We start from the raw sequence: 53,015 nt of genomic DNA on the forward strand, positions 1-53,015 counted from the left end.
CGTGAGCGCGCGGGAGTCGAAGCCGGTGCCTTTGAGCGCGAGCTGCTCGAAGTTGAACGTGTCGGCGCGGAAGCCGATCGTCGAGCCGTTCGCCAGGTTGTTGGCGATCGCGGCCTGCGCGGACATGCGCCCGCGCAGACCCGAATATGCGGTGTAGACCAGCCTATCCATCGATCGCCTCTAGCCCTGCCTCTGGATCAGCTACGGATGTTGATGATGGTCTGGCTGAGCTGGGTCTCGGTATCGATCGCCTTCGCATTCGCCTGGAAGTTGCGCTGCGCGGCGATGAGGCCGACCAGTTCCTCGGTGATGTCGACGTTCGAACGCTCGATCGCGCCGGCCATGATGTTGCCATAGCCGCCTTCGCCGGCCTGGCCGGGAGTCGCGTCGCCGGAGAGGCCCGAGACCGACCAATAGCTGTTGCCGATCTGGCGCAAGCCTTGAGGGTTGGCGAACTGGGCGAGCACGACCTTGCCGAGCGCCTGGTTGGTGCCGTTCGAGAAGCTCGCCTTGACCAGGCCGCTGGAGTCGACGGTCACGCCCTGAAGCTGGCCGATCGGCTCGCCGTCCTGGCTCTGCGCGATGATCGAGAAGGCGGCCGGGCGCTGGGTGGTGGCGATCGAGAAATCGACCGTCATGTCCTGCGGCGCCGCGTTCGGCGGGGTGAAGGTCGCGTACTGGGTCGGGCCGGCCGGCGTTTGCAGCACGCCGTTCGAGTCGAACGTCATGTCCAGCGCCACGGGCGGCGTCGGCTGAGTGGGGTCGGCCGAGATCTGCTGGCCGCCGACGAACGAATACACTTTCCAGGTGCTGTTCGTGTTGGTGCCGCCCGGCGCCGTTTCACGGACATAATAGTTGGTCAGCGTGTTCGGATTGCCGACCGAGTCGTAGATGACGGTCGACGAGGCGTAGTTGTAGGTGTTCGGGTCGAAGCGGCTGAACGCATAGGGGCTCGCCGCCGTCCAGCGCGGGTCGGCCGACGGGATCGACGCGTTCGCAGAGAGGTTCACCGACACTTTGGCCGCAGACGTTGCTTTCGGCGTGCCGCTGGTCTGCGGCAGGCGGAGGCTGACGGTATCGTCGAGGCCGGTCGCGACAACTGTGCCGCTGCCGTCCACCGGGAAGACCTGCACGGTCGCGCCCTGCGAGTCGACGACGAAGCGGTCGGCCGAGACGGAGAAGGCGCCGTTGCGGGTGAAGGCGAGCTCGGTGGTGTTCGGGTTCGGCTTCACCACGAAAAAGCCCTCGCCGCTGATCGCGAGATCGAGCGACGATTGCGACTGCTGCAGGCCGCCCTGGGCGAACTGCTGGCGAATGCTCTTCACGTAGGAGCCGGAGCCGATCAGCTGGTTCGGGCTCTTGGTCGTCGTCGAGGCGATGACGTCGCCGAACTCGACGCGGCTGCGCTTGAAGCCATTGGTGCCGACGTTCGCCAGGTTGTGCGAGATCGTCGCCAGCTCGGTCTGCGACCCCTGAAGGCCCGAAAGAGAGGTGTAGAACGACATGAACTTACTCCTACGTAATCTGTTCAGCCGACCTGGCGGACGGCGGAGAGGGGTTTGGTGCCCAGACCAGCCAGGTTCAGGGTCGGCGCGGTGCCGTCCGAACCCAGGCTGACCGAGGTGACCGGCGCCCAGACATTGACGGGTGAAGCAACTCGCGTGCCATTTCTGAGCACGCTTGCCGCGATCTTGTACGGGCCGGCGGGCGCAGCGCCGCCGCTGTCGGTCTTGCCGTCCCAGTCGATCGCCATGTCGCCTGTGCCCTGCGATCCGTAATTGATCGTGCGCAGCAGGTTGCCGGCGCTGTCGCTGATCTGGACCTGGACGTCGTCCGCGCTCTCGGAGAGCGGCAGCACCGCATTCAGCGAGCCGTCCTGATTGGGGAAAGCGGTGTCGCCTTCGATCAGCACGGTCTTGCCGACATAGGAGATCGCCTGCGCGGCGTTCGCATTGCTGAGCTGGGCCGCGACGCTCTTCAGCGTCGTGTTCATCTCGGAGATGCCGGCGACGCTGGAGAACTGCGCCATCTGCGCGACCATGTTCTCGTTCTTCACAGGATCGAACGGATCCTGGTTCTTCAGCTGCTCGGTGAGCAGCTTCAGGAACGAGTCCTGGCCCAGCGTGTTCGCTTCCTGCTCCGTCTGCACCTTGGGGGTGCTGGCGACGCCGGTGCGCGAAATGCCGAGCTTGGCGAGCGTGTCGTCGAAACTGGTGGATACGTCCGTCATTTGCCGAGCCTCAAGGTATCGAGGATGAGGCTCTTCGCGGTCTGAAGAACCTCGACATTGTTTTTGTAGGCGCGGGCGGTCTCCAGCATGTCGACCATCTCGCGGCTCTCGTCGACCGCCGATTCGAAGACGTCGCCATTGGCGTCCGCCATCGGGTGGTTGGGATCGTAGCGCTTGGTGGGGGCGGGGCCGGCGGTGACGACCTGTTTGACGTCGACCGTGGCGAGCCCGCTCGCCTTGTCGTAGCTCGTCTGGAACACCGGCTTCATCGACCTGTAGGCGGCCGCCTCGCTGCCCGCGACGCCGCCGGCGTTCGCAAGGTTGGACGCCGTGGTGTTCATGCGCACGAGCTGCGCGGACATCGCGCGGCCGGCGACGTCGAAGATGGTCAAGGGTTGCGCCATGCTTATTCGCCTTTCAGCGCGCGCGTGAGCGTCTGGATGCGCCCGTTCAGGAAGGAGAGCGTCGACTGGTAGGCGACGGCGTTCTCGGCGAACTTGGTCTGCTCGGTGTTGAGCTCGACCGTGTTGCCGTCGAGCGAAGGCTGCAGCGGCACGCGGTATTTGGTCGCGGCTTCGATCGCCTGCGACATGCTGGCGCCCGGCTGCTCCGCCGCGCTCAGCGCCGAAGCGAAATCGATGTCCTTCGCCTTGAACCCCGGTGTGGAGGCATTGGCGATGTTGGAGGCGAGCAGGCCCAGCCGCTGCGAGCGCAGCGCCAGTGCCTTTTCGTGCACGCCAAACAGATCGTCACCCAGTGCCATGTCGGCCCCTCGCGAATGTTGCGCGGGATTATGTGCAACGGCCGTGCCAACTGGCCTCTGGGCGGCGCCACGACCCCGAACCGGCAGCGACCGGCAACATCTTGCCGCCGCACGGCAATCCGGCTTGCCGGTCCGGCTGCCAAGCCTGTCACTCGCGCGATTGGCCCGGCTCTTGCTGAACACGAGCGCGATGATCGATGCATCCGCTCTCGCTATTTTCCTCGACCCCGTCGCCCTGGCGATCGTGGGGGGCGGCACCTTGCTGGCGACCGCTGCGCGCGGCCCGCTTCAGGATACCGTGAACGCGCTTCGGGCGCTGTCCGTGCTGGTGCGCCGTCCGTTCGACTTCGGTCCGGCCCGCGCCGAGCTCGCCCATGCCGAGCGTGTGGCCAGCGCCAAGAGCTTGCTCGCGGTCGACTCGCACTTGCTGAAGGACGCCGATGTGGCCCGCGGCGTCGAGGCGGTCGCGGACGGCGCCGGGCCCGACGAGGTCGAGCAGCTGCTCAACCGGCTGCGGATCGACCGGCACGAACGGCATGTGGTCGTCCACGATTTCTGGTCGGCCGCTGCCGAAGCGGCCCCTGCGATGGGCATGGTCGGCACGCTGATCGGCCTGGTGCGGATGTTCCGGTCGATGGACGATCCGGCGACGATCGGCGCGGCGATGGCGATCGCGCTGCTTGCGACGCTATACGGCGCGCTGTTCGCCAATCTGGTGGCCGCGCCGATCGCTGCCCGGCTCGCGCGCCTCTCGCGCGCGGAAGAGAAGGAACGGCGCGCGCTGATCAAGCCGTTCCGCGCCTTTGCCGAGCGGGAGAAGCCCTTGCCGCGGAGCCGCGCCGCCTGATGCGCCTCGCTTTGCCCCGATCCGCGCGGCCGCTCTGGCTGATCACGCTCGCCGACCTGTCGCTCTTGCTGGTCGGCTTTTTCGTGTTCCTGCAAGCGACCGCGCACAAGTCGCAGCCCGAACAGGCGGCGATCCAGGCGGGCATCCGCCAGGCATTCGGAGGCGAAGCCGCGCCGCGGCTCGCCGTCGAGGCCAATGCGATCACCGGCTTTGCCGCCGGCAGCGCCGCGCTTCCCCGCGATGCTGCCGCAATCGCCGCCTGGGCGAAGGATGCGCTTTCCGACCCGCGCACCAAGCTGGTGGTCACCGGCTACGCCGACGGCTCGCCGTCCGATCGCGCCAGCGGCAGTGCGCTCGCGCTTGCCGGCCTTCGCGCCGAAGCCGTGGCGGCGACGCTCACCGGCATTGCGCCGGACCGTATCCGACTTTCCGCCGCGAGCGTGCCGGGCGCGCGCCGCGTCACCCTTACCATTTCCTACGATCCCTGACGGAGCCGAACCATGCTCTCTTTCTTCCTCATGGCCGTGGCAGCGCCGACGGACCTCACGCTCCTCGACCGCGCCGCGGAGATTTTCGCCGGCGCGCCGCGCGGCACGCCGGGCGGCCCGCTGGCGCCGATCGACCGGCGCCTGCGCCTTGCCGCGTGCGGCTCCAGCCCGGAATTCACCTGGCGCAGCGATGCGCACGACGCGATCGTCATCCGCTGCCCGGATAATAATGGCTGGCGAATCTTCGTCACCGTCGCTGCCGCACCGGCCGCGGTGCAGGCGACGGCGGTCAAGGCCGAGCCGGTCATTCGCCGTGGCGATCCCGTCACGATGGAGGCCGGCCGCGACGGTTTCGCGGTCAGCGCCGACGGCATCGCGATGAACGATGCGGCGCCCGGCGCCCGGCTTCAGATCAAGGTGGAAGGCGCGAAAGCGCCGGTCCAGGCGATCGCCGTCGAAGCCGGCAAGGCGACGCTTCCCGGCTGGTGAGCAACTTTTTCTAAAGGTTCTCCGCAACCGGCCGTTTCAGTCATTCGGAACCCTCGCTAGCCAGGAAAGGACGCGGGCATGATTGATCCGATCGGCGTAACGCCCGGCACCGTCCCCAGCGGACGCGTCGAAAGCGATGGCAAGGCCAAGGTCGTCCGCATCGATGCGGTGCGCGCAGCCGAGCCGGCGGTGGTTGCGGAAACCAGCGTGCGGGAAACCGCAAAGGCGCTTGCTTTCCGCCCGCCGGTGGATCTGGAGCGCGTCAGGCAGATCAAGCAGGCCCTTGCCGACAAGGGCTATCCGATCGTTCCGTCCACGATCGCCGACAGGATGATCGAGGCGCAGATGAGATGGGTGGACAACAAATGACGCGGACCGAAGCGCTGAAGGCGGTGATCGCCTCGCTGCAGAACGAGCTGGCGGCGTTGAAGAGCTTCGACATCGAGGCGCTGGCGGCCGCGACCGCGGAAAAGGAAGGCCGGATCGGCGTGCTTGCCGCGCGCAACGACAATCCTGTCTCGACCGAGGAACGCGCCCTTGCCGAAGAGGCGATGCGCCTGAACGAAACCGCGCGCGCCTATGTCAATCTGATGAGCGCGAACGTGAAGCAGCGCCTTGAAGCGCTGACCGGCATTCGCCCGGTCGCCTACGCGCCGACGAGGGCGGTGGCGTAATCTAGCCCCTCTCCCGCGAGCGGGAGAGGGAGGGGCCCGCCGCGAAGCGGTGGGAGGGTGAGGGGCTGTTAAGGCTCGGCGCCCATTACCCTCACCCCGCTCGCGCCCGCAGGCGCGAGTCGCCCTCTCCCGCAAGCGGGAGAGGGGCTGTTAACCAGAACTGGCACAGGTCTTGCTGATGTCGTCCCGAAAATAACCGGGACTCGTGAATGACCGTCGCGACGCTTCAATCGCTGCTTTCGACCGGAGGGGTTCAGTCCGCTATTCAGCGGGCGAGCCTGAAGACCGGCGTCGACTTTTCCTATCTGCTTGGCCAGGCGCAGGTCGAATCCAGCCTGCGCCCCGATGCCAAGGCGAGCACCAGCAGCGCCTCTGGCCTCTATCAGTTCGTCGAACAGAGCTGGCTCGGCGCGGTCAAGAAGCATGGGGCCGAGCACGGCCTCGGCTGGGCCGCGGACTCGATCAGCCAGGGCGCGAACGGCCGCTATTACGTCTCGGACACGGCGACCCGCGATTACATCCTGAAGCTGCGCAACAACGCCGACGTCTCGTCGCTGATGGCGGCCGAATATGCGTCGGACAACAAGGCCGAGCTGCAGACCGCGCTGGGCCGCGACGTCGGCGGCGTCGACCTCTATATGGCGCATTTCCTGGGCGTCGGCGGCGCGAAGAAGTTCCTGACGGCGCTGAGCAGCGATCCCGGCGCCTCTGCCGCGCAGCTCTTCCCGGCCGCGGCCGCGTCGAACCGCGGCGTGTTCTTCGGCGAGGGCGGCCGCGCCCGTTCGGTCTCCGAAATCTACGACCGCTTTGCCGCCAAGCTGCAGAAAGGCGCGGAGGTTGCCGCCGGCGGCAATGCGTTGCCGGCCATTGCCGCTCCCGGCAAGATCGACCCGCTGCAACTCGCGGTGATCGAGCAGGACGCCGACCGGCCGGAGGTCGCGACGCTCGATCAGCTTCTCGCCTCGGCCGACAAGAGCTCGCTGATGCGGCCGTCGCCGGCCAATGCGCAGCTCGCCTATATGCTGCTCGCGAGCATGGGGGCGTAACCGGTGGCATCGCTCGCTCTCACCCCCGCCGCCGCGGGCAAGGCCGGCCGCCTGGCCGCGCTTCCTGCCGGCATCCTGATCCTCGTGCTCCTGATGGTCGTGCCGATCCCGGCCGGCCTGCTCGACGTCTTCTTCGTGATGAACATCATGATGTCGATCGCCGTGCTGATGGTCGCGCTGAACGCCGAAAAGCCGCTCGACTTCTCCAGCTTCCCGACCGTTCTGCTGCTGTCGACCCTGTTCCGCCTGTCGCTGAACGTCGCCTCGACGCGCGTCGTGCTGGTGCACGGGCATGAAGGGAAAGCGGCCGCGGGCCATGTCATCGAGGCGTTCGGCGCCTTCCTGATCGGCGGCAATTATGTCGTCGGCCTGCTGGTTTTCTCAATCCTCGTCATCATCAACATGGTGGTGATCACCAAGGGCGCGGGCCGCGTGTCCGAAGTGTCGGCGCGCTTCACTCTCGACGCCTTGCCCGGCAAGCAGATGGCGATCGACGCCGATCTGAACTCCGGCCTGATCACCCCCGACGAAGCCAAGGCGCGGCGCGTCGAGACCTCGGTCGAGGCCGATTTCTACGGCTCGATGGACGGTTCGTCCAAGTTCGTGAAGGGCGACGCGGTTGCGGCGCTGCTGATCCTGGGCGTGAACGTCGTCGGCGGGCTGATCATCGGTGTTGCCAGCCACGGCCTCGGCGTGTCGGAAGCCGCCAAGACTTACGTCCTGCTCGCGGTCGGCGATGCGCTGGTCGCGCAGATTCCGGGCCTGTTGCTGTCGATCGCCGCGGCCGCCATCGTCACCCGCGTCGCTTCCAGCCATGACCTTGCCGGCCAGATCGGCTCGCAATTCGCTTCGCCCCGCACCTGGGCGCCGGTCGCCGCGATCCTCGGCATTATCGGCGTGCTGCCCGGCATGCCGCACATGATCATGCTGCCGGCGGCCGCGCTGGCGGGCTTTGGCGCGTGGAAGCTGTCGAAAGCCAAGACCGCCGCGGATGCGATCCCGGCGCCGGCAAACGACGACACGCCGGCCGATCTCAGCCGCATCGACTGGTCCGAAGTGTCGGACGCGATGCAGGTCAATCTGGAAATCGGCTACGGCCTCGTGCCGCTGGTGGACGAGCGTCAGGGCGCGCCGCTGATGGCGCGCATCACCGGCGTGCGACGGCAGCTCTCGAAAGAGCTGGGATTCGTCGTCCCGCAGGTGCGGGTGCGCGACAATATCTCGATCGCACCCTACAATTACCGCATCCTGGTCAACGGCGTCGTCGTCGGCGAGGACACGGCCTCGCCGGACGAAATGCTGGCGCTCGACACCGGCCAAGCGATCGGCCGCTTGCCCGGCAAGCAGGCCAAGGACCCGACCTTCGGGCTGGACGCGGTCTGGATTTCGCCGAACGACGCCGATGCGGCGACTGCCGCGGGCTTCATGGTCGTCGATGCCGGCACGGTCATCGCGACGCACCTCAACCACCTGCTGGGCGCACATGCCGCCGAGCTGCTCGGCCCCGACGAAGTGCAGAGCCTGCTCGACCGGCTGAAGGAATCGGCCGCGCAGCTCGTCGCTTCGCTGTCGCCGACGCCGGTGCCGCTGACGACGCTTACGCAAGTGCTGCGCTCGCTGCTCGCCGAAGGCATTCCGCTGAAGGAATTCCGCCGCATCGCCGCCGCCATCGCCGTCGCCGCGCAGCGGACGCTCGATCCGGAGGAGCTGGTCGAAGCGATCCGTCCCGATCTCGGCGCGCTGATCATCCAGCGGCTGTGCGGTCCGCGCGAGGCGCTCAAGGTGATGACCCTGGAGGGTGGGCTCGAAGCCATTCTCGGCCAGGCGGTCCGCTCCGATCCGTCGAACCGGCACATGGTCGAGCCGGAGCTTGGCCGGCGGATCATCGACGCCTTGCAGCAGGCCGCGCGGCCGCTGATCGCCGCCAACCAGCCGTTCGCCCTCGTCGTGCAGCCGGCCGTCCGGCTCGCCGTCCGCAAACTCGTCCGCGCGTCGCTTCCCGACACGCCGGTGATGAGCTTCCTCGAAGTCCCTGAAGACAAGGCCGTCGAAGTGGTCGCCGTGATCGGCGCCCCCGAGCGGCTGGCCGCGTGAGGTCAATAATGGCTACGCAACCGCTTTCCTCCCCCACCTACACGCGCACCGGAGCCAATCCGGCGGCTGCCAATGAAGCGCTGATCCGCGAGCATATGCCGCTGGTCCGCCGCATCGCCTGGCACGTGCACGGATCGGTCTCGAGTTCCGTCGAGGTCGAGGATCTGGTGCAGACCGGCCTCGTCGCCTTGGTCGAATCCGCCTCGAGCTTCGAGGATCGCGGGCAGGTCACCTTCGCCCAATATCTCTCCACCCGCATTCGCGGCGCGATGATCGACGAGCTCAGGCGCCAGGCGACGATCACGCGCGGGGCGATGCGCCGCCGCCGCGAGATTGCCGAGGCCGAGTCTGCGTTATCCGTTCAGCTTGGGCGGCCGCCGTCCGACGAGGAGCTGGCCTTCCAGCTCGGCGTGCCGACCGAACGGTTGCGGCAGGAACGGGACGCGGCCCAGCCGGTCCGGTTCGAGCCGATCGACGGCGTCTATACCGACGACAATCCCTGGTTCATGAGCGAGGACCCGAACCCGTTCGAGCTGCTGGAAAGCGAGGATCTGCGCCAGGCGCTGATCGCCGCGATCGGCAAGCTTTCCGAGCGCGAGGCGCAAGTGATCCAGCTCTATTATGTCGAGGAACTCAACCTCGAGGAAATCGGGCTGGTGCTGGGCGTCGGCGCGGCGCGCGTCTGCCAGATCAAGAAAAGCGCGCACGACCGGCTGAAAAAAGCGCTCGAAGCGCGGATCGGCTGAGCGTCAGACCACCTCGACCGAGACTCGCTGCTCGTTCATCGTGACCGGCCCGAAGCTGGTGAGGAAGGCGACATCCGCGGCATCCCGTCCGACGCCGATCTTCGCCATCTGCCCTTCCTGCGCCATGCCGGTGGCGTCGACGAGATGCCATTCGCCGCCCAGAAACACTTCGGCGACGGCGTGGAAATCCGGCGGCTCGACCTTCGGCGCATAGACCGAGGCGAAGCGCGCCGGCACCCCGCCCGCCCGGGCGAGGGTGATCAGCAGGTGCGTGAAGTCGCGGCAGACGCCCTGCCGTTCGACGAACGTGTCGGTCGCGGTCGTGCTCGAGCGACTTGCGCCCGGTGTGTACAGGATGTTTTCGCCGATCCAGTCGCGCACCGCGGCCACGCGCGCGCCGCCGCGCACCGTGCCGAACGTGCGGTTGACAAAGGGCTGGAAACGGTCGGACGGGCAATAGCGGGACGGCAGCAGATACTGGACAGTCTCGCCAGGCAGCAGGTGCGGCGGCACTTCAGGCAGGGTGGAGATATCGGCCAGGATGCGATTGATCGCGACCGTCGCGCTATAGTCCACCGTCAGCCCGCGCTCCGCCTGGACCCAGATGCGATCCCCGATCCCGTCCTGCGCGGCAACGCGCGCGATATGGGTGCATTCCGAGAGCCGCGTGGACGCATCGGCGACGGATTGCTCAGGGATAGCGGCGGCTTCGATCTGAAGCAGGATGTCCGTGGGGGCATCGAACGCATAGTCGAGCCGCGCTTCGACCCGCAGCTTCATTGCGCCTTGTCGTGCAGGAAGGCGCGGATTGCTTTGTTCACTTCGTCCGGCGCTTCCCAGGTGACGAAGTGCCCCGCGTCGACTTCATCGACGGTGAGGTCGTCGACATAGGCGGAGAGGCCGTCGAGCTGCACCGGCAGCAGCGCCGTGTCGCGCATGCCCCAGATCACCAGCACCGGCATCTTGAGGGTGGGGAAAGGGGCATCCAGAAACGCCGGCCGCTCGATCTGCTCGTCGGTTGCCGGCACGATGACGGCCGAGGCACGGTACCAGTTCAGCATCGCCGTGAACGCACCCGGCGTGCGCCACTGGTCGAGATAGGTCTCCTTCTCTTCCTCGCTCAGCAGCTTGCCGTCGGCGTGGCGCATGAAGCTGATCTCGAAGAATTTCTCCAGGCCCATCGCGCCGAGCTTGGTCTCGAACAGCGGATCGCGGAAGGTGCGGATATATTGCGAGGCCTCGCGCTGGCCGCGGTCCTCGATCAGAGTGCGCTGGAAAACGAACGGATGCGGCGCGTTGGCGATGATGAGGCGCTCGATCCGGTCGGGATGCTTCAGCGCCGCCATCCAGGCGATCGCGCCGCCCCAATCGTGGCCGACCAGGGTGAACCGTTTCAGCTCCAGCGCATCGGCAAGCGCGATCAGGTCGGCGACCGGCTTGTCGGGCGCATAATCCTCGACGTTGGGCGGCTTCGACGACCCGGCATAGCCGCGCTGATCAGGCGCCACGACGAAATATTCGTCGGACAGGTCGGCGAGCTGGTGCCGCCATGTGCGGTGCGATTCGGGAAAGCCGTGCAGGAAGATCAGCGCTTCGCCGTCGCGCGGGCCGCCGAACGTTACGTCAAGCTCGACGCCGGTGGGCAGATGAAAGCGTTGCTGCTGCAGGGTCATTCATGTTCTCCTTGCCCGCCCGGAATGTCCCTAGCCTTTCGGCCCCGGCAAGGTCGAGACCTTACCAGGTGAGCGGCGCCACGCGCCGGATCATCACGCTCCAGAAGAACACGCCGGACAGGCTGACGGCTGCCGCGACCGCGAAAGCCGCACTGAAACCGCCGGTCCGGTCGACCAGCCAGCCGGTGAAGGCAGGCGCGACGATGCCTGCGAAATTGCCGATGCAATTCTGGAAGCCGATCCATTTGCCTGCGGCGCAGGGTCCGGCCAGCGTCTGCCCCGTCGCATAGATATTGCTGCCGGTCATGCCCGAGAACACGCCGCTCACCAGCAAGGCTGCAATCGCGACCGGCGCGGTCCCGACCGCGGCGGCGACCATGCACACGCTCGTCAGCGCGCATCCGCCCGCCATCATGGTCTTGCGCGCGCGGTTCGGGGTCGCGCCGGCTGCGATCCAGCGATCGGGCAGCCATCCGAACAGGATCGCGCTGCCGCCCTGCACGACGTAGATGATGCCGCCGAGCGTCGCCATCTGGACGAGCGTGAAGCCGTGCGCCTTGACGAGATACAGCGGCAGCCAGGCGAGCATGAAGTAGAAGCTGTAAGTGACCGCAAAATGCCCCAGCGCCGCGCCCCAGGCCTCTCGTCGCCTCATGATCGAGAGCAGCGGCGGACAGCGGTTCGTCGAGGCGTGAGGCGCGACGCCGTTACGCGGCAGCCTCAGCCACGGTATCAGCCAGAGCAGCGACAGCAGGCCGAAGCCGATAAAGCTGGTTCGCCAGCCATAGGCTGCCATGACCATGCCGCCGACGTAAATGCCGAAGGCCGGTCCGATCGACAGCCCGAGCGCCGTCGCGGCGTTGGCCTGACCGTAGCGCTCCGCCGGCACATGGTCCGCGAACAGCTTGGAGCTGCAGGGGAAGGCGACGCTCTCGCCGAGCCCGAGCAGCAGCCGCAGCAGGAGCAACGAGACGAAACCGCCGGCGAAGCCGGTCAGGATCGTCGCCACGGCCCACAGAGCGAGCCCGGCGGCCAGCACCAGATGGGCGCTGAAGCGCTGAGAGAGATGCCCAGCCAGCAATTGCGCGGGCGTGTAGGTCCAGAAGAAAGCGGAGACGAGCAGGCCGAAGGCGGTGTTGCTCAGCCCCATCTCCGCTTTGACCAGCGGGCCTGCGGTCGCGAGATTGCCGCGATCGACATAGTTGATGAAGATCATCAGCCCCGCCAGCCCGACCATCCAGGTCACGGGCGACGGCGCACGTGCGGCGATCGCTGACGTTGCCATTGGCTCCCCCTCCAGGGCGGACCGTGACACGATTTGCGGCGCGCTCCAAACGCCGCGGCAAGCCGTTGGAATCAGGGATAGCTGACGGTGAGCGGCACCTCGGGAAGCGGGATGAACTCGTCCGAATCGCCCGGAACGAGCGGGAAGCGGCCTTCCTTCCAGTCGTGTTTCGCCTGGTTGATCCGGTCGCGGCTCGACGAGACGAAGTTCCACCAGACGTGGCGCGGCGTCGCAAAGGCTTCGCCGCCGAGCAGCATCGCGCGTGCGCCGGTGTCGGAATGCAAGCGCATCGGCACGCCCGGTTTCAGGATGTAGAGCGTATAGAGATCGAGCGGCGCGCCATCGAGACTGGCCGCGCCTTCCGCCACCACGATTGCCCGCTCGTCCGCGCCGGCGTCGATCGGCACCGACGCGCCGGGCGCGAGACGGATATCGGCATAGATGGTCTCGGCATAGCAAGTCGTCGGCGCGGTCCGGCCCCAGAGGGAGCCCATGATCACGCAGGCATTGACGCCGTCGCCCTCGATCTTCGGCAGATCCTCGGCGGCGACCTGCTCGAACGCCGGGTCGATGTCCTCGCGCCCGTCCGGCAGGGCGAGCCAGGTCTGCATGCCGGACATGATCGCGCCGCCCTGCCGTTCGGAGGCTGGCGAGCGCTCCGAGTGGACTATGCCGCGGCCGGCCGTCATCAGATTGACCGCGCCGGGCTCGATCGTCGCGAAAGTGCCCAGCGAATCGCGATGGTCGATTGCGCCGCCGAACAGATAGGTTACGGTGGCGAGATTGATGTGCGGGTGCGGGCGCACGTCCATGCCGTCGCCGGGCGCGAGCTGCGCGGGGCCGAATTGGTCGACGAAGATGAAGGGCCCGACCATCGTCCGCGGCTTCGATGGCAGGGTCCGCCGCACCTTGAAGCCACCGAGATCGTGCGTGGTGGGGGTGATGGTGAGGGTGAACAGATCGGACATAGTTTCTCCCCTCCCGCTTGCGGGAGGGGCCGGGGGTGGGCCTGACACGCGCTGCGGGCATTCAACCTTGCCCACCCCTAACCCCTCCCGCAAGCGGGAGGGGAACTATTCTCCCGGCGCTTTGGTCACCATTGCGAGCGCGTGCACCCGGTCGCGCAGCAGGTCGGCGAGCGCGGCGTTGACCATGCGCTGGCGGGCGACGCGGCTTTGCCCCGCGAAGGCCGCGCTCACCACCGTTACCGTGAAGTGGCTTTCGCCGCGTGGATCGTGCCCGGCATGGCCGCGGTGTTTCGCGCTGTCGTCGATCACGTCGAGCCGCTCGGGAGCAAGCGCTTCCGTCAGCCGTTTTTCGATTTCGGCCGCAACCGGCCCCTTAACCGTCTCCGTCATCGGCCCCATATAGCCGGTTTTGCCCGGATCAGAATGCGCCCGCCCAAGGATCGTCCCAATGCCCGTTTCCACGGCCGTGTCGAAGGCGCGGCCGACCGCTGCGCATGGCCGGGCTGTGCCGAGGCCGGCGAGTTCCGCGCGCCGCCTTCCGGGGATAGCCGCGCGCCCGACGCGCCGCCAGAATGGCGCTGGTTCTGCCTGGATCACGTTCGCGAGTTCAACTCCGGCTACAACTTTTTCTCCGGCATGAGCACCGAGGAGATCGAGGCGGCGCAGCGCCCCTATGCCGGCTGGGAGCGGGAGACGCGGGCCTTCGCCCATACCGGCGCCGACCGCCCGCCGCGCTGGGACGATTTCTCCGATCCGCTCGATGCGATCAGCGCCCGCTTCCGCCAGGCGGCGCCGAAGCCGCGCGACGACGGCAAGCCGCTATCGGGAGAGAATCGACGCGATCTCGATACGCTGGGGCTGGAGGCCAATGCCGACCGTCATGGCCTGCGCAAACGCTATACCGAGCTCGTCCGGCGCTATCACCCGGACCATAATGGCGGCGACCGCAGTCACGAGGCGCGGCTGCAAAAGGTGATCGACGCGTATCAGCGGCTGAGGAAAGCGCCGGCTTTCGCCTAGATATCGACGACGGCCGTGAACCCGCCGAAGATCATGCGCTTGCCGTCGAAAGGGACCGGCACTTGCTCGGAGCGCGGGTCTTTGGGGAGCTCTTTGAAGGCGGCGTCGCGCGTTTCCTTGTCGGGCCATTCGATCCAGGCAAAGACCACGATCTCCCCTTCGCCGAGCGCGACCGAGCGGCGGAAATCGGTGACCTTTCCATCCGGCACATCGTCTTCCCAACATTCGACGACCCGCAGGGCACCGTATTCGCGAAATATGGCGTCGACATGCCTGGCATGTTTGAGAAACTTTTCGCGGTTTTCGCGGGCGACCGGGATCACGAAGCCGTCGACATAGGTCATCTCACGCTTCCTGCCTGAAATCGGCGAGCTGGGCGGCGAGCGCGCGCTGGAAAGCCGGCCGGGCCTCGCCGCGCTTCACATAGGCGGCGAGCGTGGAGTGAGGTGCGAGCGCCGGCGTGCCGGTGAAGATGCGCAGCACCGCGACCATCATCAGGTCGCCGACGCTGAATTCGCCTTCCAGCCAGTCGCGGTCGCCGAGCCAGGTGGCGAGTTGGTTGAGGCGTTTGGTCGCCTGCTCGAACACCTGCGGCCGCCGCTCTTTCGTCCAGGCCTCGTCCTTGTGGAAGAAGTCGATCTCGGCGAGCTGCTGGGTGATCGGCTCGATGCTGTTGAGCGCTGCGACCACCCATGTCCTGGCCTTGGCGCGCCCGGCAGGGTCCGCGGGCAGCAGGCCCGGCCAGCGTTCGGCGATGTGGATGACGATCGCGCCCGATTCGAAGATGCGGACCTGATCGTCGCGATAGGCCGGCACCTGCCCGAACGGCTGCTCCTGCAGATAATCGGCGGGGCGCTCGGCCATGACGTCAAGCAGGCGCACCGAATAGGGCTGGCCCACTTCCTCCAGCGCCCAGCGGACGCGCAGGTCGCGGACATGGCCGCGCGCGAAATCCGGCACCCATCGATAGGCGCTGACCGTAATATCCGCCGCCACAAAGCCTCTCCTGATCTAATAGTTCACCTTGGGAAAGAAGGTCTCGCCCCGGCCTTCCGGCGTCATGTCGAGCAGCGCCCAGAGCGGGTCGATCGCATCGAGCGCGCGGTGGTTTTGCCCCGGATCGTCGGGCGCGAAGACCAGTTCGCTGCCCCAGATGTGCCGGATCGTGCCGTCCCCCTCCTTGCGGAAGACGTTGAGCATCGGCTCGTCCCAATTCTCGTCGGGCTTGTAGCCGCGCTGCTCGCGCATCGCGGGGGTCAGCGCGGCGGTGTTGCCGTAATAATGCGAAGGGTAGGCATTGCCGGCGGTGGAGAGCATCGAAAGATGGTTCCAGCCACGGCCATGCGCCCAGCCGGCAAGCCGCGCGATCGGCGAGCGTGCGACGACATGCAGGGCCGCGCGCTGCGTCACATGGCGGGCCGCGCCGTCCAGGCTGTCGAGCAGATGCGTGCAGCCGGGGCAGGGGCTGTCGCGCTCCGGCCCGAACATGTAGCTGTAGAGCAGCAGCGTCGAATGTTCGCCGAATAGCTCCGAGAGCCTGACGGGCTCGGGCCGGAAATGGGCGCCGATCCGCTCGAACACATAATCCTCGGGCACTTCGCCGCCGGGCGGAAGCGCGCGGCGCATCGCGGCGACTGTTTCGGTCTGGCGACGCAGCGCGATCTCGGCGTCGAGCAGCGCGTTGCGTGCTTCGCGATACGCCGCGCTTTCGTTCGGGAACGCCATGCGCGCGAAATCGCCCATGACTCAGGCCTCCGCCCTTGCCCGCTCTGCCAGCTCGGCGAGCTGCTCGGCGACCTTGCCCCATCCATCGGCGAAGCCCATTGCCTGATGCTGCTGCTTGGCGACCTCGGTCCAGTGGCGCGCGCGGCCGGTGTAACGGGTCTTGTCGCCTTCCGCTTCGAACTCGAAGAAGCCGATTATGAACGGTCCTTGCGGCGTCCAGTCGCCCTTGAACGCGTCGGTGAAGACGACGCGCTTGCCGGGGATCGCCTCGAGGATGATCCCTTCCATGCGGTTCTCCTCGCCGTTGGGGCCGTACATCACGGTGTTGGAGCGGCCGCCGGCGCGCAGATCCCAATCGACCTCCGCGCGCCAAGGCTTGGGACAGAACCATTCGTTGGTCTGCTCGGTGAACACCCGCCAGACGACGTCGATCGGCGCGTCGATCAGCCGCGTCACCGACAGTTCGAGATTGTCGCTCATTCCTTCCCCCTCATTTCTTGATCGGGCAGCCGATCGACCAGAGATGGCCGAACGGGTCGCGGACCTGGCCGTAGCGGTCGCCCCAGAATTGGTCGCCGATCGGCAGCACGACTTCGGCACCCGCGGCAGTCGCGGCGTTGAACCACTTGTCGGCATCGTCGACCTGCAGATGGAGCAGCACGCCAGCCGGGGCGGGGGCTTCGCCGCCGCCGCGATGCTCGGGGAAATCGTCGTGCAGCATCAGCGACGTGTCGTTCACCGTCAGATGCGCATGCATCAGCCGCTTCTTGTCGTCGGCGGGCACGCGGATATGCTCGGTCGCGCCGAAGGCTTTGGCGTAGAACTCGATCGCCTCGGCGGCGCGACCGTCGCGGATCGTGAGGTGCGGCGTCAGCCCCGTTCTGGGTTCCTGATCGGCCTGGTTGTCCATGTCTCTCTCCTCTCAGTCTCTGTCCGGCGCGCCCAGCGGGAAGAAGGCGCGATAGGGCCGCGCTTCGTCGACGCAGCGGACGATGGAGCGGCGGGCGAGCAGCCGCGCGCGATAGGCTTTGACGTTGGCGAGCTCGTCCGGGATCCGGTGCACCCAATCGGCATAGAACAGTGCCGGGCCGAAGGCGCAGTCGGCCAGGCTGAACGCGCCGGCAGCCGCCCATTCGCGCCCCGCCATCCAGCCGTCGAGCCAGCGATAGGCGGTCTCCAGCTTCGTCTTTACCTGCTCGACTTCGATCGGATCGCGCCGTTCGGGCGGGCGCAGCGCGTCGCCGACGACGCACTGCATGTTGAACATGATGTAGTTGTCGGAAATGCGATCGAGCATCCGGACCTCCAGCGCCGCCTTCGGATCGTCCGGGATCAGCCGGACCGGGCCCGGATGATAGAGCTGCAGATGCTCGATGATCGTGCTCGCTTCCATCACCGGCTGGCCATCGTCGACGAGCAGCGGGAATTTGCCGATCGGCCAGAGACGCCCGAAGGCCGCGCCGTTCTCCGGCTCGTCCGGGCCCAGCGCGCGAAACGTGAAGGGCAGGTCGTTCTCGTAGAACGCGATCAGCGCCTTCCAGGTGTAGGATGAGAAGGGATGGCCGTAGAGCTCCATCACCATGTGCCCTCCGCCATGCGCCGTTGCCGTTCCGTCTCGCGCGTGCTGGCGACAGGCGGCGGCTGATGCGGCGCTTCGGCCGGAATCGGCCCGGCGGGCTCGTAGGTCGCGACCACAGTGCCCGCGGAGGAGACCATGTGATCGACCATCCTGAGCGCGCCAGGCGGCGTGCCCTCGCCGAACAGCCTTTTGCCTTTGCCCAGCGTCAGCGGGTAGGTCATCAGCACCAGCCGATCGAGCAGCCCCGCCGCCAGCAAGCCGGGATAGATTGTGCTCGATCCCCAGATCCTGAGCTCGGGCCCGTCGCCCGCCTTCAGCGCCGCGACATCGTCGATGCTTTTAAGACGATGGCTGTTCTCCCATTGGAGCGGCTGGTCGCCATGCGTCAGCACATATTTCGCGGCGCGCGTGAAGGCCTCGCCGATCCCGGTCATCTCGCCTTCGACATAGGGCCAATAGGCGGCAAAGATGTCGTAGGTGCGCCGGCCGAGCAGCAGGTCGTATTCGCCGCCGAGCAACGGGCCGAGCGTCTCGTCGGCTTCAGGATCAGGGAATTTGAACTGCCAGCCGCCCTGGTCGAAGCCGCCGGTCGGGTCCTCGCTCTCGCCGCCCGGCGCTTGCATGACGCCATCCAGCGACTGGAAGACCGCGCCGACGATCCTACGCATCGGCGGTTTCGCCCGCCAGCGCGCGCTCGATCGTCGCGATGTCGATCTTGCGCATCGTCATCATCGCTTCCATCGCACGCTTGGCCGCCGCCTTGTCGGGATTGGTCGTCGCGGCGAGCAGCATCCGCGGCGTGATCTGCCATGAAAAGCCCCAGCGGTCCTTGCACCAGCCGCACGCGCTTTCCGCGCCGCCGTTGTTCACGATGGCGTTCCAATAGCGGTCGGTTTCCGCCTGATCGTCGGTCAGCACCATGAAGCTGACCGCCTCGTTCGGCTTGAAGTTCGGACCGCCGTTCAGCCCGACGAAGGATTGTCCCAGCACCGTGAACTCGACGGTCAGCTCCATTCCCTGCTCGCCGCCGGGAAAGTCGGTCGCGGCGTCATGCGCCGGGCCGACATGACTGTCAGGGAAGGTGGCGGCGTAGAATTCCGCCGCCTTGCGCGCCTCGCCATGATCGAACCACAGGCAGGTCGTCAGCTTGTTCGCCATCGTCTCTCTCCTCAACCGTTATTGGCGGGCGCAACCAGCCCGAAATGCACGCCTTCCGGGTCCTGAGCGTTGATCACCCATTCCCCGCCGGGCACTTCCATCGGTCCCTGGAGAACCGTGCCGCCGCCCTTCCTGATCTGCGCGATTGCGGCCTGGATTTCGGGCACGCGGAAGTAGAAGCCCCAGCCGGAATGGCCTTGCGGCGGCGTCTTCATCACCGCGCCGACCGCCTCGCCCTTGCTGTCGCCATTGGCGATGAAGCTGTAATCGCCCATCTCGCCCATCGGCATTGCGCCGACCTTGGTGACGTTGAACGCGGCGCCATAGAAGGCGAGCGCCGCGTCGGCGTCGGGCGTCAGCAGTTCGTTCCAGCTCACATGGCCGACGCCGTGCCGGGCATAGGCCGTGCTGTTCTCGTCGCTTGCCCCGCGCATCACATAGATCGGCACGCCCTGCGGGTCGCTGACCATGGCGATGCGGCCGACGTTCGGCGCGTCGAACGCCGGCAGATGGACCTGGCCGCCGGCCTTGACCACCGCGTCGACCGTCGCGTCGACGTTATCGACGCCGAAATAGCCCATCCAGAGCGGCTTTGCGCCTTGTGAGATCATGTCCGGGGTGAGCCCCATGACGCCGCCGGCCATGCCGTCCGGCGCGACGATCATCCGATAGTCGATGCCGCCGGGCTGCGGCCCGCCGATGTCCCAGCCGACCACCGGATCGTAGAACGCCTTGGCCGCCGCCGTGTCCGCAGTCATCAGCTCGTACCAGATGAAGGAGCCGTGCGCGTTAGGCATTGGCCGGTTCCTTCGCGTTCGCCGTGTCGAGCACCGGATCGAACCCGCCCCAGAACATGCGCGGGCCGGCCATCGGCATCTCGCCCTCCGGCTTCATCCGCTCGTCCGCCATCACGGCGGCCCATCCGGCGTCGCGGGTCGCCTTGTCCCGCCATTCGATGAAGGAGAAGACGACCGTCTCGCCTTCCTCCGCTTTCACGGCGCGATAGAAGTCGGTCGCCTTGCCGTGCGGCACATCGTCGGCAATCGCCTCGACCACGCGGGTCGCGCCATGTTCGCGGAAGAGCGGCGCGGCCTTGGCGGCCATTGCGCGATAGGCCTCTTCCTTGCCGGGCAGCACCGGCACGACATAGCCGTCGTGATAGCCGCCCTGGCCGCTGCCTTCGTCGACGAGCGTGCGGAAGCCGCCGACGATCATCCGCTTTCCATCGAAGGGCATCTCGCCCATGTCCGCCATGCGCGGATCGCTCATTATCTTCGCGTTGGCGGCGTCGCGTGCTTCCCGTGACGGATATTCGAACCAGGCGAAGACGATCTTCTCGCCCGGTTCCGCATTCACCGCCTTGCGGAAATCGGTGACCTTGCCTTCGGGCACGTCGCTTTCCCAGGCCTCGACGTGGCGGGCCACGCCGAACTCGCGCGCGATCGGCGCGAAGTGCTTCGCATGGGCCACATAGGCGTCCTTGTTCGCCTCGGGGACGGACACCACGAATCCTTCGATGTAGGTCATGCTGCTTCTCCTGCGCTTGAAATCAGGCGGCCGCCGGTTCCCTGGCGTCGGCCATCCCGGCGAGTGCGGCGTCGACGTCCATCCAGAACGGTCCGAAGCCGTGGCCGTCGGGGTCCTCGAACGCGCGGCTGTACATGAAACCCTCGTCCTCGGGGCCGTGCAGCTCGCGCCCGCGGGCGGCGATCGCGGCTTCGCTGACAGCGTCGACATCCGCCCGGCTGTCGAACGACAAGGCGATCAGTGCGCCGCTCGTCGTTTTCGCGTCGATGATCTGCTTGGGCGTGAAGGTTGCGTAGAATTCATGGGTCAGCAGCATGAAACTGACCGTGTCGGACCATTTCATCGCCGCGGCCTTTTCGTTCGAAAAGCGCGCGTCCCTGGTGCAGCCGATCGCTTCGTAGAAGCGAACCGAGCGGTCCAGGTCCGTAACCGGCAAGTTCACGAATATCGATTTCGCCATCTCGTCTTCTCCCTTCGGCCGCTCGTTCGGCGACTCGACTGTTGCGTTTGATGTGCGATCGAGTTATTAAAAGCAACCAGAAAGTTAGAAAAAGTGACTCGAACTCCCAAACTGCCTCGGGAACGCTGGTATGACGATGCGTGCGGCACGGCGATGGCGCTGGAGCTGGTCGGCGAGCGCTGGTCGCTGCTGATCCTGCGCGAGCTGATGTTCGGCCCGCGCCGCTTCGGCGAGCTGAAGAGCGGGCTGCCGGGCATCAGCGCCAATGTGCTGACCCAGCGGCTGGAAGGGATGGAGACATCCGGCATCCTCATTCGACGCAAGCTCCCGCCACCGGCGTCTGTCCAGGTCTATGAGCTGACACGCCTTGGTTACGCGGCGGAGACAGTGGTCAAGGAGCTCGGGCGCTGGGCGGCGCAATCGCCGCTCCACGACCCGACGCTGCCGCTGTCCGCCGCCTCGATCATGCTCTCCTTCCGCACCATGCTCAATGCCGGGCGTGCCGAGGGGATCGACGCGCAGATCGGCTTCCGATTCGGCGACGAAGAGTTTCGGGGCCGCCTGACCAAAGACGAGATCGCGATCCATCGCGGAGAGGCGGCGGGGGCGGACCTCATCTTCACCGGCACGCCGGTCACGCTCGCTGCTGCCGTTTACGGCGGGGTGCCGTTGCAAGAGCTCGAACAGGCCGGAGCGCTGACGATCGAGGGCGACAGGGCGCTCGCGGCGCGGTTCGTCACCTTGTTTCCGCTGCCGGACAAGCTCATCTGAAGGTTGCCGCGCGCGCCGCGCGCCCGTAACGCGGACTCGTCATGACCGATATCGCCAATATTCAGCCCGACAGCCGCGACAGCACGCTCCTCGAGGCGCCCGACAAGCAGATCAGCGTGCGCGACGTGTTCGGAATCGATTCGGACATGATGTGCCCCGCTTTCAGCGAGCCCGACGAGCGCGTGCCCGATCTCGATCCGGCTTACGTGTTCGATCCGGACACGACGCTCGCGATCCTTGCCGGCTTTGCGCACAACCGCCGCGTGATGGTCCAGGGCTATCACGGCACCGGCAAGTCGACGCATATCGAGCAGGTCGCGGCGCGGCTGAACTGGCCGTGCATCCGCATCAACCTGGACGCGCATATCAGCCGCATCGACCTGGTGGGTAGGGACGCGATCGTGCTGCGCGACGGCCAGCAGGTAACGGAGTTCCGCGAAGGCCTGCTGCCCTGGGCGCTGCAGCACCCGGTCGCGCTCGTTTTCGACGAATATGACGCGGGCCGCCCGGACGTGATGTTCGTGATCCAGCGCGTGCTGGAGACCGAAGGCAAGCTGACGCTGCTCGACCAGAACCGCGTCATCCGCCCGAACCATCATTTCCGTCTGTTCGCGACCGCGAACACGGTCGGCCTCGGCGACACGACCGGCCTTTATCACGGCACCCAGCAGATCAATCAGGGTCAGATGGACCGCTGGAACATAGTGGTCACGCTCAATTACCTGCCCGCGCAGGTCGAGGCGCAGATCGTGATGGCCAAGTCGGGCGAATACGATCAGCCCGAAGGCAAGAAGGTCGTCGACAACATGGTGAAGGTGGCGGAGCTGACGCGCCAGGGTTTCATCGCCGGCGACATCTCCACCGTGATGAGCCCGCGCACCGTCATCACCTGGGCGCAGAACGCGATGATCTTCGGCGATGTCGGCTTCGCCTTCCGCCTGTCGTTCCTGAACAAGTGCGACGAAGCCGAACGCGCGCTGGTCGCGGAATATTACCAGCGCGTCTTCGGCAAGGACCTGCCCGAAAGCGTCGTCGGGAAGGTTTAGGCCGCGACCGCGCGCCGCCGCTTCCAGCGGAGCGCCGTGCCCATGCCGCCGAAGCCCAGAATCAGCAGCGTCCAGGTCTGCGCTTCGGGCACGGCGGTCACGCGGCCGATCGTGAAATCGTCCATCGCGAATCGGCCGGAGCTCTGGCGGAAGTGGACTTCGTCGATGCTCATGTCGGTGAAGAAGTTCACATAGGTATAGGCGCTCGAATAGGCGGACGGGTCGTTCTTGAAGCCCGCCTTGGCGGCGCTGTCGACCAGGCTCCAGGTGCCGAGGCTCGCGCCCTTCGAGAACAGCTCGATCGTGTTCTTGCCGTCCAGCGCTTCGGTGCGGAAGCTCAGATACTGTACGCCGCGGTCGAGCTTCACGCTCGCCTGATCGGTGGTGAAAACATAGGCCGAGCCGCCGAAGCGGTTGTTGCCGGCATCGGCGCTGGCGAGCTTGAAGCCGGTGAAGGCCGCGCCGACGTTGGAGCCGCCGAAGCTGGAGCGAAAGTCGTCGCGCGTCGCGTCCGAGAAATTCTCGACCCGGCCGCCGGCCGCGATCATCGCCTGCGTGGTGGGCGAGGTCTCGACATACACCGAGACCCAGGCCTGCGCCGGCATCGCGAGTCCTGCCGCCAGAACCGCGCCCATCACCATTTTCTTCATTGCTCTTGGCCCCCAATCGAAATCAAGCGCGGCCTTAGCGCAGCGAAGGTTGACCGATCGTTAGGCAGCGCGACATGGAGGATTCGTGGCGAACGATTCCCCTCTCGACCGCTTTCGTTCCGTCCTGACCGGGGCGTCGCGCGCGCTGGCGCACGAGCCGGAGCTGGAGCTGGCCTTCACTGCCGATGCGCCCAGCCAGTCGGGCAAGAATGTGCGCGTGCCAATGCCGGCGCGCTCGCTGCCGCCCGAGCAGGTCGCGGAAGCGCGCGGCTTTGCCGACAGCTTCTCGCTGCGCCTGCGCCACCATAATGCGGCGCTGCACGTGAAAGGCGCGCCGCACGAGGCGGTCGCGCGCGCCGTGTTCGATGCGGTCGAGACGGCCCGGGTCGAGGCGCTTGGCTCGCGCGGCATGGCGGGCGTCGCCGCCAATCTCGGCCATGCACTCGACATGCGGATGAAGTCGGACCCGATCACGCGCGCGCGTTCGGCCGACGAAGTGCCGCTCTCGACCGCGTTGCAATTGCTGGTGCGCGAACGGCTGACCGGCCAGACGGCGCCCGAAGCGGCCAAAGCGGGGCTCGACCTCGTTCGCGGCTGGATCGAGGAAAAGGGCGGCTCGGACCTCGATGCGCTCGCCCTCGCGCTCGACGACCAGTCCGCTTTCGCCCGGCTCGCCACCAAGCTGCTCGAAGATCTCGAGCTTGTCGATGCCGAAGCCGAGCCGACGGAGGATCAGGACCAGGGCGAGGATGGCGAAGGCGAGGAGCCGGAGGAAGGCGAAGAGGGCGAGGATCAGGACGAAGGCTCGTCGGGCGCCGATGGTGAAATCCAGTCCCGCGCCGAACGCTCGGAAGGCGACGACACCGACAGCGAAAGCGGCGAGGCCGAACAGGATTTCGAGGCCGAGGTCGAAAGCCAAGCCGGCGACGATGGCGACGAAGGCATGCTGCCCGTCCGCCCGAACCGGCCCTTCTCCGACTTGTCACCCCAGTTCGATTACAAGATCTGGAGCACGCGGTTCGACGAAGTGATCGAAGCGAGCGAACTGTGCGACGAGGATGAGCTCGGCCGCCTGCGTGCCTATCTCGATCCGCAGCTCGTCCATCTGCAGGGGGCGGTGACGAAGCTCGCCAACCGCCTGCAGCGCCGCCTGATGGCGCAGCAGAGCCGGAGCTGGGACTTCGATCAAGAAGAAGGTCTGCTCGACGCCGCGCGACTGGCGCGCGTGGTGGTCAATCCCACCCACTCGCTCAGCTACAAGATCGAGAAGGACACGGACTTCAAGGACACGGTGGTGACCTTGCTGCTCGACAATTCGGGCTCGATGCGCGGGCGGCCGATCTCGATCGCGGCGATCAGTGCTGATATCCTCGCTCGCACGCTAGAGCGGGTTGGCGTCAAGACCGAGATTCTGGGCTTCACCACGCGCGCCTGGAAAGGCGGCCAAGCGCGCGAGGACTGGCTGGCGCAGGGTCGGCCGCCGCATCCGGGACGCCTCAACGATCTCCGTCACATCGTCTATAAGCGCGCGGACGAGCCGTGGCGCCGCGCGCGCAAGAGCCTTGGCCTGATGATGCGCGAGGGGCTGCTCAAGGAGAATATCGACGGCGAGGCTTTGCTCTGGGCGCATAATCGGCTGATCGGCCGGCCCGAGGAGCGCAAGATCCTGATGGTCATTTCCGACGGCGCGCCGGTCGACGATTCGACGCTCTCGGTGAACAGCGGCTCCTACCTCGAAAAGCATCTGCGCCAGGTGATCGCCTGGATCGAGAATCGTTCGCCGGTGGAGCTGGCTGCGATCGGCATCGGCCATGACGTCACCCGCTATTACCAGCGCGCCGTCACGATCATGGACGCGGAACAGCTCGGCGGCACGATGGTCGAGCAATTGGCGGGACTGTTCGACGCCCCCTGAACGCCCGCTGCGCTCGCGCGTTGGACCGTGAAAGCAGCAGGAGCGCATCATGTCCGACACCGACGTCCAGCCGATGATCCACGAGGACCCGCAGCCGGGTCGCGAATCGCAGCTCGAGCCAAAACCCGACTGGACGCCGCGCTATCCGGGCTCCGGACGGCTGCAGGGCAAGGTCGCGCTGATCACCGGCGCCGATTCGGGCATCGGCCGCGCAGTCGCAGCCCTGTATGCGCGCGAGGGCGCGGACGTGGCGGTCGTCTATCTGCGCGAGCATGACGACGCGCAAAAGACCTGCGAGATTGTCGAAGGCGAAGGCCGCCGCGCGATCCGCATCGCCGGCGACGTTGGCGACAAGGATTTCTGCAAACAGGCGGTCGAGCGGACCGTCGCCGAGCTCGGCGGGCTCGACATTCTCGTCAACAATGCCGGCGAGCAGCATCCGGACAAGCAGATCGAGGACATCACGGAGGAGCAGCTCAAGCGCACCTTTCAGACCAACATCTTCGCAATGTTCTATCTGGTCCAGGCGGCGCGGAAGCATCTCTCCAAGGGCTCGGCGATCGTCAATTGCACCAGCGTGACGATGTACAAGGGCTCGTCTGAGCTGCTCGACTATTCGGCGACCAAGGGCGCGATCACCGCCTTCACCCGGTCATTGTCCGAAAATCTGATCAAGGACGGCATCCGCGTGAATGCCGTGGCGCCAGGTCCGATCTGGACGCCGCTGAACCCGATGGGCGGCGCGACGCCGGAGAAGCTCAAGGATTTCGGCAAGAACACGCCGATGGGCCGCCCCGGCCAGCCGAACGAGGTCGCGCCGGCGTTCCTGTTCTTGGCGTGCGAGGATTCTAGCTACATGTCGGGGCAAGTGCTGCACCCGAATGGGGGCGAGATCGTGAATGGGTGACCAAGCCCCTCTCCCGCTTGGGCGGGAGAGGGAGGGGCCCAAGCCGTAGGCTTGGGAGGGTGAGGGCCGTTGCTGGTCTCGGAGCCCATGACCCTCACCCCGCTCGCGCCCGCAGGCGCGAGTCGCCCTCTCCCGCTTGCGGGAGAGGGATGAGGTTCACCCCGGCAGCTTCTCGGTCAGTTCCGGCACCACCTTGAACAGGTCCCCCACCAGGCCGATGTCGGCGACCTGGAAGATCGGGGCGTCCTCGTCCTTGTTGATGGCGATGATGGTCTTGGAGTCCTTCATGCCGGCGAGGTGCTGGATCGCGCCGGAAATGCCGACCGCGATATAGACTTCGGGAGCGACGATCTTGCCGGTCTGACCGACCTGATAGTCGTTGGGGACATAACCCGCATCGACCGCGGCGCGGCTGGCGCCGACCGCCGCCTTCAGCTTGTCGGCGAGCGGCTCGATGATCGCGTGGAAGTTCTCGCCATTCTGCAGCGCTCGGCCGCCCGAGACGATCACCTTGGCGCTGGTCAGCTCGGGCCGCTCGGACTTGCTGAGCTCCGCGCCGACAAAGCTCGACAGGCCGGCATCGCCGGTGGTGCCGATCTTCTCGACCTGGGCATTGCCCCCGTCGCGCGCCGCCTTCTCGAACGCGGTGCCGCGCACCGTGATCACCTTCTTGGCGTCACTGGACTGCACGGTCGCGATCGCGTTGCCGGCATAGATCGGGCGCGTGAAAGTGTCCGCGCTCTCGACCGAGAGGATGTCGGAAATCTGCATCACGTCGAGGAGTGCGGCGACGCGCGGCGCGACGTTCTTGCCAGTGGACGTCGACGGCGCCAGGAACGCGTCGCGATCGCTCATCAGGTTGACGATCAGCGGCGCCACATTCTCGGCCAGCTCATGCTCATAGGCGGCATCTTCGGCGAGCAGCACGAGATCGACGCCCGCGACCTTCGCCGCATGGTCGGCGACCAGCTCGCAATTGTGCCCGGCGACGAGGACATGCACTTCGCCCAGCTTGGCGGCGGCGGTCACGACGGCCAGCGTCGCGTCCTTCAGCACCTTGTTGTCGTGATCGGCGAGTACCAGCGTCTTCATGCGACAACTCCCAGGCTCTTTAGCTTGGTGACCAGCTCATCCACGTCCGCGACCTTGCTGCCGGCCTGGCGCTTCGGCGGCTCGGCGACCTTCAAGGTCTTCAGGCGCGGCGCGACATCGACGCCGTAATCGGCCGGCGTCTTCTGCGCCAAAGGCTTGGACTTGGCCTTCATGATGTTGGGGAGCGACGCATAGCGCGGCTCGTTCAGGCGCAGATCGGTGGTGATGATCGCCGGCGTCTTGAGGCTCACCGTCTCCAGACCGCCATCGACTTCGCGGGTGACGGTGACGGTGTCTCCCGACACTTCGACCTTCGACGCGAACGTGCCCTGCGGCTGCTTCAGCAGTGCGGCGAGCATCTGGCCGGTCTGGTTCGAATCGTCGTCGATCGCCTGCTTGCCGAGCACGACCAGCCCGGGCTGTTCCTCTTCCGCCACCTTGGCGAGCAGCTTGGCGACGCCCAGCGGCTCGACCTCGTCGTCGGTCTGAATGAGGATCGCGCGGTCGGCGCCCATCGCCAGCGCCGTGCGCAGCGTCTCCTGCGCCTTGGCCGGCCCGATCGAAACGGCGACGATCTCGGTCGCCGCACCGTTTTCCTTCAGGCGGATCGCTTCCTCGACCGCGATCTCGTCGAACGGGTTCATCGACATCTTCACGTTCGACAAATCGACGCCGGTGCCGTCGGGCTTCACCCGCGGCTTCACATTGTAATCGATCACCCGCTTCACGGGCACGAGGATCTTCATCTCGGACCTTCCTTCGATCTCAAGCGAACTCGCGCTCGCCAGTGACTAACGTTTACGCGAACGTCAAGCCGCGACCTTGGCGACCTCCGCGACGATCTTGCAGGCGGCGTCGCCCAGATCGTTGGCCGGCACGATCGCAAGGCCAGAGTCGGCGAGGATTTTCTTGCCTTCCTCGACGTTCGTGCCTTCGAGGCGCACGACCAGCGGCACCGAAAGGTGCACTTCCTTCGCAGCGGCAATGATGCCGTCGGCGATGATGTCGCAGCGCATGATCCCGCCGAAGATGTTGACGAGGATGCCCTTCACGGCCGGGTCGCTCAGGATGATCTTGAACGCCGCCGTGACCTTCTCCTTCGAAGCGCCGCCGCCCACGTCCAGGAAATTCGCGGGGAACGCACCGTTCAGCTTGATGATGTCCATCGTAGCCATCGCAAGGCCGGCGCCGTTGACCATGCAGCCGATATTGCCGTCGAGCTTGATATAGGCGAGGTCGTATTTCGACGCCTCGACTTCCATCGCATCCTCTTCGGTCAGGTCGCGCAGCTCGGCCAAATCCTTGTGGCGGAACATCGCGTTCGAATCGAAGCCGACCTTGGCGTCCAGCACCATCAGCTTGCCGTCGTCGGTGACGGCGAGCGGGTTGATCTCGATTTGCGAGGCGTCGGTGCCCTGGAAGGCGTCGTACAGCTTCGACGCGACGTTCGCGGCCTGCTTGGCGAGATCGCCGGTCAGGCCCAGCGCCGCCGCGACCGCCCGGCCGTGGTGCGGCATGAAGCCGGTCGCCGGATCGATATCGAGCGTGTGGATCTTCTCCGGCGTGTCGTGCGCGACCGTCTCGATATCCATACCGCCTTCGGTGGACGCGACCATCGCGATCCGGCCGGTGCCGCGATCGACCAGGACGGCGAGGTAGAATTCCTTCGCGATATCAACGCCGTCGGTGACGTAGAGGCGCTGCACCTGCTTGCCGTGCTCGCCGGTCTGCACAGTCACCAAAGTGTTGCCGAGCATTTCGGCCGCCGCCGCCCTCACGTCGTCGAGCGTCTTGGCGAGGCGGACGCCGCCCTTGGCGTCGGGGCCGAGCTCCTTGAACTTGCCCTTGCCGCGGCCGCCGGCGTGGATCTGAGCCTTCACGACATAAAGCGGTCCGGGCAGCTTCTTCGCGGCATCCACCGCTTCGTCGACGCTCATCGCCGCATAGCCCGCCGGGACCGGCACGCCGAACTTCGCCAACAATTCCTTGGCCTGATATTCGTGGATGTTCATGGGGCGCTTTCTCCGTTTGGGGCAGGCCTAAAGCATGGGCGCGCCCGCTTGCCAACCCAAGGTTTGAGCGGGCTGCGGCAAGCTCTTATATGAGCGCATGCCCTGGACCGGCCCCTTACTGTTCCTCCTGACCGTCGCTGTGATGGAAGGAGTCGCCTATGCGGCGCATCGCTGGGTGATGCACGGCCCCGGCTGGGTGCTGCACAGGAGCCATCACGCGCCCCGCGCCGGCTGGTTCGAGCTGAACGACCTGTATTTCGCGATCTTCGCGGCGCCTTCGATCGTGTTGCTGCTGGGCGGCGTTCGTCTCGGCTGGGGCGATTGGGCGACCTGGGTGGGGGTGGGGATTGCCGGCTATGGCGCGATCTATGCGATCTTCCATGACGTAATCGTCCACCGGCGGGTGGCGCATCGCTACGTGCCGCGCTCCGATTACATGAAGCGAATCGTCCAGGCGCACCGGCTGCATCATGCGGTCGAGACGAAGGAGGGGACGGTCAGCTTCGGCTTCCTCGTCGCGCCGCCCCCCGAAGCGCTGAAGGCCGAGCTCGCCCGCCGCGGCCGGGCCGGCGTCAGAGCGCCTGCCGGAGCGCCCTGAACACCCAGCCGAGCTTTGCCCACCGGCTGACGACGACGCGCCGGTCGAGCGCGGCTTCGCCCTGCCGCGCCACTTCGCGGGCGATCGCGCCATAGATGCCGGCGGCGGCGAGCACCGCCCAGCGCGCGCGGAACGGCAGCCGCTGGGCGCCGATCCTGGCGCTGGCCTCATAGTCCGCGGCCATTGCGGCCAGCCTGCGAGTCAGAAGTGGGAGCGCTGCTCCGTCCGCCAGCCAATCCTCCGGCAGATAGCAGCGCCCCGCTTCCGCGTCCTCGCGCACGTCGCGGGCGATGTTCGCGAGTTGGAAGGCGAGGCCGAGATGCTCGGCCCGCTCCAGCGTGTCGGCATCGTCGGCGGGCACACCCATCACCAACGCCATCATCCGGCCGACGACGCCTGCAACATGGTGGCAGTAAAGAATCAGGTCCGCCTCGGTCCGCGGCCGCCAGCCCTCTGCGTCCAGGGCGAAGCCGGCGATATGCTCGTCGAGCAGCGCGGGGGGAATGAAGACCTCGTCGGTGAGCGTGCGCAATCCATCGAAGGCTGCCTCGCCGACCCATTCGCCGGCCAGCGCCCGATCCGTTAGCGCGCGGATCGCCGTCAGCCGCGCCTGCGGATCGGCGACCGCATTCAGCGCGCCGCCCAGCTTCTGTCCGTCGGCGAGGTCGTCGCAGGATCGGCACCAGGCATAGAGCAGCCATGCCCGTTCGCGCGTCCGTCGGTCGAACAGCCTGCTCGCCAGCCCGAAGCTTTTCGATCCGCGCGCGATCGTCTCGCCGGCGGTCGCGACTAGCGCGTCCCGTGTCGGGACCTCAGAGCTCATCCTGCGTCATGCGGAAGATGGTCTGGTGCGGCTGGTACGCCGCCATCTTCGCCAGCAGCGCGTCGAGCGCCTCGTCGACGATGATGATGCCGGTGTGCTGCGGCCGCACGAAGCCGACCTCCGCCATATGCCGGTTGAACGCGATCAGGTGATCGTAGAAGCCGAAGGCGTTGAGCAGCCCCACCGGCTTGACGTGATAGCCGAGCTGCGCCCAGCTCACCGCTTCCCACAGCTCGTCCATCGTGCCGACGCCGCCCGGCAGGGTCACGAAGCCGTCGGAGAGGTCGGTGAACAGCGCCTTGCGCTGGTGCATCGTCTGCACGGTGTGGAGCTGGGTGAGCCCGCGATGCGCGACTTCGGCATTGACCAGCGCCTCCGGAATCACGCCGATCACTTCGCCGCCGGCTTCGAGTGCGGAATCGGCGATCGCGCCCATCAGGCCGAGCTTGCCACCGCCATAGACGACGCCGATGCGGCGCTCGGCAAGGGTGCGGCCGACCTGACGGGCGAGGTCGAGGTAACGAGGATCGGCGGGGGTGGCGGAGCCACAATAGACGGCAAGGCGCTTCACTTCTCCCCTCCCGCTTGCGGGAGGGGCAGGGGGAGGGAATGTCGATAGCTGTACATGGGTCGCCACTTGCCCTCCCCTAACCCAGTGGTCCAGCCCGCACAGGTAAAACATGCCCTCAGCATGTTTTAGGATCGTCTGGGAGACGATCCGACCTGTGCTGACTGGATCACTCGCAAGCGGGAGGGGAAATTAAGCCAAGTCCGCCAGCATCAACCCCGCCGTCGCTTTTGCGCTGCCGACGACGCCGGGGATGCCGGCGCCCGGATGCGTGCCGGCGCCGACGAAATAGAGGTTCGGGATTGCGTCGTCGCGGTTGTGGGTGCGGAACCAGGCGCTCTGGGTCAGGATCGGCTCCAGACTGAAGGCGGAGCCCAGATGCGCGTTGAGGTGGTGCGCGAAATCGGGCGGGGCATAGTGGAAGCGCGTGACGATCCGCTCTTTCAGGTCCGGCACGCCGATGCGCTTCGCTACTTCGTCGAGAATACGATCGGCGAATCGCGGCCCTTCCGCGTCCCAGTCGATCGCCCCGCGCCCGAGATGCGGCACGGGGGCGAGTGCGTAAAAAGTCGAATGGCCCGCGGGCGCCATGTTCCGATCGGTTGCGCTCGGGTGGTGGAGGTAGAGCGAGAAATCCTCCGCCAGCGCGCCGCCCTTGTAGATATCATCAAGCAGCCCGCGATACCGCGGCCCGAACAGGATCATGTGGTGCGGAACGTGCGGGAACGTCCCGCGCACCCCGAAATGGACGACGAACAGCGAGGGTGAAAATCGCTTGCGCTGCAGCCGCCGGCCTTCGCGCTTTCCGCGTGACGATCCGCCGAGCAGATCGCGATAGGAATGGACGATGTCGGCGTTCGACGCGACCGCATCGGTATCTGTCTGCCAGCCGCTCGCGGTTCGGACGCCGGTCACGCGGTCGCTCGCGGTTTCGATCCTTACCACCGGATCGCCCAGCCGCAGCTCGCCGCCCAGCCGCTTGAACTGGCGCACCATGCCGGCGACGAGCCGGTTGGTCCCGCCCTTGGCGAACCAGACGCCGCCGTCCTTTTCGAGCTTGTGGATCAACGCGTAGATCGCGCTCGTCGCCATCGGATTGCCGCCGACAAGCAGCGTGTGAAAGCTCAGCGCCTCGCGCAGCTTCTCGTTCTGAACGAAGCCCGACACGACCGAATAGACCGACCACCAAGCCTGATAGCGCGCCAGCGCCGGCGCCGCCTTCAGCATCGATGCGAAGTCGAGGAACGGCACCGCGCCCAGCTTCACATAGCCTTCGCGGTACACGCCCGCCGAATAGTCGAGGAAGCGCCGGTATCCCGCCACATCCGCCGGGTTCAGATTGGCGATTTCGGCATTCAGCGCCGGCTCGTCGTTCGAATAGTCGAACACCGTCCCGTCCGGCCAGGTGAGGCGATAGAAAGGCGAGACCGGCACGATCTCGACGTCCTCCGCCATGTTGCGGCCGGAGAGCGCCCACAGCTCCCTTAGGCAATCGGGATCGGTGATGACGGTCGGCCCGGCATCGAACGTGAAGCCGTCCCGCTCCCAGAAATAGGCGCGGCCGCCCGGCCTGTCGCGGCCCTCAACGATCACCGTCTGCACGCCCGCCGATTGCAGCCGGATGGCGAGCGCCAGCCCGCCGAACCCGGCCCCGATGACCACCGCGCGGTTCATTTCAGGATGGCCTTAATCGCTGCGCCGATCGGCACCGGCGGCTTGCCGGTCAGGATGCGTGCCTTGTCGGCAAGCGTCGTCTGCCCCGCATAGAAGCGGCCGATCAACGGCTCGGGCAGGCGATAGAAGCGCTCCAGCACGCGCCAGCGCTGCTCGGGCGCAGCGGCGCGGAACAGCATCGCGTCGAGCCGCCGGTAGAAGCCGCGTCGCCGCCAAGCCCGCTCGGCATGCTCCCGGGTCAGCCGCGCAAGTCCTTCCCGCGACAGGTCCGGCGCACGGACGATCGCCGACGCCAGCCGCACTGCATCGGGCAGCGAATAGCCGGTGGTCGGATGGAACAGCCCCGCGCGCATGCCCGCCTTCGCCACGCCCTTACCGGTAGAGCGCCAATAGGCATCGAAATCCCCGCCGATCGCGACCGGCAGCACACCGGTCTCCGTGCGCCCCGCCGGCTTCGCGCGCCAGCCCTGCGCCGCAGCATAGTCGAGCACCCGCGCCTCGATCGCCGCGACGTCGGGCGCGGGGGTGTCGCTATAATAGGTATCCTCGACGAACAGCCGCGTCGGCCCGAACGGCAGCACATAGACGAAGCGATAGCCGTCGATCTGCTTGACGGTCGCGTCCATCACGATCGGGCGATGAAGGCCGTGCGGCGCGTCGGTCTCGAAAAGCATTCCGACGAATTTCTGCCAGCCCAGATCGAGCGCGGAAAGATCGCCCGCACCGCGCGCATCGATCACCGCGCCCTCGCCCGGCGCGGTTTCACAGCCCAGCCGGACATCGGCCAGCCGCTCTCGCAGCACCCGGTCGAACTGCTCGGACTCGATCGAGTTATAGTCAGTCCCAAGCGTCCGCCGATGTCCGGGAAAGCGCACTTCATAGCCGTCCCACCGATGCGAGACGAACGGCGCGACGATCCAGCGGTCTTCGTCTGCAATGTCGCTATCGAAGAACGACCAGACATGGTTGCCGCCAAGCCTATCGTCACGCTCGATAAGCGCGACGCGAACCTCCGGCCGCCGCTCCGCCAGGGCATAGGCAATCAGCCCCCCGGCCAGCCCGCCGCCCAATATGCTCAACTCGAGATCACCGCTTGCCCCCACGCGATGGGATTAGCGAGGAATTCGGCTCATTCAAACAATGTCCGCAGCGGGTCCAAAGCGGACATTCCGGTTCGGCGGGGTTTGATTTAAGCATTGCGCCGTGTCCTCCCTCATCCTCTCCGCGCTCGCGATGACGCTGATCGTCGGAGTGCGCTATCTGGTGGTGAGCGGGGCGTTTGCGTGGGCGACGCGGGTGGTGCGGCCGGGGCTTTATGCCGGGCTCGATCCGCAGATCAGGCGGGAGATCGGGTGGTCGCTGGCGTCGGCGGCGATCTACGGCGTGCCGGCGGGGATCGTGGCCTGGGGCTGGCAGGCGCGGGGGTGGACGCGGATCTACACCCACATCGGGGCCCTGCCGCTCTGGTGGTGGCCGGTTTCGGTGCTGCTCTACCTCTTCGCGCACGACACCTGGTTCTACTGGACGCATCGATGGATGCACCGGCCGCGGCCGTTCCGCCTCGCCCACGCGGTGCATCACGCGAGCCGGCCGCCGACGGCCTGGGCGGCGATGAGCTTTCACCCGATCGAGGCGTTGACCGGCGCGGTGGTCATTCCCGCGCTCGTCTTCCTGATCCCGATCCACACCGCCGCGCTGGCGCTGGTGCTGGCGATCATGACCTTCATGGGCGTGACCAACCATATGGGGTGGGAGATTTTTCCGCGCGGTCTCGTTCATGGCCGGTTGGGGGATTGGCTCATAACTGCCAGCCACCATCAGCGGCATCACGATCAATACAGGTGCAATTATGGGCTTTATTTCCGGTTCTGGGACCGGCTGTGCGGGACGGACCGGGGATTGGGCGCGCTCGATCGTGCTACTGGGCCTGGCGCAGACGCTGCTCGCTTCGGCAGCGCCGCCGGCCGATCTTGACCTAAGCATCTCGGGCCTGCGCTCGGCACGCGGGCTGGTGCGCATCTGCCTCACCCGCGATCCCGATCACTTCCCCGGCTGCAGCAACGACGCTCAAGCAATCAAGCGTAGCGTGCCGGCGGGCCATACCGCGCTTCGCTTTGACGATCTGCCGAGCGGCGCCTGGGCGGTGTCGCTATTCCATGACGAAAATCGCAACGGCAAGCTCGACACCGTGCTGGGAATCCCGCGCGAAGGCTTCGGCTTTTCCCGTAACCCGCCGATCCGGTTCGGGCCGCCGCGCTTTTCGGCGGCGCGATTCTCGCTCACCTCGGGCGAAACCAGCCAGAGCGTGCGGCTCAAATATCTCCTTTGACGCAACGGAATGGGCTCAGCGACGTTGCGCTTGCGTATCGGATGGGAGTCGAAGCCAGTGAAGTTGATCTCAGTTGCCGTCGCGTCGCTCGCCCTTGCCGCCCCCGCGCTTGCACAACAGGCCGACGATCCGCTCGCCAAGCGCACCATCACGATCGCGGCGGGCGCAGCCTATCTGCCGACGTATGTCGGATCGGACGATTACACGGTCGCCCCGGCGATCGGCGCGCGCGGCACTATCGGCGGGTATAATTTCCAGTTCCGCGGCACCCAGGGCGGCATCGACCTGATCCGCCAGCCCGACGACCCGCATGCGATCGATCTGCAGCTCGGTCCCGTCGCCGGCTTCAATCTTACTCGTACGCGCGCGATCAAAGACCCGCAGGTGAAGGCGCTCGGCAAGCTCGACACCGCAATCGAGCTGGGCGGCTATGTCGGGATCGGCAAGACCGGCATCATCACCAGCCCTTACGATACGCTGTCGGCCAGCGTGTCCTATGTCCATGACGTGAACGGCGCGCACGGCAGCTACCGCATTTCGCCGTCGGTCACATACGCGACCCCGCTCAGCCGCAAGGCCTATGTGATGATCTCGGGCTATACCGATTTCATCGGTGCCAAATATGCGGACTATTATTACTCGGTGACGCCCGCCGGCGCGCTCGCGAGCGGCCTGCCTGCCTATAGTGCGCGCAAGTCGGGTATGCTCGACTATGGAGTGATCAGCCTGGTCAACCTGTCGCTGACCGGCGACCTGACCGGCGGCCTGTCGTTCATCGCGGGCGGCGGCTATTCGCGTGTGCTCGGCCGCTACGCGCGCTCGCCGATCGTCTCGATCGCCGGCGACCGGAATCAGTGGATTGGAGGGGCCGGACTGGCGTATACCTTCTGATCTACATCAACGGGGGAAGGAGGTGGACCATGCGTACGCGTAACCTTCTTGGCCTGGGCGCAATCGTGTTGCTGACTGCCTGCGGCGGCGGGTCGACCGCAATGCCACTCACCATCGTGCCGACGCCCACGCCGACACCGACGCCCAGCCCCACGCCGACGCCGGCGCCCACGCCCGGGCCGAAGCCGACCCAGCCCACGATCGTTTCCGAATTCTCGTTCGCGAACGATTCGAACGGTTTCCAGGCCGGCTTCGCCGACTATACGCCGGGTCAGGAAGGCGCGGTCGCGTTCGTCGCCGGCCCCGAGCGACTGCCCAGCCCGCTCGCCAATCTTTCCGGCTATGCGGTTTCCGCCGCCAATCCTTCGGGAGACGTGTTCACCTATATCTGGAAGCTGGTGACCGGCCTTGCGCCGAACACCTCCTATCAGGTGACGTTCAGCGTCCATTTCGCGACCAACGCCGTGCCGGGCTGCCCCGGCGGGCCGGGCGAGAATGTCTGGGTCAAGGCCGGCGCGGTGGCGGCCGCCCCGGCGCAGGTTACGCAAAACGGGCGCGTCACGGTCAATTTCGACAAGGGCAATCAAGGCACCGGCGGCGCCAACCTGACCGTGCTGGGCAATTTCGCGCAAGGCACGGCTGCGGGCACCTGCGCCGCGCCGCTTTATGCCGAGCGCACGCTCAGCAGCGGCAGCGTGGTGCCGACAGTGGTCAGCAACGCGAACGGTCAGGCCTGGATCGTGATCGGCCTCGACTCAGGGTTCGCGGGCACGACCAAGATTTACTACCTCGACGGCGCCGCGACCTTCTCGCCGTCGACAAGCTGAGCTTTCGCACGAGCCCAATCGGCGCTACAGCGACTCCATTCCCCGGGGGGACGCTGATCGGCGTCTGAGAGGCGGCCACGAGGCCACGACCCGCCGAACCTGATCCGGTTGAGACCGGCGGAGGGAGGGAGGCGTCGCACGCTCTTCGTCCGTCCGTAAATGGAGAGCGATACATGGCCGACGTCCCCGCCCGCACCGAACTGAAGGTCACCACCGGACCGATCCGCGGCAGCCGCAAAGTGCATGTCGGCCCGCTGAAAGTCGCGATGCGCGAGATCGACCTGGAGCCTTCGTCCGGCGAGCCATCCCTGCGTGTCTACGACACCTCAGGCCCCTATTCGGACCCGAACGCGCGCATCGACATCATGGCCGGCCTGACCGAGCTCCGCCGCGACTGGATCCGCGGCCGCGGCGATGTCGAGGAAGTCGCCCAGCGCGAAGTCCGGCCCGAGGACAACGGCCAGCTCGGCCCCGACCGCTCGGGCGGCGTCCAGCCCTTTCCGAACGTCCGCCGCAAGGTGCTGCGCGCGAAGCCGGGCGCGAATGTCAGCCAGATGCACTACGCCAGGCGCGGCATCGTCACGCCGGAAATGGAATATGTCGCTGAGCGCGAGAATCTCGGCCGCGAACGGGTCGTCCGCGAGCGCGACGGCCAGGATTGGGGCGCCGCCATCCCCGATTTCGTGACGCCCGAATTCGTCCGCGACGAAGTCGCCCGCGGCCGCGCGATCATTCCCAACAACATCAACCACCCGGAATCCGAGCCGATGGCGATCGGCCGCAATTTCCTAGTCAAGATCAACGCCAATATCGGCAACTCCGCCGTCGCATCGGACGTGGCGAGTGAAGTCGACAAGATGGTCTGGGCGATCCGCTGGGGCGCCGACACGGTCATGGACCTGTCGACTGGCCGCAACATCCACGACACCCGCGAATGGATCATCCGCAACTCGCCGGTGCCGATCGGCACCGTGCCGATCTACCAGGCGCTGGAGAAAGTCGGTGGCATCGCCGAGGACCTGACCTGGGAAATCTTCCGCGACACGCTAATCGAGCAGGCCGAGCAGGGCGTCGATTACTTCACGATCCACGCCGGCGTCCGCCTCCCCTACGTCCCGCTGACCGCCAAGCGCGTGACCGGCATCGTCAGCCGCGGCGGCTCGATCATGGCGAAGTGGTGCCTCGCCCACCACAAGGAGAGCTTCCTCTACGAGCGCTTCGACGAGATCACCGAGATCATGAAGGCCTATGACATCGCCTATTCGTTGGGCGACGGCCTCCGCCCCGGCAGCATCGCCGACGCCAACGACGAAGCGCAGTTCGCCGAGCTCTACACGCTGGGCGAGCTGACCAAGCGCGCCTGGGCACAGGACGTGCAGGTGATGATCGAAGGCCCCGGCCATGTGCCGATGCACAAGATCAAGGAGAATATGGACAAGCAGCTCGAAGCGTGCGGCGAGGCGCCCTTCTACACGCTCGGGCCGCTCACCACCGACATCGCGCCCGGCTACGACCATATCACCAGCGGCATCGGCGCCGCGATGATCGGCTGGTACGGCACGGCGATGCTCTGTTACGTGACGCCCAAGGAGCATCTGGGCCTGCCCGACCGCGACGACGTGAAGGTCGGCGTCGTCACCTACAAGCTCGCCGCCCACGCTGCCGATCTGGCCAAGGGCCACCCCGCCGCCAAGCTCCGCGACGACGCCCTCAGCCGCGCCCGCTTCGAGTTCCGCTGGCGCGACCAGTTCAACCTCTCGCTCGATCCCGACACCGCCGAGCAATATCACGACCAGACGCTCCCCGCTGAGGGCGCCAAGACCGCCCACTTCTGCAGCATGTGCGGCCCCAAATTCTGCTCGATGAAGATCACCCAGGAAGTGCGCGACTTCGCGGCCAAGCAGAATGCGGGGGCGGAGACCTTCATCGCGGCCGAGGAAGCGGAGGCCGGAATGGCGGAGATGAGCGAGACGTTCCGCGAAAAAGGCGGCGAAATCTACCTGCCCGCGGCGGAGTAAAGTGGCCTATATTTCCTTCGTATTTATCGGACGACCGGCTGGCTGTGCGGCGGTAAATGGACTGCTCCATTGATGGTGGAGCCGTGAATGCCGACTGTCCTCCGCCTCGCAGGCTATCGCTTCCACTTCTACAGCCACGAGCCGAACGAGCCGCCGCACGTCCATGTCGACAAGGGCGGATGTTCGCTGAAGGTGTGGCTGGTGCCGGTCGCGATGGCCAAGAATATCGGCTTCCGCCCGCACGAGATCAGCGCGATCATCAACATGGTGCGACAGCACCAGCCAAATCTGCTAGAGGCGTGGCATGGCTACTTCGGCTCAGATCGGTGACGAACGCGTCGCGGGCGTCACCTGCGACGACGACAGGCTGGTCGTCGATTTGATGGACGGCCGCACGATCGCCGTGCCGCTCGCCTGGTATCCACGTCTGTTCAACGCCACGGCAGAGCAGCGGGCCAACTGGGAACTCGCGGGGGGCGGCTATGGTATTCACTGGCCGGACGTCGATGAAGATTTGAGCACCGAAGGCCTGTTGCGCGGCGCCCCCGCTCCGGGAGTGCAAAGCCGCCGAGCCTGAAGGAGGAACGACATGGCGCACGGAAAACTGCTTCTGGCCTTGAGCATGATCGCCGCCGCGATGCCGGCCTTGGCCGCCGGCGGGGACGGGCCGCGGCCGGCAGCGGCGCCGGCCGGCACCCCCGACACCCGCTACTGCATGCGCATCTACGCGGTGACCGGCACCCTCATCGAACAGACCAAATGCTGGACCCGCGAAGAATGGACGAAGCGCGGCGTCGACGTCGACAAGGATTGGCCGAAGGAAGGCGTGCGCGTCTTGGGGTGAGGGCTGGGCGGCATGTTGACCTGTGACGGGGTCGCTCTACAAAAACCGTCACGTTTATCGCAGCTGAGGGGGGGCTGAGATGACTGTAACATTTCGCAAGAGACGTGAACTGTGCTTGCGGCTTGCGCGCAAAGCCGATGCAGAGTGAGATTTTGCCGCAAGGCGGTGGCCTTGGGCTTTCATTGGCGGCGGCTCTCAAGCCCTGTGTGTTGAGCGAAGCCTTCGACCGTCTCGACGTAGCGGTCGCGTATGCTACTCTTCAAGGAATCCGAGCGCTCGATCGTGTCACGGGCACAATCCCGGTTACGAGATGGATTTTAGGTCTCGATGATGCGATTACCCAGCCTGCGGCGATTGCCCATCTTCAAAATAGGGCGGGTGCTGAACTCAGGGTAGCTCGACTGTCGCCAGTGCGACGATTCCATCCCAAGCTATATCGCTTCTGGTCCTCGACTGCGCCTGAGAGCGCTCTTCTGGTCATAGGCTCTGGGAACATGACTCAGCGTGGATTACAGGAAAATGCTGAGGCCGCAGTATTACTCCGTGCGGAGGATGCTGCGGACGCCCGAAATATCTTAAGCGCCTTTGAGGAGCTTTGGGCGATCGGTCATGAACCTTCCGCTCAGGAACTCGCCGATTATGCGATAGTCTATGCAGCGACGGCGGTTGACCGCCGCAATGTTTCCAGTCGTGAAGCGGCCCCTCCGGAACCTGCGGCACAAGAACGTGTCGAAGACATGATACCAACCGGCAAGACTAGCGAGGCGGTCATCGGCGTGGCAGTGGCGCGGCTGGCTGCCGCGCAACCGGACGGTATCTGTACTCTAAATCTTGCGAAGAGAATGGTGCCCCGCATGATTGCGCTGACGGCCGATGATTTGGCGCCGTCGAACAGTCAACCCAACGCTAAATGGGTTCAGCGTTTGAGAAATATCCAGTCTAACTGGGATGGCGGTCCAGCCAGTAACAACCCGATTGCGCGTGGATATCTTGAGCACGTCGACAGTGGCTATCGTATAACCGCAGCAGGGCGAGCGATGCTCGCCCGGCGTGGCTATTCTGCGGCGATAGTATAGCCGGGAGCGTCGAAACGATCAGTTTCGTTGCCCCAAGCCTCCCACCCTGGTCGGGTTGCTCTTGCAAACATTTCTAGTCGCCGTGCGCCAGGATACATGCTCTCAATGTGAGCTTGCACTTCAGGTGGCTTTTGAGAGTGCTCGCGCTTAGGCGCAAGAATAACGTTTGGAACGCCCTCGTTATAGAGCTTAAGAGGGCGACCCTTCGCAACTTTGCTTGCAGCAATCACGTATTCGGCAGTGGGTTTGATAATGGACGGTCGTATACCTTGAGCACCTATAGGCTTGCCGTCCTTCCTAGCTTTTACCCACACAAACGCCATGCCGCGGAAATATAGCTTCCAGCTCTTTATGCATTCCATCGCAACATCGAGGCGCGGTGAGGTTGCCCACAAAAACAGGATACCGTTTTTCGAAAGCAGATCATGCATTGGCAAAGCGGCAATCTGCTCGTCTGGGGCTGTCGGATAAAACTTAGCTGCGGCAGTCCACTTGTCCTGCTGGCCGTAATACGACCAGGGCGGATCGGCCAAAACAACATCGTAGGGACCGCACGGTAGCCCTTCCCAGCGACTTACTTGTTGCTCGTCGCCAAGCCGAGCTTTCGAGCGAGAAGCTTTGGATTCTTCTCGTACCGGTCCATCAACTCGCGGATCGCAAAATGGCAGATCGAGGATCGATTGATCACCGGCTGAGCGGTTGGAGCGGTACATGCCTTCAGGGCTCCCTCTAGGGCTTCTAAGCGGATCTTGGTGTCGATCGAGACTGAGACAGGGACCATATTCCTGGCCATGATGAGATTCTGACAGAATCAGAAAGAATCCGCAAGAAGAGTAACGTGTTTGTCCTCGCCCACATCGCCCTGATCGTCCGCGACTATGACGAGGCGATCGCCTGGTTCACGGGCGTGCTCGGCTTCACGCTGGTCGAGAACAGCTACCAGCCCGAGCAGGACAAGCGATGGGTGGTCGTCGCGCCGCCGGGAGCGGGGGAGAACGGCGCCTCCATCCTCCTCGCCCGCGCGGCGACGCCGGAGCAGGAGCGCTTCATGGGAGACCGGGCGGGCCACTTGCCTGTCACCCCGGACTTGATCCCGGGTCCACCTCTTCTTCTCTCAAGGCCCGAAGCAGGAAAGATGGGTGCCGGATCAAGTCCGGCATGACGAAGGGGTGTCGAAACAGCTCCTGCAACCGCTGGGACCTGATCGGGCGCTGAGCCCCGGCGTTCGCGCTCCCTCTACCGGACGCGCCGGGCGGCTGATACGCTGTCGGCATGGAAGCCGAGCCGCACCCGCTCGCCGCGCCGCAGATCGCCCGCGCCTCGCTGCGCGTCGGCGATCGCGTCCTGATGGAATCGGAAGTGCGGGTGACGCCGCTCGGCCTGCTCGCGATCGGCGGCCTGGTCGCGGCGATCCTGCTGTCCGTGCCGCCGATCGTCCGCGCCAAACGCGCGGCAAAGGCCCTGCCGCCGCCGGGTAGCTGAGCCGCACCTCGAGCCATGCGAGCCCGCAATCCGTTGTATGTCATGGCCAAGCCGCCGCCTGCGGTCGCCGCACAGATCGCTGCCCTGCCGCGCAACGATGCGAAGCGGGGGCCCGAGCTGCTCCACGTCACCCTGGCATTGCTGTTCGACCTTCACCGTGCGCCGCCGGACTGGCTGCCGACCACGATCGCCGCGCTGGACGCGTTCGACGGCACGGCCTTTCCGCTCGCCTTCGACCGGATCGAGAACCGCAAGGCCGTCACGCTCAGGACGCGCGATCCGTTGCCCGAAGCGCGTGCGTTCCAGGCGGCGTTGATCCGCCACCTCGTCTCCGCCCGTGCGCCGCTGATGCTCGGCACCACGCCCGAGCCGCATCTGACGATCAACTATGGCGGCGATCGCCTGCGCGCGGAGAAGATCGCGCCGATCGGATGGACCGTGGAGGAAATCCTGCTGGTCGAAAGCGTCGTCGGCCAGACCCGACACGTCGAGCACGGCTGCTGGAAGCTGCGCCCGACGGTGACTTCGCCGCTCCCGATTTGATCCAGACTCCCCGCCCCCTTGCGCAAGCCTCAGAAAAGCCTGACAAGTCGGCCCGCAACGGGGGGACTGTCGCATGGGCTGGGAGGAGAGCGCGGTGCGTGCCGCCGCGCTCGCGACGCATGAGCTGGCGCTGTTTGCGGCGGTCGGCATCGCGATCGGCGGGCTCGACGATCTTGCCGTCGATCTGATCTGGCTGGCGCGGACGCTGTGGCGGCGAGTCGTCGTTTATACCAGGCATCCGCGTGCCGATGCGCAGGGCGTGGCGGCGCGCGGGAGCGGTATGGTCGCGGTGTTCGTGCCGGCCTGGCACGAGGCGGCGGTGATCGGTCCGATGCTGGAGACGGCCCTGGAGCGGTGGCGCGGCGCGGACTGCCGCATCTATGTCGGATGTTATCCGAACGATCCGGAGACCTGGGCCGCCGTGCAAGCGGTCGCGGCGCGTGAGCCGAAAGTTCGTCCCGTCCTCAATCCGCGCGACGGCCCGACCACCAAGGCGGACAATCTCAACGCGATGTGGCGGGCATTGCTGGCCGACGAAAGAACCGGCGCACCGGTGGTCGCGGTGGCGCTGCATGATGCCGAGGACGTCGTCCATTCCGCGGAGATCGGCATCTATGCGGCGCTTTGCCCGCGCTTCGATCTGGTCCAGCTCCCGGTGCTGCCGCTGATCGAGCGCGAGCGCGGTATGTGGGCGCAGGCGATATCCAGTACCTATGCGGACGAGTTTTCGGAATCGCATGGCAAGGTGCTGACGGTCCGCGAGGCGATCGGCGCAGGCGTGCCGTCGGCCGGCGTCGGCTGCGGTTTCTCGCGGGCGGCGCTCGACAGGATTGCGGCACGGCACGGCGCGCCGTTCGACGAAGGCAGCGTCACCGAGGATTACGAGCTGGGCCTGCGCATCCGCGAAATGGGCGGGCGCGGCATTTTCGTGCGTCTGCCGGGAAATGCCGGCGGCGGCGCGGTCGCGGTGCGCGCGCATTTCCCCGATACGCTCGACGCCGCAGTCCGGCAAAAAGCGCGCTGGCAGGCGGGAATTGCGCTCTCGGGCTGGGGGCGGCTCGGCTGGCGCGGCGGCTGGGCCGAGCATTGGATGCGGCTGCGCGACCGCCGCGCGATCCTTGCCGCGCTGGTGCTGCTCTGCGCCTATGTGTCCGGTGCTGGCTGGCTGGTGCTGAACCTGTTTGGGCGCGGGCCTGCTTTCGGGCCGGTCGCGCAGGCGCTCTTCGCGGTCTGCACCGGATTGATGCTGTGGCGGCTACTGGTCCGCGCGGCGTTCGTGACGCATGCCTATGGACCATTGGAGGGACTGGCTTCGGTCCCGCGCACGCTGCTCGGTAATCTTATCGCGATGGCATCGGCGCGGCGGGCACTGATTTCTTACCTCCGCCTGGCGCGCGGTGCGCCTTTGGTGTGGGACAAGACAGAGCATAGCTTCCCCAAGGCCATGCCTGCCGAATGAGGACCGGCCCGGTCGGCTTCTTGTTTCTGGTGGTGGGCGGCTGGGCGGCAGTCCGCGCGGTGATGTTGTGGCCGGAGCATCGGGCGGCTGCAAAGCCCAAACGTATCGCATGGCAAGCTCCCCTCTCGGCGCTACCCAGCGATACATTGCCGCTCCCTCTAGCCACCGGCGCCCGCGTTAGAATCGTGGCGCGCGAAGCCATTTCGGGGCAGATCGAGGCGCCGCCGAAGGCGCTCGCCTCTCCGGCCTCGGGCGTGTTGCTTGTCTCGGCTGAGCCTGCGCCTGATCGACCCAGCTCACCCGCAGCGACGCCCATTCAGCCGCCGCAGCCTCCCGCTCCCGACGTGATGCCCAGCAACCGCTTCTCCGTGTCGACATGGAGCATCGTCCGCGGCCGCGCCGGACCGGGGCTTGCTTCGGCGGGACAGCTCGGCGGCAGCCAGGCCGGCCTCCGCGCGCGATATGAACTGGGGTCCGGGTTGGGGGCGGCCGTGCGGGTCTCCGGTCCCTTACAAACGCGCCTTGGCAAGGAAGCGGCGGTCGCGCTGGATTGGCGGCCGCTGCCCCGAGTTCCTATCACGCTAACGGTCGAGCGGCGCGTTGGGCTGGACCACGGCGGCCGGGATGCCTTTGCGCTCGGCATCTTCGGCGGTGCGGATTCCATTGTGCTGCCGTTCCGGGGCATGCTCGACGGATACGCGCAAGCTGGGCTGGTCGGAGCGAGGCGACGCGATCCCTATGTCGACGGAGCGGTCCGCATCGAGCGTCCCGTCATCCGCGCCGGCAAGGTCAGGATCGGCGCGGGTGCCGGACTTTGGGGCGGAGCGCAGCCCGGCGTTTCGCGACTGGACGTAGGGCCGCAACTCGTCGCGCATGTGCCGATCGGCAGGGGAGCGGTGCGGATTGGCGGCGAATGGCGCGAACGGGTGGCCGGTCATGCGCGACCCGGGTCAGGTTTTGCGCTGTCGGTGGGCGCCGACTTCTGATCGTGCTTCCGCTTCGCGCGCTAGGCCGATAGACCGGCGCGACGCCGCAGCGGGACGCGCATGGACCTCTATCTGCCGATTGCCAACCTGTCCGTGAACGCGCTCGTGATCGTCGCGCTGGGGCTGGGCGTCGGCGTGCTCTCCGGATTGTTCGGCGTCGGCGGCGGCTTCCTGACCACGCCGCTGCTGATCTTCTACGGGATTCCGCCGACCGTCGCCGCCGCGTCCGCCGCCAGCCAGGTGACGGGCGCCAGCGTTTCTGGGGTGTTCGCGCATTTCCGCCGCGGCGGGGTCGACGTACCGATGGGGGGCGTGCTGGTCGCCGGCGGCATGATCGGATCGATGCTGGGCGCGGTTCTGTTCCGCGTGCTTCAGGCGACCGGCCAGATCGATACCGTCATCAACCTGCTCTACGTCGTGCTGCTCGGCAGCATCGGCAGCCTGATGATGCGCGACGCGATCCGCACGCTGCGTGCGATGAGGACCGGCGAGGCGCCGCCGGCGAGCAAACGACGACATCATCCGTTGGTCGCCGCGCTGCCGCTCCGGTGGCGCTTCTACGCCTCCGGCCTCTACATCTCGCCGCTCGCGCCGCTGCTGCTCGGCGTGGCGACGGGCATCCTGACCGTGCTGCTCGGCGTAGGCGGCGGCTTCATCATGGTGCCGGCGATGATCTACCTGCTCGGCATGGGGACGCGGGTGGTGGTCGGCACGTCGCTGTTCCAGATCCTGTTCGTGACGGCGGCGACGACATTGATCCATGCGGTCACCACCCACGCCGTCGATATCGTGCTGGCCGCATTGCTGCTGATCGGCAGCGTCGTCGGCGCGCAGCTCGGCGCGCGGCTCGCGCAGCGGCTGAAGCCCGATTATCTTCGCCTGCTGCTTGCCGCGCTGGTGCTGATCGTCGCCATCCGCATGGCGATCGGGCTTGGCTGGCGGCCCGACGAAATCTACACGGTGCAGCTCTCGTGAAGCGCGCCGGCCTGCTCGCCTTGCTGGCGCCCGCGCTGATCGGCGCCGTCAATCCGCTGCTGGTGCCCGACGTGTCGCAGCGCGACATCCAGATCGTCTACAGCTTTACGGGCGTCGAGCTCTTGCTGTTCGGCGCGATCGTCTATCCCGGCGGCCGCGCGCCCGAACGGCAGGCCGATATCGCGGTGGTCGTCAAAGGGCCGGTGGAGCCGATCGTGCTGCGCGAGAAGCAGAAAGTGGCCGGCATCTGGGTGAACGCCGACAGCGCGCGGTTCCGGTCGGCGCCCGCCTTCTACGCGGTGGCGAGCTCGCGGCCGCTCGACCAGCTTGTCGATGAACGGACGTCCGCCATCTATGAGCTCGGCATCCGTAACCTGCAGCTCTCGCCAGCCGATGCCGACACGCCGGACAAGGCCAACCGCTTCAAGAACGGGCTCGTCGATGTGCGCGAACGGAGCGGCCTTTATGCGGAGCAGCCAGGCGCCGTCCGCATCGCCGATGGCGTGCTTTATCGCGCCCGCATCCGCATCCCGGCGCGCGTGCCGGTCGGCACCTACACCGCCGAAACCTTCCTGATCCAGGACGGCCGTGTGATCGCCGCCGCCGTCAAGGACATCCAGATCCGAAAATCCGGTTTCGAGCAATATGTTGCGCGCGCGGCGGAAGACCACGGCTTCATCTACGGCATTCTCGCCGTCGCGCTCTCGGTCGGGCTCGGTTGGGCGGCGGGGGCGCTGTTCCGCCGGTTCTGATTTTCTTTACCTGCCGACCGTAAACCGATCGGGCCCATTCAGAGGACCCGAAGATGGATCTTGTACCCGGTCAGTCCCAGTTTCACGACGATTCCGCCGGCGTGCCCTCGTCAGCGCAAGCGTCGGCTGCTGCGATCGGTCACGTGATCGACATCGCCGGGTCCAATTCGCAGATCGTGCTCGACAAGGCGATGCTCGATCGCCTGGCCGGCAATCCGGACCCCAGCATCGCGATGTCGGGTCAGGTCGGCGCGCAGGTGAAGATCAAGGTCGGCGCCGTCTGGCTGGTGGCGAACGTCCGCGCGCTGCAGCTCGATCCGGCGAGCGGCGCGATCCGCGCGCAGATCGACTTCCTCGGCGAAGGCGATGAGGAGCGGCTGACCGGCCGCCTCTACAAATTCCGGCGCGGCGTTACCCGCTATCCGGTTCCGGGCACCGAGGTGTACCCGGTCAGCAGCCTCGACATGAAGGAAATGTACGCCGCGGACGAGCGGCCGCACATCGAGGTCGGCACGGTGTTCCCGACCCGCGACATTCGCGGCGCGCTGTTCATCGACGCGTTGCTCGGCAAGCACTTCGCGCTGCTGGGATCGACCGGTACCGGTAAATCGACCAGCGCGGCACTGATCCTGCACCGCATCTGCGAGATGGCGCCCGAAGGCCATGTCGTGATGATCGACCCGCACGGCGAATATTCGGCGGCGTTCGAGGGCAATGGCGCGATCTACGACGTGTCGAACCTCGCCATGCCCTACTGGCTGATGAACTTCGAGGAGCATTGCGAGGTGTTCGTCACCTCGTCCGGCTCCAACCGGCAGATGGACGCGGACATTCTCGCCAAGTGCCTGCTGGCGGCGAAGGCCAAGAACCGCGCGGCCGAAGGCGTGACGAAGCTGACGGTCGATTCGCCGATCCCGTATCTGCTGAGCGACCTGACCAATCTGATCCAGCTCGAAATGGGCAAGCTCGACAAGGCCGGCGACAGCGCGCCCTATATGCGGCTGAAGACCAAGATCGACGAGATCAAGGCCGATCCGCGCTACAGCTTCATGTTTTCGGGCATGCTGGTTGCCGACACGATGTCCGAGTTCATCGCACGCGTGTTCCGGCTGCCCGGCAAGGGCAAGCCGATCTCGATCATCGACGTCTCGGGCGTGCCGTCCGAAATCACATCGGTCGTGGTCGCGGTGCTCAGCCGCATGGTGTTCGACTATGCGATCTGGTCGCGTGGCGAGCAGGAGCGGCCGGTGCTGCTCGTCTGCGAAGAAGCGCACCGGTATGTGCCGAACGAGCGCAATGCCGATGGCTCGTCGGTCGGCCGCATTCTGAGCCGCATCGCCAAGGAAGGCCGCAAATACGGCGTGTCGCTGGGCCTGATTACGCAGCGTCCGTCCGATCTGGCCGAAGGCGTGCTATCGCAGTGCGGCACGATCATCGCGATGCGCCTCAACAACGAACGCGACCAGGCGTTCGTGAAGGCGGCGATGCCCGAAGGCGCGAAAGGCTTTCTCGATTCCATCCCGGCGCTCCGCAACCGCGAGGCGATCATCTGCGGAGAGGGTGTCTCGATCCCGATCCGCGTCGCGCTCGACACGCTCGAGGAGAGCAAGCGGCCGGCCTCTAGCGATCCATTGTTCTCCGAACTGTGGAAGCGGACCGGCGGCGAGGAAGACAGTCTGGCGCGCACCATCAAGCGCTGGCGTGCCCAGGGACGGTGAAGCCGGAGGGCGGCACCAGACCGCCCTCTACGCGTTGCACAGGCGTTACGATCATGAGAGCCTGAGCATGGACAGAGTCTTCACGCACATCGCCACCCGCATCGCCAATGCGTCGGGCCAGCCAATCACGTTCGTCTTCGCGCTGGTCCTGATCCTGATCTGGGCGGCGACGGGGCCGGTGTTCCATTATTCCGACACCTGGCAGCTGATCGTGAACACGGCGACGACCGTGGTCACCTTCCTAATGGTGTTCCTGATCCAGAACAGCCAGAATCGCGATGCCTCGGCGATGCAGGCGAAGCTCGATGAGCTGATCCGCGCCGTCGATAATGCGCGCGAGCAGTTCATCGGCATCGAGCATTTGACGGATCTCGAAATCTGCCAAATCCGCGATGCGCTGGAAGAAGAAGTCAGGGACTCGCAGGACAAGCAGAAAACCGCCGACGACACGGTGGACCGCCTGCTGAGGCGCCATTATCGGATCAGGCGGATGCAGGCGAGGAAAGCGAATGCCCGTTGACGCGACGAAGCCTTACGACCCCGACAATATCTTCGCGCGCATCCTGCGCGGCGAGATTCCATGCCGGAAAGTCTATGAAGACCAGCACGCGCTCGCTTTCCATGACATCAACCCGCAGGCGCCGGAGCACATATTGGTGATCCCCAAAGGCGCCTATGTCTCGTGGGACGATTTCTCCGCGAACGGCAGCGAGGCGGAGATCGCCGGCTTCGTCCGCGCGGTCGGCCATGTCGCGCGCGAAGCCGGATTGCTCGGGAGCGGGTACCGGCTGCTCGCCAATACCGGACTCGACGGTCACCAGGAAGTGCCGCACCTCCATGTCCATATCTTCGGAGGGCGGCCGCTCGGGCCGATGCTTGCGCGCTGACCGGCGGGCGCTTCGAGGGTGGCGGCAGCGTTGCCGCTGATGTAGTTATTGGGCTGCGCAATCGCGGCCTGGCGTAGGAGAATGCGGGTGACGTCTTTGGGGGCGAGGCTGAGGAGCCTTGGGAGCAGGCCGCCGGTGCTGCCTGGCTACCGTCAGGAGCCGTCGCCGCTGCGCAAGCTGGTGACGAAGAGCCTCTTTTACGTGACGATCGTGACCGCAAGCCTGTTTTACGGCCTTTGCGTCGCGCTGCTGCCGCCGCTGTTCCTGCTGTATTTCAGCTTCCCCGTCCTGGTGCTGGTGCTGCTGACCATTTGGGCGCTCCCGGATGGCACGCGCGGCCCGCTTGGCCTGCTCACGTTCAGTTTCTTCGCCTTCGCGGCCGTCCTCGTCATCTGGCCGGATTATATGGCGGTCCAGATTCCGGGTTTTGCCTGGATTTCGGCGCGGCGCATCTGGTCGTGGATGCTGGCGCTGTCGCTGCTGCTTTGCCTGTCCATGTCCGGCGAGATGCGTCGGGAACTTGCCGACCGGATGGGGAAGACCAAGCCGTTCTGGATCATGGCGGCCACCTACTTCGCGCTGCACTGGCTCACGCTGCCGATCAGCGCCACCGTCGCCGTGTCGTTCAACCAGTCGCTCAATCAGGTGTTCGTCTGGGGCTTGCCGCTGATCGCGGCCACTTTCCTGTTCGATAAGCCGAAGAACCTGCGCCGCTGGGAAGTGCTGATCCTGATCGCCGTCGCGATCAACTGCGTGATCAGCATTCTGGAATATAGGAACGGGCGTCTGCTTTGGGCCGACCATATCCCCGGCTTCCTGACCGTGCAGGACGAAGTGCTGCAGCGCATCTTGCAAGGCGCCATCCGCGACGGCGAATATCGCGTCACCAGCGTTTTCACCGTGGCGCTCTGCCTGGCGGAGTTCCTGTCGCTCGCAGTGCCCTATGCATTGCACCGTGCCTTCTCCAGCAACCATCTCGGCCGCATCCTCTTCTGGGTTCTGGTCGATTTGGTGCTGCTGGGCGCAATCATCCTCACCCGCGCGCGGCTGGGCATCGTCGGTCTCCTCGTCAGCCATTCGGTCTTCCTGCTTCTTTGGGGCGCGAAGCGGTGGATGGCCAAGGGGCGCGACCTGATCGGCCCGGCCATCAGCCTCGCCTACCCGGTCGCGGCGTCGGCCTTCATATTCGCGATGCTGTTCGTGCCCGCGGTGCACAACCGCACGATCGGCGGCGGCTCGACGGGCTTCAGCGACGACAGCCGCAAGGTCCAGTTCCATATGTTCTGGCCAAAGCTGTTCCGTAATCCGTTCGGGTACGGGACGGCGCGCAGCGGCGACACGCTGGATTACCACCTGCCGAGCGGCATGGTCACGGTCGACAGCTACTTCATTTCGGTCGGGCTCGATTATGGCGTGCTGGGGCTGATCTGCTTCTTCGGCATGTTCTTCTATACATTCGCGCTGGCGAGCCGGACCTATCTGACGTCGAACAGCAAGGAAGCCGAGCTGGCGTTGCCGCTGGCCTGCGGCATCGCGGTCCTGTTCTTCGTCCGCCTCGTGCTCAGCCAGAGCGACAACGTCCCGTTCATTTTCATCCTCTTCGGCATGACGATCGCGATGTACGCCCGCTATGCGGCGGCGCCGAAACGGCAGGGACTGGGCGCGGCGGCTGTGCCCGCAAGAACGATGCCCGGCCAGCTCCAGCCGGCCGAGTGAAGCGCACGCGTTGCCCGTAACCGCCGACCCACAGGCGTATGACGTCGTCATCCTTGGCTCGGGCGCGGCGGGGCTCACTGCCGCGCTGAACCTCGCCGACCGCTTCCGGGTCGTGGTGCTGGCGAAAGGTGGGCTTTCGGAAGGATCGACCGCCTGGGCGCAGGGCGGCATCGCCGCCGTGCTCGACGAAGGCGACACATTCGACAAGCATATCGAAGACACGATGATCGCGGGCGCCGGCCTCAACGACCGGCGCACCGTCGAGTTCGTCGTCGAGAACGCGCCGGCGGCGATCGCCCGGCTGGTCGAGCTCGGCGTGCCGTTCAACGAGGATGCCGGCGCGCTCCACCTGACGCGCGAGGGCGGGCACAGCCACCGCCGCATCGTCCATGTCGACGACGCGACCGGCTGGGCCGTGCAGCAGGCGCTGGAGCGCGCCGCCCATGCGCACCCGAACATCACGCTGGTGCCGGACCGGGTCGCGATCGACCTGGTGACAGGGCGTCATGGCGTCAGATATTCGGGCGACGGCCATGTCTGGGGCGTCTATGCGGTCAATCGCAAGACCGGCCATGTCGAGCTCTTCACCAGTCGTGCGACGATCCTCGCGACCGGCGGCGCGGGCCGCACCTATCTCTATTCGACAGCGCCGCGCGGGGCGACCGGCGACGGCATCGCGATGGCGTGGCGGGCGGGCTGCCGCATCTCCAACATGGAGTTCATGCAGTTCCACCCGACCTGCCTCTACAATCTGGAGGTCAAGAACTTCCTGATCACCGAGGCTGTGCGCGGCGAAGGCGGCATCCTGCGGCTGCCCAGCGGGGTTGCGGGCGGCGGCCACCGCTTCATGCCCGATTTCGACGAGCGGGCGGAGCTTGCGCCCCGCGACGTCGTCGCCCGCGCAATCGACCATGAGATCAAGCGGCTGGGCCTCGACTATGTCCATCTCGACATCAGCCATCAGCCGCCCGATTTCGTGAAGGGCCATTTCCCGACCATCTACGCGAAGCTGCTGGACCTGGGCATCGACATCACGACGCAGCCGATCCCGGTTGTCCCTGCGCAGCACTATACGTGCGGCGGCGTGATGATCGACCTGCATGGCTGCACCGACCTCCCCGGCCTGTACGCGGCGGGCGAAGTCACCCAATCGGGACTGCACGGCGCGAACCGATTGGCGTCCAACTCGCTGCTCGAATGCTTTGTGTTCGGCGAAGCGGCGGCCAAGCATATCAATGCGAATTGGGAAAGCTTCGCCGAGCCGCCGCCGATCCGGCCATGGGACGAAAGCCGCGTCACCGATTCCGACGAGGAAGTCATCGTTCAGCACAATTGGCGCGAGATCCGGCGCTTCATGTGGGACTATGTCGGGATCGTGCGCACCACCAAGCGGCTGGAGCGCGCCCAGCACCGGATCGCGCTGCTGCGCCAGGAAGTGGCCGACTATTACGGCCATTTCCGCGTGACGCCCGACCTGATCGAGCTGCGCAACCTGGTCGAGACCGCCGACCTGATCGTCCGCTCGGCCTTGTCACGCCACGAAAGCCGCGGCCTGCACTACACGCTCGACTATCCGGACATGCTGCCCGAGGCGCGCGACACGGTACTGGCGCCGTGACCGCCACAGGGGAAGGAGCCAACGCAATCAAGCAAGTTTAGGGTAGTTTACTGAAATCCGATAACT

65 protein-coding genes and 1 riboswitch (1 of these 66 running past the window's edge) are annotated in these 53,015 nt (G+C 66.1%); of the genes, 35 read left to right on the forward strand and 30 right to left on the reverse strand.

Annotated elements, in window-relative coordinates; genetic code table 11:
* The 5 genes in view from ACFSCW_RS00310 to ACFSCW_RS00330 are tightly spaced (at most 26 nt apart) and all read right to left on the reverse strand, a layout consistent with a single transcriptional unit that may run on beyond the window.
* Window positions 1-171 carry the 5' end (the start) of a flagellar basal body rod protein FlgF gene (locus ACFSCW_RS00310; RefSeq protein ID WP_380885720.1) on the reverse strand. Its footprint begins 570 nt before the window's first position, so only the first 171 of its 741 coding nucleotides appear in the window; the start codon lies at window positions 169-171; its stop codon lies beyond the left edge, outside the window.
* Window positions 172-197: 26 nt separating this feature from the next.
* Window positions 198-1,505 carry a flagellar hook protein FlgE gene (locus ACFSCW_RS00315; RefSeq protein WP_380885722.1) on the reverse strand — a complete coding sequence of 436 codons (1,308 nt, stop codon included), beginning with the start codon at window positions 1,503-1,505 and terminating at the stop codon, window positions 198-200.
* A 23-nt stretch (window positions 1,506-1,528) separates the two neighbouring features.
* Window positions 1,529-2,230 (reverse strand): flagellar hook assembly protein FlgD, encoded by a 702-nt coding sequence (locus ACFSCW_RS00320; protein WP_380885724.1) that lies wholly within the window; start codon window positions 2,228-2,230, stop codon window positions 1,529-1,531.
* Window positions 2,227-2,634: a flagellar basal body rod protein FlgC gene (gene flgC / locus ACFSCW_RS00325; protein ID WP_380885726.1), complete on the reverse strand. Its 408-nt coding sequence runs from the start codon at window positions 2,632-2,634 to the stop codon at window positions 2,227-2,229. The genes ACFSCW_RS00320 and flgC overlap by 4 nt, the downstream gene beginning before the upstream one ends.
* A gap of 2 nt (window positions 2,635-2,636) precedes the next feature.
* Window positions 2,637-2,993 (reverse strand): flagellar basal body rod protein FlgB, encoded by a 357-nt coding sequence (locus tag ACFSCW_RS00330; RefSeq protein WP_380885728.1) that lies wholly within the window; start codon window positions 2,991-2,993, stop codon window positions 2,637-2,639.
* 190 nt (window positions 2,994-3,183) lie between these two features.
* Between ACFSCW_RS00330 and ACFSCW_RS00335 the strand changes: the two genes are divergently transcribed.
* The 8 genes from ACFSCW_RS00335 to ACFSCW_RS00370 all read left to right on the forward strand — a co-directional run bounded on the left by ACFSCW_RS00335 (window position 3,184) and on the right by ACFSCW_RS00370 (window position 9,377).
* On the forward strand, window positions 3,184-3,840 hold the full coding sequence (locus ACFSCW_RS00335) for a motility protein A (protein ID WP_380885730.1): 657 nt from the start codon (window positions 3,184-3,186) through the stop codon (window positions 3,838-3,840).
* A complete protein-coding gene (locus ACFSCW_RS00340; protein ID WP_380885732.1) occupies window positions 3,840-4,328 on the forward strand; it encodes a hypothetical protein in 489 nt (162 codons plus the stop codon). The genes ACFSCW_RS00335 and ACFSCW_RS00340 overlap by 1 nt, the downstream gene beginning before the upstream one ends.
* A gap of 12 nt (window positions 4,329-4,340) precedes the next feature.
* Window positions 4,341-4,817, forward strand: coding sequence for a flagella basal body P-ring formation protein FlgA (locus ACFSCW_RS00345; protein WP_380885734.1), 477 nt, complete (start codon window positions 4,341-4,343; stop codon window positions 4,815-4,817).
* 78 nt (window positions 4,818-4,895) lie between these two features.
* Entirely contained in the window at window positions 4,896-5,186 is a 291-nt protein-coding gene (locus tag ACFSCW_RS00350; RefSeq protein ID WP_380885736.1) for a flagellar biosynthesis anti-sigma factor FlgM, read from the forward strand.
* A complete protein-coding gene (locus ACFSCW_RS00355) occupies window positions 5,183-5,491 on the forward strand; it encodes a flagellar protein FlgN (RefSeq protein WP_380885738.1) in 309 nt (102 codons plus the stop codon). The genes ACFSCW_RS00350 and ACFSCW_RS00355 overlap by 4 nt, the downstream gene beginning before the upstream one ends.
* Before the next feature lie 209 nt (window positions 5,492-5,700).
* Window positions 5,701-6,537 carry a lytic transglycosylase domain-containing protein gene (locus tag ACFSCW_RS00360; protein WP_380885740.1) on the forward strand — a complete coding sequence of 279 codons (837 nt, stop codon included), beginning with the start codon at window positions 5,701-5,703 and terminating at the stop codon, window positions 6,535-6,537.
* Window positions 6,538-6,540: 3 nt separating this feature from the next.
* Window positions 6,541-8,631, forward strand: coding sequence for a flagellar biosynthesis protein FlhA (flhA, locus tag ACFSCW_RS00365; RefSeq protein WP_380885742.1), 2,091 nt, complete (start codon window positions 6,541-6,543; stop codon window positions 8,629-8,631).
* 8 nt (window positions 8,632-8,639) lie between these two features.
* Entirely contained in the window at window positions 8,640-9,377 is a 738-nt protein-coding gene (locus ACFSCW_RS00370; RefSeq protein ID WP_380885744.1) for a sigma-70 family RNA polymerase sigma factor, read from the forward strand.
* 3 nt (window positions 9,378-9,380) lie between these two features.
* On the opposite strand, the gene ACFSCW_RS00375 is transcribed toward ACFSCW_RS00370, so the two are convergent.
* The 5 genes from ACFSCW_RS00375 to ACFSCW_RS00395 all read right to left on the reverse strand — a co-directional run bounded on the left by ACFSCW_RS00375 (window position 9,381) and on the right by ACFSCW_RS00395 (window position 13,693).
* Complete coding sequence (locus ACFSCW_RS00375) at window positions 9,381-10,157, reverse strand: transglutaminase-like domain-containing protein (protein ID WP_380885746.1); 777 nt, start codon at window positions 10,155-10,157, stop codon at window positions 9,381-9,383.
* Window positions 10,154-11,050, reverse strand: coding sequence for an alpha/beta fold hydrolase (locus ACFSCW_RS00380; RefSeq protein ID WP_380885748.1), 897 nt, complete (start codon window positions 11,048-11,050; stop codon window positions 10,154-10,156). The genes ACFSCW_RS00375 and ACFSCW_RS00380 overlap by 4 nt, the downstream gene beginning before the upstream one ends.
* Before the next feature lie 61 nt (window positions 11,051-11,111).
* Window positions 11,112-12,335 (reverse strand): MFS transporter, encoded by a 1,224-nt coding sequence (locus tag ACFSCW_RS00385; RefSeq protein ID WP_380885750.1) that lies wholly within the window; start codon window positions 12,333-12,335, stop codon window positions 11,112-11,114.
* Between the two features lie 71 nt (window positions 12,336-12,406).
* Complete coding sequence (locus tag ACFSCW_RS00390; RefSeq protein WP_380885752.1) at window positions 12,407-13,303, reverse strand: pirin family protein; 897 nt, start codon at window positions 13,301-13,303, stop codon at window positions 12,407-12,409.
* 105 nt (window positions 13,304-13,408) lie between these two features.
* Window positions 13,409-13,693, reverse strand: a complete 285-nt coding sequence (locus ACFSCW_RS00395; RefSeq protein ID WP_380885754.1) for a BolA family protein — start codon at window positions 13,691-13,693, stop codon at window positions 13,409-13,411.
* Between the two features lie 33 nt (window positions 13,694-13,726).
* On the opposite strand from ACFSCW_RS00395, the gene ACFSCW_RS00400 reads away from it, so the two are divergent.
* The gene (locus ACFSCW_RS00400; protein ID WP_380885756.1) at window positions 13,727-14,323 is read left to right on the forward strand and encodes a J domain-containing protein; all 597 of its coding nucleotides are present in this window, start codon (window positions 13,727-13,729) and stop codon (window positions 14,321-14,323) included.
* On the opposite strand, the gene ACFSCW_RS00405 is transcribed toward ACFSCW_RS00400, so the two are convergent.
* Genes ACFSCW_RS00405 through ACFSCW_RS00455 form a run of 11 tightly spaced genes read right to left on the reverse strand, consistent with a single transcriptional unit; the run spans window position 14,320 to window position 20,772 of the window.
* Window positions 14,320-14,667: a DUF1428 domain-containing protein gene (locus ACFSCW_RS00405; protein WP_380885758.1), complete on the reverse strand. Its 348-nt coding sequence runs from the start codon at window positions 14,665-14,667 to the stop codon at window positions 14,320-14,322. The genes ACFSCW_RS00400 and ACFSCW_RS00405 overlap by 4 nt on opposite strands.
* Window position 14,668: 1 nt before the next feature.
* Entirely contained in the window at window positions 14,669-15,319 is a 651-nt protein-coding gene (locus ACFSCW_RS00410; RefSeq protein WP_380885760.1) for a glutathione S-transferase family protein, read from the reverse strand.
* 15 nt (window positions 15,320-15,334) lie between these two features.
* Window positions 15,335-16,066 carry a DUF899 family protein gene (locus ACFSCW_RS00415; RefSeq protein WP_380885762.1) on the reverse strand — a complete coding sequence of 244 codons (732 nt, stop codon included), beginning with the start codon at window positions 16,064-16,066 and terminating at the stop codon, window positions 15,335-15,337.
* Between the two features lie 3 nt (window positions 16,067-16,069).
* Complete coding sequence (locus ACFSCW_RS00420; RefSeq protein WP_380885764.1) at window positions 16,070-16,528, reverse strand: SRPBCC domain-containing protein; 459 nt, start codon at window positions 16,526-16,528, stop codon at window positions 16,070-16,072.
* A 10-nt stretch (window positions 16,529-16,538) separates the two neighbouring features.
* A complete protein-coding gene (locus ACFSCW_RS00425; RefSeq protein WP_380885766.1) occupies window positions 16,539-16,958 on the reverse strand; it encodes a VOC family protein in 420 nt (139 codons plus the stop codon).
* Window positions 16,959-16,970: 12 nt separating this feature from the next.
* Entirely contained in the window at window positions 16,971-17,630 is a 660-nt protein-coding gene (locus tag ACFSCW_RS00430) for a glutathione S-transferase family protein (protein WP_380885768.1), read from the reverse strand.
* Window positions 17,624-18,295 carry a dihydrofolate reductase family protein gene (locus ACFSCW_RS00435; protein ID WP_380885770.1) on the reverse strand — a complete coding sequence of 224 codons (672 nt, stop codon included), beginning with the start codon at window positions 18,293-18,295 and terminating at the stop codon, window positions 17,624-17,626. The genes ACFSCW_RS00430 and ACFSCW_RS00435 overlap by 7 nt, the downstream gene beginning before the upstream one ends.
* Window positions 18,288-18,785 carry a VOC family protein gene (locus ACFSCW_RS00440; RefSeq protein ID WP_380885772.1) on the reverse strand — a complete coding sequence of 166 codons (498 nt, stop codon included), beginning with the start codon at window positions 18,783-18,785 and terminating at the stop codon, window positions 18,288-18,290. The genes ACFSCW_RS00435 and ACFSCW_RS00440 overlap by 8 nt, the downstream gene beginning before the upstream one ends.
* A gap of 11 nt (window positions 18,786-18,796) precedes the next feature.
* On the reverse strand, window positions 18,797-19,582 hold the full coding sequence (locus ACFSCW_RS00445) for a VOC family protein (RefSeq protein WP_380885774.1): 786 nt from the start codon (window positions 19,580-19,582) through the stop codon (window positions 18,797-18,799).
* On the reverse strand, window positions 19,575-20,312 hold the full coding sequence (locus tag ACFSCW_RS00450; protein ID WP_380885776.1) for a DUF1428 domain-containing protein: 738 nt from the start codon (window positions 20,310-20,312) through the stop codon (window positions 19,575-19,577). The genes ACFSCW_RS00445 and ACFSCW_RS00450 overlap by 8 nt, the downstream gene beginning before the upstream one ends.
* Before the next feature lie 22 nt (window positions 20,313-20,334).
* Window positions 20,335-20,772 carry a VOC family protein gene (locus tag ACFSCW_RS00455; protein WP_380885778.1) on the reverse strand — a complete coding sequence of 146 codons (438 nt, stop codon included), beginning with the start codon at window positions 20,770-20,772 and terminating at the stop codon, window positions 20,335-20,337.
* Window positions 20,773-20,865: 93 nt separating this feature from the next.
* On the opposite strand from ACFSCW_RS00455, the gene ACFSCW_RS00460 reads away from it, so the two are divergent.
* Together ACFSCW_RS00460 and cobS are read left to right on the forward strand one after the other, a co-directional pair.
* The gene (locus ACFSCW_RS00460; RefSeq protein WP_380885779.1) at window positions 20,866-21,543 is read left to right on the forward strand and encodes a winged helix-turn-helix transcriptional regulator; all 678 of its coding nucleotides are present in this window, start codon (window positions 20,866-20,868) and stop codon (window positions 21,541-21,543) included.
* Between the two features lie 41 nt (window positions 21,544-21,584).
* Window positions 21,585-22,589, forward strand: a complete 1,005-nt coding sequence (gene cobS, locus ACFSCW_RS00465; RefSeq protein ID WP_380885781.1) for a cobaltochelatase subunit CobS — start codon at window positions 21,585-21,587, stop codon at window positions 22,587-22,589.
* Here cobS and ACFSCW_RS00470 read toward each other — a convergent pair.
* Window positions 22,586-23,239: an Npun_F0296 family exosortase-dependent surface protein gene (locus ACFSCW_RS00470; protein WP_380885783.1), complete on the reverse strand. Its 654-nt coding sequence runs from the start codon at window positions 23,237-23,239 to the stop codon at window positions 22,586-22,588. The genes cobS and ACFSCW_RS00470 overlap by 4 nt on opposite strands.
* An 85-nt stretch (window positions 23,240-23,324) precedes the next feature.
* Here ACFSCW_RS00470 and cobT point away from each other — a divergent pair, with 85 nt between their 5' ends.
* Window positions 23,325-25,154: a cobaltochelatase subunit CobT gene (gene cobT / locus ACFSCW_RS00475; RefSeq protein ID WP_380885785.1), complete on the forward strand. Its 1,830-nt coding sequence runs from the start codon at window positions 23,325-23,327 to the stop codon at window positions 25,152-25,154.
* A 49-nt stretch (window positions 25,155-25,203) separates the two neighbouring features.
* Entirely contained in the window at window positions 25,204-26,061 is an 858-nt protein-coding gene (locus ACFSCW_RS00480; protein ID WP_380885787.1) for an SDR family oxidoreductase, read from the forward strand.
* 156 nt (window positions 26,062-26,217) lie between these two features.
* Here the strand turns inward: ACFSCW_RS00480 and ACFSCW_RS00485 are convergent, their stop codons facing one another.
* From ACFSCW_RS00485 to sucC, 3 genes are all read right to left on the reverse strand, one after another.
* Complete coding sequence (locus tag ACFSCW_RS00485) at window positions 26,218-27,153, reverse strand: electron transfer flavoprotein subunit alpha/FixB family protein (protein WP_380885789.1); 936 nt, start codon at window positions 27,151-27,153, stop codon at window positions 26,218-26,220.
* Window positions 27,150-27,899: an electron transfer flavoprotein subunit beta/FixA family protein gene (locus tag ACFSCW_RS00490; protein ID WP_380885791.1), complete on the reverse strand. Its 750-nt coding sequence runs from the start codon at window positions 27,897-27,899 to the stop codon at window positions 27,150-27,152. The genes ACFSCW_RS00485 and ACFSCW_RS00490 overlap by 4 nt, the downstream gene beginning before the upstream one ends.
* A gap of 63 nt (window positions 27,900-27,962) precedes the next feature.
* On the reverse strand, window positions 27,963-29,165 hold the full coding sequence (gene sucC, locus ACFSCW_RS00495) for an ADP-forming succinate--CoA ligase subunit beta (RefSeq protein ID WP_380885793.1): 1,203 nt from the start codon (window positions 29,163-29,165) through the stop codon (window positions 27,963-27,965).
* A gap of 97 nt (window positions 29,166-29,262) precedes the next feature.
* On the opposite strand from sucC, the gene ACFSCW_RS00500 reads away from it, so the two are divergent.
* Window positions 29,263-29,763, forward strand: coding sequence for a sterol desaturase family protein (locus tag ACFSCW_RS00500; RefSeq protein ID WP_380885795.1), 501 nt, complete (start codon window positions 29,263-29,265; stop codon window positions 29,761-29,763).
* Here ACFSCW_RS00500 and ACFSCW_RS00505 read toward each other — a convergent pair.
* The 4 genes from ACFSCW_RS00505 to crtY all read right to left on the reverse strand — a co-directional run bounded on the left by ACFSCW_RS00505 (window position 29,738) and on the right by crtY (window position 33,931).
* Window positions 29,738-30,586 (reverse strand): phytoene/squalene synthase family protein, encoded by an 849-nt coding sequence (locus ACFSCW_RS00505; protein WP_380885797.1) that lies wholly within the window; start codon window positions 30,584-30,586, stop codon window positions 29,738-29,740. The genes ACFSCW_RS00500 and ACFSCW_RS00505 overlap by 26 nt on opposite strands.
* Complete coding sequence (locus ACFSCW_RS00510; RefSeq protein ID WP_380885799.1) at window positions 30,576-31,157, reverse strand: LOG family protein; 582 nt, start codon at window positions 31,155-31,157, stop codon at window positions 30,576-30,578. Before ACFSCW_RS00510 ends, ACFSCW_RS00505 begins: the two co-directional genes overlap by 11 nt.
* Window positions 31,158-31,346: 189 nt before the next feature.
* Window positions 31,347-32,828, reverse strand: a complete 1,482-nt coding sequence (locus ACFSCW_RS00515) for a phytoene desaturase (RefSeq protein ID WP_380885801.1) — start codon at window positions 32,826-32,828, stop codon at window positions 31,347-31,349.
* On the reverse strand, window positions 32,825-33,931 hold the full coding sequence (gene crtY / locus ACFSCW_RS00520; protein ID WP_380885803.1) for a lycopene beta-cyclase CrtY: 1,107 nt from the start codon (window positions 33,929-33,931) through the stop codon (window positions 32,825-32,827). Before crtY ends, ACFSCW_RS00515 begins: the two co-directional genes overlap by 4 nt.
* Window positions 33,932-34,061: 130 nt before the next feature.
* Here crtY and ACFSCW_RS00525 point away from each other — a divergent pair, with 130 nt between their 5' ends.
* The 9 genes from ACFSCW_RS00525 (at window position 34,062) to ACFSCW_RS00565 (ending at window position 40,813) form a co-directional block, all read left to right on the forward strand.
* Window positions 34,062-34,802 carry a sterol desaturase family protein gene (locus ACFSCW_RS00525; protein ID WP_380889959.1) on the forward strand — a complete coding sequence of 247 codons (741 nt, stop codon included), beginning with the start codon at window positions 34,062-34,064 and terminating at the stop codon, window positions 34,800-34,802.
* The gene (locus tag ACFSCW_RS00530) at window positions 34,744-35,157 is read left to right on the forward strand and encodes a DUF2141 domain-containing protein (RefSeq protein ID WP_380885805.1); all 414 of its coding nucleotides are present in this window, start codon (window positions 34,744-34,746) and stop codon (window positions 35,155-35,157) included. The genes ACFSCW_RS00525 and ACFSCW_RS00530 overlap by 59 nt, the downstream gene beginning before the upstream one ends.
* Before the next feature lie 57 nt (window positions 35,158-35,214).
* The gene (locus ACFSCW_RS00535; protein ID WP_380885807.1) at window positions 35,215-36,048 is read left to right on the forward strand and encodes a MipA/OmpV family protein; all 834 of its coding nucleotides are present in this window, start codon (window positions 35,215-35,217) and stop codon (window positions 36,046-36,048) included.
* A 29-nt stretch (window positions 36,049-36,077) separates the two neighbouring features.
* Entirely contained in the window at window positions 36,078-36,875 is a 798-nt protein-coding gene (locus ACFSCW_RS00540; RefSeq protein ID WP_380885809.1) for a hypothetical protein, read from the forward strand.
* A 34-nt stretch (window positions 36,876-36,909) separates the two neighbouring features.
* A riboswitch (TPP riboswitch) is annotated at window positions 36,910-37,018 on the forward strand.
* Between the two features lie 30 nt (window positions 37,019-37,048).
* The gene (thiC, locus tag ACFSCW_RS00545; RefSeq protein WP_380885811.1) at window positions 37,049-38,893 is read left to right on the forward strand and encodes a phosphomethylpyrimidine synthase ThiC; all 1,845 of its coding nucleotides are present in this window, start codon (window positions 37,049-37,051) and stop codon (window positions 38,891-38,893) included.
* 87 nt (window positions 38,894-38,980) lie between these two features.
* Window positions 38,981-39,223 (forward strand): DUF4160 domain-containing protein, encoded by a 243-nt coding sequence (locus ACFSCW_RS00550; RefSeq protein WP_380885813.1) that lies wholly within the window; start codon window positions 38,981-38,983, stop codon window positions 39,221-39,223.
* Window positions 39,198-39,470: a DUF2442 domain-containing protein gene (locus tag ACFSCW_RS00555; protein ID WP_380885815.1), complete on the forward strand. Its 273-nt coding sequence runs from the start codon at window positions 39,198-39,200 to the stop codon at window positions 39,468-39,470. The genes ACFSCW_RS00550 and ACFSCW_RS00555 overlap by 26 nt, the downstream gene beginning before the upstream one ends.
* 12 nt (window positions 39,471-39,482) lie before the next feature.
* Window positions 39,483-39,737 (forward strand): hypothetical protein, encoded by a 255-nt coding sequence (locus tag ACFSCW_RS00560; RefSeq protein WP_380885817.1) that lies wholly within the window; start codon window positions 39,483-39,485, stop codon window positions 39,735-39,737.
* A gap of 137 nt (window positions 39,738-39,874) precedes the next feature.
* Window positions 39,875-40,813: a phospholipase D-like domain-containing protein gene (locus tag ACFSCW_RS00565; protein WP_380885819.1), complete on the forward strand. Its 939-nt coding sequence runs from the start codon at window positions 39,875-39,877 to the stop codon at window positions 40,811-40,813.
* Here ACFSCW_RS00565 and ACFSCW_RS00570 read toward each other — a convergent pair.
* Window positions 40,792-41,526, reverse strand: a complete 735-nt coding sequence (locus tag ACFSCW_RS00570; RefSeq protein ID WP_380885821.1) for an MT-A70 family methyltransferase — start codon at window positions 41,524-41,526, stop codon at window positions 40,792-40,794. The genes ACFSCW_RS00565 and ACFSCW_RS00570 overlap by 22 nt on opposite strands.
* A 125-nt stretch (window positions 41,527-41,651) precedes the next feature.
* Between ACFSCW_RS00570 and ACFSCW_RS00575 the strand changes: the two genes are divergently transcribed.
* The 12 genes from ACFSCW_RS00575 to nadB all read left to right on the forward strand — a co-directional run bounded on the left by ACFSCW_RS00575 (window position 41,652) and on the right by nadB (window position 52,949).
* Window positions 41,652-41,975 (forward strand): VOC family protein, encoded by a 324-nt coding sequence (locus ACFSCW_RS00575; RefSeq protein ID WP_380885823.1) that lies wholly within the window; start codon window positions 41,652-41,654, stop codon window positions 41,973-41,975.
* 110 nt (window positions 41,976-42,085) lie between these two features.
* Window positions 42,086-42,295 carry a hypothetical protein gene (locus ACFSCW_RS00580; protein WP_380885825.1) on the forward strand — a complete coding sequence of 70 codons (210 nt, stop codon included), beginning with the start codon at window positions 42,086-42,088 and terminating at the stop codon, window positions 42,293-42,295.
* 42 nt (window positions 42,296-42,337) lie between these two features.
* Window positions 42,338-42,838 (forward strand): 2'-5' RNA ligase family protein, encoded by a 501-nt coding sequence (locus ACFSCW_RS00585; RefSeq protein ID WP_380885827.1) that lies wholly within the window; start codon window positions 42,338-42,340, stop codon window positions 42,836-42,838.
* A gap of 73 nt (window positions 42,839-42,911) precedes the next feature.
* A complete protein-coding gene (locus ACFSCW_RS00590; protein WP_380885829.1) occupies window positions 42,912-44,297 on the forward strand; it encodes a glycosyl transferase family protein in 1,386 nt (461 codons plus the stop codon).
* A gap of 185 nt (window positions 44,298-44,482) precedes the next feature.
* Complete coding sequence (locus tag ACFSCW_RS00595) at window positions 44,483-45,283, forward strand: hypothetical protein (protein ID WP_380885831.1); 801 nt, start codon at window positions 44,483-44,485, stop codon at window positions 45,281-45,283.
* A gap of 60 nt (window positions 45,284-45,343) precedes the next feature.
* A complete protein-coding gene (locus ACFSCW_RS00600; protein ID WP_380885833.1) occupies window positions 45,344-46,258 on the forward strand; it encodes a sulfite exporter TauE/SafE family protein in 915 nt (304 codons plus the stop codon).
* Window positions 46,255-47,010 carry a TIGR02186 family protein gene (locus ACFSCW_RS00605; RefSeq protein WP_380885835.1) on the forward strand — a complete coding sequence of 252 codons (756 nt, stop codon included), beginning with the start codon at window positions 46,255-46,257 and terminating at the stop codon, window positions 47,008-47,010. The genes ACFSCW_RS00600 and ACFSCW_RS00605 overlap by 4 nt, the downstream gene beginning before the upstream one ends.
* 53 nt (window positions 47,011-47,063) lie before the next feature.
* The gene (locus ACFSCW_RS00610) at window positions 47,064-48,728 is read left to right on the forward strand and encodes an ATP-binding protein (protein WP_380885837.1); all 1,665 of its coding nucleotides are present in this window, start codon (window positions 47,064-47,066) and stop codon (window positions 48,726-48,728) included.
* A 67-nt stretch (window positions 48,729-48,795) separates the two neighbouring features.
* The gene (locus ACFSCW_RS00615) at window positions 48,796-49,248 is read left to right on the forward strand and encodes a low affinity iron permease family protein (protein ID WP_380885839.1); all 453 of its coding nucleotides are present in this window, start codon (window positions 48,796-48,798) and stop codon (window positions 49,246-49,248) included.
* On the forward strand, window positions 49,238-49,615 hold the full coding sequence (locus ACFSCW_RS00620; RefSeq protein WP_380885841.1) for a histidine triad nucleotide-binding protein: 378 nt from the start codon (window positions 49,238-49,240) through the stop codon (window positions 49,613-49,615). The genes ACFSCW_RS00615 and ACFSCW_RS00620 overlap by 11 nt, the downstream gene beginning before the upstream one ends.
* Before the next feature lie 135 nt (window positions 49,616-49,750).
* A complete protein-coding gene (locus ACFSCW_RS00625; protein ID WP_380885843.1) occupies window positions 49,751-51,331 on the forward strand; it encodes an O-antigen ligase family protein in 1,581 nt (526 codons plus the stop codon).
* Window positions 51,246-52,949, forward strand: coding sequence for an L-aspartate oxidase (gene nadB / locus ACFSCW_RS00630; RefSeq protein WP_380885845.1), 1,704 nt, complete (start codon window positions 51,246-51,248; stop codon window positions 52,947-52,949). The genes ACFSCW_RS00625 and nadB overlap by 86 nt, the downstream gene beginning before the upstream one ends.
* The last annotated feature ends 66 nt before the right edge of the window (window positions 52,950-53,015 follow it).

This window comes from Sphingomonas tabacisoli, assembly GCF_042678385.1.
GTDB lineage: Bacteria > Pseudomonadota > Alphaproteobacteria > Sphingomonadales > Sphingomonadaceae > Sphingomonas_B > Sphingomonas_B tabacisoli.

Excerpts from the sequence above, each read along its gene's own strand:
- ACFSCW_RS00315 (WP_380885722.1), bottom strand. The coding sequence starts at position 1,505 with ATGTCGTTCTACACCTCTCTTTCGGGCCTTCAGGGGTCGCAGACCGAG.
- ACFSCW_RS00430 (WP_380885768.1), bottom strand. The coding sequence starts at position 17,630 with ATGGTGATGGAGCTCTACGGCCATCCCTTCTCATCCTACACCTGGAAG.
- ACFSCW_RS00400 (WP_380885756.1), top strand. The coding sequence starts at position 13,727 with ATGCGCCCGCCCAAGGATCGTCCCAATGCCCGTTTCCACGGCCGTGTC.
- ACFSCW_RS00425 (WP_380885766.1), bottom strand. The coding sequence starts at position 16,958 with ATGGACAACCAGGCCGATCAGGAACCCAGAACGGGGCTGACGCCGCAC.
- ACFSCW_RS00490 (WP_380885791.1), bottom strand. The coding sequence starts at position 27,899 with ATGAAGATCCTCGTGCCCGTGAAGCGGGTGATCGATTACAATGTGAAG.
- ACFSCW_RS00590 (WP_380885829.1), top strand. The coding sequence starts at position 42,912 with ATGGGCTGGGAGGAGAGCGCGGTGCGTGCCGCCGCGCTCGCGACGCAT.
- ACFSCW_RS00360 (WP_380885740.1), top strand. The coding sequence starts at position 5,701 with ATGACCGTCGCGACGCTTCAATCGCTGCTTTCGACCGGAGGGGTTCAG.
- ACFSCW_RS00570 (WP_380885821.1), bottom strand. The coding sequence starts at position 41,526 with ATGTACCGCTCCAACCGCTCAGCCGGTGATCAATCGATCCTCGATCTG.
- ACFSCW_RS00335 (WP_380885730.1), top strand. The coding sequence starts at position 3,184 with ATGATCGATGCATCCGCTCTCGCTATTTTCCTCGACCCCGTCGCCCTG.
- ACFSCW_RS00480 (WP_380885787.1), top strand. The coding sequence starts at position 25,204 with ATGTCCGACACCGACGTCCAGCCGATGATCCACGAGGACCCGCAGCCG.
- ACFSCW_RS00420 (WP_380885764.1), bottom strand. The coding sequence starts at position 16,528 with ATGAGCGACAATCTCGAACTGTCGGTGACGCGGCTGATCGACGCGCCG.
- ACFSCW_RS00350 (WP_380885736.1), top strand. The coding sequence starts at position 4,896 with ATGATTGATCCGATCGGCGTAACGCCCGGCACCGTCCCCAGCGGACGC.
- ACFSCW_RS00320 (WP_380885724.1), bottom strand. The coding sequence starts at position 2,230 with ATGACGGACGTATCCACCAGTTTCGACGACACGCTCGCCAAGCTCGGC.
- ACFSCW_RS00560 (WP_380885817.1), top strand. The coding sequence starts at position 39,483 with ATGGCGCACGGAAAACTGCTTCTGGCCTTGAGCATGATCGCCGCCGCG.
- ACFSCW_RS00455 (WP_380885778.1), bottom strand. The coding sequence starts at position 20,772 with ATGGCGAAATCGATATTCGTGAACTTGCCGGTTACGGACCTGGACCGC.
- thiC (WP_380885811.1), top strand. The coding sequence starts at position 37,049 with ATGGCCGACGTCCCCGCCCGCACCGAACTGAAGGTCACCACCGGACCG.
- ACFSCW_RS00355 (WP_380885738.1), top strand. The coding sequence starts at position 5,183 with ATGACGCGGACCGAAGCGCTGAAGGCGGTGATCGCCTCGCTGCAGAAC.
- ACFSCW_RS00610 (WP_380885837.1), top strand. The coding sequence starts at position 47,064 with ATGGATCTTGTACCCGGTCAGTCCCAGTTTCACGACGATTCCGCCGGC.
- nadB (WP_380885845.1), top strand. The coding sequence starts at position 51,246 with ATGCGGCGGCGCCGAAACGGCAGGGACTGGGCGCGGCGGCTGTGCCCG.
- ACFSCW_RS00470 (WP_380885783.1), bottom strand. The coding sequence starts at position 23,239 with ATGAAGAAAATGGTGATGGGCGCGGTTCTGGCGGCAGGACTCGCGATG.
- ACFSCW_RS00445 (WP_380885774.1), bottom strand. The coding sequence starts at position 19,582 with ATGCCTAACGCGCACGGCTCCTTCATCTGGTACGAGCTGATGACTGCG.
- ACFSCW_RS00440 (WP_380885772.1), bottom strand. The coding sequence starts at position 18,785 with ATGGCGAACAAGCTGACGACCTGCCTGTGGTTCGATCATGGCGAGGCG.
- ACFSCW_RS00585 (WP_380885827.1), top strand. The coding sequence starts at position 42,338 with ATGGCCAAGCCGCCGCCTGCGGTCGCCGCACAGATCGCTGCCCTGCCG.
- ACFSCW_RS00375 (WP_380885746.1), bottom strand. The coding sequence starts at position 10,157 with ATGAAGCTGCGGGTCGAAGCGCGGCTCGACTATGCGTTCGATGCCCCC.
- ACFSCW_RS00600 (WP_380885833.1), top strand. The coding sequence starts at position 45,344 with ATGGACCTCTATCTGCCGATTGCCAACCTGTCCGTGAACGCGCTCGTG.
- ACFSCW_RS00550 (WP_380885813.1), top strand. The coding sequence starts at position 38,981 with ATGCCGACTGTCCTCCGCCTCGCAGGCTATCGCTTCCACTTCTACAGC.
- ACFSCW_RS00505 (WP_380885797.1), bottom strand. The coding sequence starts at position 30,586 with ATGAGCTCTGAGGTCCCGACACGGGACGCGCTAGTCGCGACCGCCGGC.
- ACFSCW_RS00525 (WP_380889959.1), top strand. The coding sequence starts at position 34,062 with ATGACGCTGATCGTCGGAGTGCGCTATCTGGTGGTGAGCGGGGCGTTT.
- flgC (WP_380885726.1), bottom strand. The coding sequence starts at position 2,634 with ATGGCGCAACCCTTGACCATCTTCGACGTCGCCGGCCGCGCGATGTCC.
- ACFSCW_RS00500 (WP_380885795.1), top strand. The coding sequence starts at position 29,263 with ATGCCCTGGACCGGCCCCTTACTGTTCCTCCTGACCGTCGCTGTGATG.
- ACFSCW_RS00405 (WP_380885758.1), bottom strand. The coding sequence starts at position 14,667 with ATGACCTATGTCGACGGCTTCGTGATCCCGGTCGCCCGCGAAAACCGC.
- ACFSCW_RS00370 (WP_380885744.1), top strand. The coding sequence starts at position 8,640 with ATGGCTACGCAACCGCTTTCCTCCCCCACCTACACGCGCACCGGAGCC.
- ACFSCW_RS00415 (WP_380885762.1), bottom strand. The coding sequence starts at position 16,066 with ATGGGCGATTTCGCGCGCATGGCGTTCCCGAACGAAAGCGCGGCGTAT.
- ACFSCW_RS00515 (WP_380885801.1), bottom strand. The coding sequence starts at position 32,828 with ATGAACCGCGCGGTGGTCATCGGGGCCGGGTTCGGCGGGCTGGCGCTC.
- ACFSCW_RS00555 (WP_380885815.1), top strand. The coding sequence starts at position 39,198 with ATGGCTACTTCGGCTCAGATCGGTGACGAACGCGTCGCGGGCGTCACC.
- ACFSCW_RS00345 (WP_380885734.1), top strand. The coding sequence starts at position 4,341 with ATGCTCTCTTTCTTCCTCATGGCCGTGGCAGCGCCGACGGACCTCACG.
- ACFSCW_RS00485 (WP_380885789.1), bottom strand. The coding sequence starts at position 27,153 with ATGAAGACGCTGGTACTCGCCGATCACGACAACAAGGTGCTGAAGGAC.
- ACFSCW_RS00540 (WP_380885809.1), top strand. The coding sequence starts at position 36,078 with ATGCGTACGCGTAACCTTCTTGGCCTGGGCGCAATCGTGTTGCTGACT.
- ACFSCW_RS00395 (WP_380885754.1), bottom strand. The coding sequence starts at position 13,693 with ATGACGGAGACGGTTAAGGGGCCGGTTGCGGCCGAAATCGAAAAACGG.
- ACFSCW_RS00330 (WP_380885728.1), bottom strand. The coding sequence starts at position 2,993 with ATGGCACTGGGTGACGATCTGTTTGGCGTGCACGAAAAGGCACTGGCG.
- ACFSCW_RS00390 (WP_380885752.1), bottom strand. The coding sequence starts at position 13,303 with ATGTCCGATCTGTTCACCCTCACCATCACCCCCACCACGCACGATCTC.
- ACFSCW_RS00565 (WP_380885819.1), top strand. The coding sequence starts at position 39,875 with ATGCAGAGTGAGATTTTGCCGCAAGGCGGTGGCCTTGGGCTTTCATTG.
- ACFSCW_RS00435 (WP_380885770.1), bottom strand. The coding sequence starts at position 18,295 with ATGCGTAGGATCGTCGGCGCGGTCTTCCAGTCGCTGGATGGCGTCATG.
- ACFSCW_RS00580 (WP_380885825.1), top strand. The coding sequence starts at position 42,086 with ATGGAAGCCGAGCCGCACCCGCTCGCCGCGCCGCAGATCGCCCGCGCC.
- cobS (WP_380885781.1), top strand. The coding sequence starts at position 21,585 with ATGACCGATATCGCCAATATTCAGCCCGACAGCCGCGACAGCACGCTC.
- ACFSCW_RS00385 (WP_380885750.1), bottom strand. The coding sequence starts at position 12,335 with ATGGCAACGTCAGCGATCGCCGCACGTGCGCCGTCGCCCGTGACCTGG.
- ACFSCW_RS00380 (WP_380885748.1), bottom strand. The coding sequence starts at position 11,050 with ATGACCCTGCAGCAGCAACGCTTTCATCTGCCCACCGGCGTCGAGCTT.
- ACFSCW_RS00450 (WP_380885776.1), bottom strand. The coding sequence starts at position 20,312 with ATGACCTACATCGAAGGATTCGTGGTGTCCGTCCCCGAGGCGAACAAG.
- ACFSCW_RS00615 (WP_380885839.1), top strand. The coding sequence starts at position 48,796 with ATGGACAGAGTCTTCACGCACATCGCCACCCGCATCGCCAATGCGTCG.
- ACFSCW_RS00620 (WP_380885841.1), top strand. The coding sequence starts at position 49,238 with ATGCCCGTTGACGCGACGAAGCCTTACGACCCCGACAATATCTTCGCG.
- sucC (WP_380885793.1), bottom strand. The coding sequence starts at position 29,165 with ATGAACATCCACGAATATCAGGCCAAGGAATTGTTGGCGAAGTTCGGC.
- ACFSCW_RS00340 (WP_380885732.1), top strand. The coding sequence starts at position 3,840 with ATGCGCCTCGCTTTGCCCCGATCCGCGCGGCCGCTCTGGCTGATCACG.